Source organism: Microbacterium bovistercoris, assembly GCF_003387575.1.
Classification (GTDB): domain Bacteria; phylum Actinomycetota; class Actinomycetes; order Actinomycetales; family Microbacteriaceae; genus Microbacterium; species Microbacterium bovistercoris.
Map to the genome: position 1 here is coordinate 1 of NZ_QUAB01000048.1, position 56,367 is coordinate 56,367.

The 56,367-nt window shown below is 70.6% G+C and carries 54 protein-coding genes and 1 riboswitch (1 of these 55 only partly in view); of the genes, 15 read left to right on the plus strand and 39 right to left on the minus strand.

Annotated features, from left to right (window positions below; all coding sequences use genetic code 11):
- Positions 1 to 51 precede the first annotated feature (51 nt).
- Positions 52 to 1,332, minus strand: a complete 1,281-nt coding sequence (gene rlmN / locus DY023_RS16070; protein WP_116243365.1) for a dual-specificity RNA methyltransferase RlmN — start codon at positions 1,330 to 1,332, stop codon at positions 52 to 54.
- A 96-nt stretch (positions 1,333 to 1,428) separates the two neighbouring features.
- Here rlmN and DY023_RS16075 point away from each other — a divergent pair, with 96 nt between their 5' ends.
- From DY023_RS16075 to DY023_RS16090, 4 genes are all read left to right on the plus strand, one after another.
- Positions 1,429 to 2,070, plus strand: coding sequence for a bifunctional 4-hydroxy-2-oxoglutarate aldolase/2-dehydro-3-deoxy-phosphogluconate aldolase (locus DY023_RS16075; protein WP_116243662.1), 642 nt, complete (start codon positions 1,429 to 1,431; stop codon positions 2,068 to 2,070).
- An 8-nt stretch (positions 2,071 to 2,078) separates the two neighbouring features.
- Positions 2,079 to 2,516, plus strand: a complete 438-nt coding sequence (locus DY023_RS16080; RefSeq protein ID WP_116243366.1) for a hypothetical protein — start codon at positions 2,079 to 2,081, stop codon at positions 2,514 to 2,516.
- Positions 2,517 to 2,590: 74 nt separating this feature from the next.
- Positions 2,591 to 3,181, plus strand: coding sequence for an ankyrin repeat domain-containing protein (locus DY023_RS16085; protein ID WP_116243367.1), 591 nt, complete (start codon positions 2,591 to 2,593; stop codon positions 3,179 to 3,181).
- On the plus strand, positions 3,178 to 3,909 hold the full coding sequence (locus DY023_RS16090; protein ID WP_116243368.1) for a sulfite exporter TauE/SafE family protein: 732 nt from the start codon (positions 3,178 to 3,180) through the stop codon (positions 3,907 to 3,909). The genes DY023_RS16085 and DY023_RS16090 overlap by 4 nt, the downstream gene beginning before the upstream one ends.
- A gap of 148 nt (positions 3,910 to 4,057) precedes the next feature.
- Here the strand turns inward: DY023_RS16090 and DY023_RS16095 are convergent, their stop codons facing one another.
- From DY023_RS16095 to DY023_RS18330, 10 genes are all read right to left on the minus strand, one after another.
- Positions 4,058 to 4,888: an SDR family oxidoreductase gene (locus tag DY023_RS16095; protein WP_116243369.1), complete on the minus strand. Its 831-nt coding sequence runs from the start codon at positions 4,886 to 4,888 to the stop codon at positions 4,058 to 4,060.
- A 20-nt stretch (positions 4,889 to 4,908) separates the two neighbouring features.
- Positions 4,909 to 5,664: an SDR family NAD(P)-dependent oxidoreductase gene (locus DY023_RS16100; RefSeq protein WP_116243370.1), complete on the minus strand. Its 756-nt coding sequence runs from the start codon at positions 5,662 to 5,664 to the stop codon at positions 4,909 to 4,911.
- A gap of 109 nt (positions 5,665 to 5,773) precedes the next feature.
- The gene (locus DY023_RS16105; RefSeq protein ID WP_116243371.1) at positions 5,774 to 6,511 is read right to left on the minus strand and encodes an aminoglycoside 3'-phosphotransferase; all 738 of its coding nucleotides are present in this window, start codon (positions 6,509 to 6,511) and stop codon (positions 5,774 to 5,776) included.
- Positions 6,512 to 6,620: 109 nt separating this feature from the next.
- Positions 6,621 to 7,826 (minus strand): Dyp-type peroxidase, encoded by a 1,206-nt coding sequence (locus DY023_RS16110; RefSeq protein ID WP_245958745.1) that lies wholly within the window; start codon positions 7,824 to 7,826, stop codon positions 6,621 to 6,623.
- Entirely contained in the window at positions 7,819 to 8,322 is a 504-nt protein-coding gene (locus tag DY023_RS16115) for a copper chaperone PCu(A)C (RefSeq protein ID WP_116243663.1), read from the minus strand. Before DY023_RS16115 ends, DY023_RS16110 begins: the two co-directional genes overlap by 8 nt.
- A gap of 11 nt (positions 8,323 to 8,333) precedes the next feature.
- Complete coding sequence (locus tag DY023_RS16120) at positions 8,334 to 8,930, minus strand: copper resistance CopC family protein (protein WP_116243373.1); 597 nt, start codon at positions 8,928 to 8,930, stop codon at positions 8,334 to 8,336.
- A gap of 120 nt (positions 8,931 to 9,050) precedes the next feature.
- Positions 9,051 to 9,656, minus strand: coding sequence for a hypothetical protein (locus DY023_RS16125; RefSeq protein ID WP_116243374.1), 606 nt, complete (start codon positions 9,654 to 9,656; stop codon positions 9,051 to 9,053).
- Positions 9,657 to 9,777: 121 nt separating this feature from the next.
- Positions 9,778 to 10,566, minus strand: a complete 789-nt coding sequence (locus tag DY023_RS16130; RefSeq protein ID WP_116243375.1) for an energy-coupling factor transporter transmembrane component T family protein — start codon at positions 10,564 to 10,566, stop codon at positions 9,778 to 9,780.
- Positions 10,563 to 12,017, minus strand: a complete 1,455-nt coding sequence (locus DY023_RS16135; RefSeq protein WP_116243376.1) for an ABC transporter ATP-binding protein — start codon at positions 12,015 to 12,017, stop codon at positions 10,563 to 10,565. The genes DY023_RS16130 and DY023_RS16135 overlap by 4 nt, the downstream gene beginning before the upstream one ends.
- Before the next feature lie 2 nt (positions 12,018 to 12,019).
- Entirely contained in the window at positions 12,020 to 12,667 is a 648-nt protein-coding gene (locus DY023_RS18330; protein ID WP_116243377.1) for an ECF transporter S component, read from the minus strand.
- Positions 12,661 to 12,770: riboswitch (TPP riboswitch) on the minus strand. (Overlaps the previous gene by 7 nt.)
- Positions 12,771 to 12,833: 63 nt before the next feature.
- Between DY023_RS18330 and DY023_RS16145 the strand changes: the two genes are divergently transcribed.
- Positions 12,834 to 15,344 (plus strand): D-alanyl-D-alanine carboxypeptidase family protein, encoded by a 2,511-nt coding sequence (locus DY023_RS16145; RefSeq protein ID WP_116243378.1) that lies wholly within the window; start codon positions 12,834 to 12,836, stop codon positions 15,342 to 15,344.
- Between the two features lie 81 nt (positions 15,345 to 15,425).
- On the opposite strand, the gene DY023_RS16150 is transcribed toward DY023_RS16145, so the two are convergent.
- Positions 15,426 to 17,627 carry an ABC transporter ATP-binding protein gene (locus DY023_RS16150; protein WP_245958772.1) on the minus strand — a complete coding sequence of 734 codons (2,202 nt, stop codon included), beginning with the start codon at positions 17,625 to 17,627 and terminating at the stop codon, positions 15,426 to 15,428.
- A gap of 38 nt (positions 17,628 to 17,665) precedes the next feature.
- A complete protein-coding gene (locus tag DY023_RS16155; RefSeq protein ID WP_116243379.1) occupies positions 17,666 to 19,393 on the minus strand; it encodes an ABC transporter ATP-binding protein in 1,728 nt (575 codons plus the stop codon).
- Positions 19,394 to 19,601: 208 nt separating this feature from the next.
- Between DY023_RS16155 and DY023_RS16160 the strand changes: the two genes are divergently transcribed.
- Positions 19,602 to 20,753, plus strand: coding sequence for a glycosyltransferase family 4 protein (locus DY023_RS16160; protein ID WP_116243380.1), 1,152 nt, complete (start codon positions 19,602 to 19,604; stop codon positions 20,751 to 20,753).
- A gap of 257 nt (positions 20,754 to 21,010) precedes the next feature.
- A complete protein-coding gene (locus DY023_RS16165; protein ID WP_116243381.1) occupies positions 21,011 to 21,784 on the plus strand; it encodes a glycosyltransferase family 2 protein in 774 nt (257 codons plus the stop codon).
- A gap of 6 nt (positions 21,785 to 21,790) precedes the next feature.
- On the opposite strand, the gene DY023_RS16170 is transcribed toward DY023_RS16165, so the two are convergent.
- Both DY023_RS16170 and DY023_RS16175 read right to left on the minus strand, forming a co-directional pair.
- Complete coding sequence (locus DY023_RS16170) at positions 21,791 to 22,741, minus strand: alpha/beta fold hydrolase (protein ID WP_245958746.1); 951 nt, start codon at positions 22,739 to 22,741, stop codon at positions 21,791 to 21,793.
- Positions 22,742 to 22,806: 65 nt separating this feature from the next.
- The gene (locus tag DY023_RS16175; protein ID WP_245958747.1) at positions 22,807 to 23,871 is read right to left on the minus strand and encodes an enoyl-CoA hydratase/isomerase family protein; all 1,065 of its coding nucleotides are present in this window, start codon (positions 23,869 to 23,871) and stop codon (positions 22,807 to 22,809) included.
- A gap of 118 nt (positions 23,872 to 23,989) precedes the next feature.
- Between DY023_RS16175 and DY023_RS18155 the strand changes: the two genes are divergently transcribed.
- A complete protein-coding gene (locus tag DY023_RS18155) occupies positions 23,990 to 26,716 on the plus strand; it encodes an ATP-binding cassette domain-containing protein (RefSeq protein WP_220347348.1) in 2,727 nt (908 codons plus the stop codon).
- Between the two features lie 140 nt (positions 26,717 to 26,856).
- On the opposite strand, the gene DY023_RS16190 is transcribed toward DY023_RS18155, so the two are convergent.
- The 14 genes from DY023_RS16190 to hemE form a co-directional block, all read right to left on the minus strand.
- A complete protein-coding gene (locus DY023_RS16190) occupies positions 26,857 to 27,306 on the minus strand; it encodes a hypothetical protein (protein WP_116243384.1) in 450 nt (149 codons plus the stop codon).
- Between the two features lie 218 nt (positions 27,307 to 27,524).
- Entirely contained in the window at positions 27,525 to 28,847 is a 1,323-nt protein-coding gene (hemL, locus tag DY023_RS16195) for a glutamate-1-semialdehyde 2,1-aminomutase (RefSeq protein ID WP_116243385.1), read from the minus strand.
- A 423-nt stretch (positions 28,848 to 29,270) separates the two neighbouring features.
- Entirely contained in the window at positions 29,271 to 30,254 is a 984-nt protein-coding gene (gene hemB, locus DY023_RS16200; protein ID WP_116243386.1) for a porphobilinogen synthase, read from the minus strand.
- Positions 30,255 to 30,353: 99 nt separating this feature from the next.
- Positions 30,354 to 31,160, minus strand: a complete 807-nt coding sequence (locus DY023_RS16205) for a uroporphyrinogen-III synthase (protein WP_116243387.1) — start codon at positions 31,158 to 31,160, stop codon at positions 30,354 to 30,356.
- 6 nt (positions 31,161 to 31,166) lie between these two features.
- Positions 31,167 to 32,153: a hydroxymethylbilane synthase gene (gene hemC / locus DY023_RS16210; protein ID WP_116243388.1), complete on the minus strand. Its 987-nt coding sequence runs from the start codon at positions 32,151 to 32,153 to the stop codon at positions 31,167 to 31,169.
- Positions 32,154 to 32,157: 4 nt separating this feature from the next.
- Positions 32,158 to 32,835, minus strand: coding sequence for a hydrogen peroxide-dependent heme synthase (gene hemQ, locus DY023_RS16215; RefSeq protein WP_116243389.1), 678 nt, complete (start codon positions 32,833 to 32,835; stop codon positions 32,158 to 32,160).
- Positions 32,836 to 32,875: 40 nt separating this feature from the next.
- Entirely contained in the window at positions 32,876 to 33,154 is a 279-nt protein-coding gene (locus DY023_RS16220; RefSeq protein WP_116243390.1) for a hypothetical protein, read from the minus strand.
- Positions 33,141 to 33,572 carry a phage holin family protein gene (locus tag DY023_RS16225; protein WP_116243391.1) on the minus strand — a complete coding sequence of 144 codons (432 nt, stop codon included), beginning with the start codon at positions 33,570 to 33,572 and terminating at the stop codon, positions 33,141 to 33,143. The genes DY023_RS16220 and DY023_RS16225 overlap by 14 nt, the downstream gene beginning before the upstream one ends.
- Before the next feature lies 1 nt (position 33,573).
- The gene (locus tag DY023_RS16230; protein ID WP_116243392.1) at positions 33,574 to 33,936 is read right to left on the minus strand and encodes a hypothetical protein; all 363 of its coding nucleotides are present in this window, start codon (positions 33,934 to 33,936) and stop codon (positions 33,574 to 33,576) included.
- A gap of 141 nt (positions 33,937 to 34,077) precedes the next feature.
- Positions 34,078 to 35,544, minus strand: a complete 1,467-nt coding sequence (locus DY023_RS16235) for a protoporphyrinogen/coproporphyrinogen oxidase (RefSeq protein ID WP_116243393.1) — start codon at positions 35,542 to 35,544, stop codon at positions 34,078 to 34,080.
- Between the two features lie 61 nt (positions 35,545 to 35,605).
- Positions 35,606 to 36,367: a hypothetical protein gene (locus tag DY023_RS16240; RefSeq protein WP_147303316.1), complete on the minus strand. Its 762-nt coding sequence runs from the start codon at positions 36,365 to 36,367 to the stop codon at positions 35,606 to 35,608.
- A gap of 83 nt (positions 36,368 to 36,450) precedes the next feature.
- Complete coding sequence (locus DY023_RS16245) at positions 36,451 to 37,770, minus strand: C2 family cysteine protease (RefSeq protein ID WP_116243395.1); 1,320 nt, start codon at positions 37,768 to 37,770, stop codon at positions 36,451 to 36,453.
- Positions 37,771 to 37,772: 2 nt separating this feature from the next.
- Positions 37,773 to 38,054, minus strand: a complete 282-nt coding sequence (locus DY023_RS16250) for a hypothetical protein (RefSeq protein ID WP_116243396.1) — start codon at positions 38,052 to 38,054, stop codon at positions 37,773 to 37,775.
- An 89-nt stretch (positions 38,055 to 38,143) separates the two neighbouring features.
- The gene (hemE, locus tag DY023_RS16255) at positions 38,144 to 39,157 is read right to left on the minus strand and encodes a uroporphyrinogen decarboxylase (protein WP_116243397.1); all 1,014 of its coding nucleotides are present in this window, start codon (positions 39,155 to 39,157) and stop codon (positions 38,144 to 38,146) included.
- Between the two features lie 218 nt (positions 39,158 to 39,375).
- Here hemE and DY023_RS16260 point away from each other — a divergent pair, with 218 nt between their 5' ends.
- The 4 genes from DY023_RS16260 to arr all read left to right on the plus strand — a co-directional run bounded on the left by DY023_RS16260 (position 39,376) and on the right by arr (position 42,376).
- Complete coding sequence (locus DY023_RS16260; RefSeq protein ID WP_245958748.1) at positions 39,376 to 40,209, plus strand: serine protein kinase RIO; 834 nt, start codon at positions 39,376 to 39,378, stop codon at positions 40,207 to 40,209.
- A 61-nt stretch (positions 40,210 to 40,270) separates the two neighbouring features.
- Positions 40,271 to 41,560 carry a glutamyl-tRNA reductase gene (locus tag DY023_RS16265; RefSeq protein ID WP_116243399.1) on the plus strand — a complete coding sequence of 430 codons (1,290 nt, stop codon included), beginning with the start codon at positions 40,271 to 40,273 and terminating at the stop codon, positions 41,558 to 41,560.
- A gap of 150 nt (positions 41,561 to 41,710) precedes the next feature.
- Positions 41,711 to 41,950, plus strand: a complete 240-nt coding sequence (locus DY023_RS16270) for an SNF7 family protein (RefSeq protein ID WP_245958749.1) — start codon at positions 41,711 to 41,713, stop codon at positions 41,948 to 41,950.
- 15 nt (positions 41,951 to 41,965) lie between these two features.
- Entirely contained in the window at positions 41,966 to 42,376 is a 411-nt protein-coding gene (arr, locus tag DY023_RS16275; RefSeq protein ID WP_116243400.1) for an NAD(+)--rifampin ADP-ribosyltransferase, read from the plus strand.
- On the opposite strand, the gene DY023_RS16280 is transcribed toward arr, so the two are convergent.
- Positions 42,373 to 42,933: a dihydrofolate reductase family protein gene (locus DY023_RS16280; RefSeq protein ID WP_116243401.1), complete on the minus strand. Its 561-nt coding sequence runs from the start codon at positions 42,931 to 42,933 to the stop codon at positions 42,373 to 42,375. The two genes, arr and DY023_RS16280, sit on opposite strands and share 4 nt — an antisense overlap.
- A gap of 77 nt (positions 42,934 to 43,010) precedes the next feature.
- On the opposite strand from DY023_RS16280, the gene DY023_RS16285 reads away from it, so the two are divergent.
- Together DY023_RS16285 and DY023_RS16290 are read left to right on the plus strand one after the other, a co-directional pair.
- Positions 43,011 to 43,583: an HhH-GPD-type base excision DNA repair protein gene (locus tag DY023_RS16285; RefSeq protein ID WP_116243402.1), complete on the plus strand. Its 573-nt coding sequence runs from the start codon at positions 43,011 to 43,013 to the stop codon at positions 43,581 to 43,583.
- Entirely contained in the window at positions 43,580 to 44,002 is a 423-nt protein-coding gene (locus DY023_RS16290) for a DUF1801 domain-containing protein (protein ID WP_116243403.1), read from the plus strand. Before DY023_RS16285 ends, DY023_RS16290 begins: the two co-directional genes overlap by 4 nt.
- On the opposite strand, the gene DY023_RS16295 is transcribed toward DY023_RS16290, so the two are convergent.
- The 5 genes from DY023_RS16295 to DY023_RS16315 are packed head-to-tail and all read right to left on the minus strand — an operon-like array spanning position 43,992 to position 50,639.
- Complete coding sequence (locus DY023_RS16295; protein WP_116243404.1) at positions 43,992 to 44,996, minus strand: C-terminal binding protein; 1,005 nt, start codon at positions 44,994 to 44,996, stop codon at positions 43,992 to 43,994. The two genes, DY023_RS16290 and DY023_RS16295, sit on opposite strands and share 11 nt — an antisense overlap.
- A 20-nt stretch (positions 44,997 to 45,016) precedes the next feature.
- Entirely contained in the window at positions 45,017 to 45,979 is a 963-nt protein-coding gene (gene speB, locus DY023_RS16300) for an agmatinase (protein WP_116243405.1), read from the minus strand.
- A 14-nt stretch (positions 45,980 to 45,993) separates the two neighbouring features.
- Positions 45,994 to 47,613 carry a thiamine pyrophosphate-binding protein gene (locus DY023_RS16305; RefSeq protein ID WP_116243406.1) on the minus strand — a complete coding sequence of 540 codons (1,620 nt, stop codon included), beginning with the start codon at positions 47,611 to 47,613 and terminating at the stop codon, positions 45,994 to 45,996.
- On the minus strand, positions 47,610 to 49,283 hold the full coding sequence (locus tag DY023_RS16310; RefSeq protein ID WP_116243407.1) for an amidohydrolase: 1,674 nt from the start codon (positions 49,281 to 49,283) through the stop codon (positions 47,610 to 47,612). The genes DY023_RS16305 and DY023_RS16310 overlap by 4 nt, the downstream gene beginning before the upstream one ends.
- A gap of 3 nt (positions 49,284 to 49,286) precedes the next feature.
- On the minus strand, positions 49,287 to 50,639 hold the full coding sequence (locus DY023_RS16315) for an MFS transporter (protein ID WP_116243408.1): 1,353 nt from the start codon (positions 50,637 to 50,639) through the stop codon (positions 49,287 to 49,289).
- 246 nt (positions 50,640 to 50,885) lie between these two features.
- Between DY023_RS16315 and DY023_RS16320 the strand changes: the two genes are divergently transcribed.
- Entirely contained in the window at positions 50,886 to 51,824 is a 939-nt protein-coding gene (locus DY023_RS16320) for an Lrp/AsnC family transcriptional regulator (RefSeq protein WP_116243409.1), read from the plus strand.
- On the opposite strand, the gene DY023_RS16325 is transcribed toward DY023_RS16320, so the two are convergent.
- The 4 genes from DY023_RS16325 to DY023_RS16340 form a co-directional block, all read right to left on the minus strand.
- On the minus strand, positions 51,825 to 53,111 hold the full coding sequence (locus DY023_RS16325) for an alpha-L-fucosidase (RefSeq protein ID WP_116243410.1): 1,287 nt from the start codon (positions 53,109 to 53,111) through the stop codon (positions 51,825 to 51,827).
- Between the two features lie 17 nt (positions 53,112 to 53,128).
- A complete protein-coding gene (locus tag DY023_RS16330; protein ID WP_116243411.1) occupies positions 53,129 to 53,605 on the minus strand; it encodes an adenylyltransferase/cytidyltransferase family protein in 477 nt (158 codons plus the stop codon).
- A gap of 106 nt (positions 53,606 to 53,711) precedes the next feature.
- Positions 53,712 to 54,977, minus strand: coding sequence for an EndoS/ChiA family endoglycosidase (locus DY023_RS16335; RefSeq protein WP_181905878.1), 1,266 nt, complete (start codon positions 54,975 to 54,977; stop codon positions 53,712 to 53,714).
- A gap of 43 nt (positions 54,978 to 55,020) precedes the next feature.
- Positions 55,021 to 56,367: the 3' portion of a family 20 glycosylhydrolase gene (locus DY023_RS16340; protein WP_116243412.1), read on the minus strand. It continues 108 nt past the right edge of the window; only the last 1,347 of its 1,455 coding nucleotides appear in the window; the start codon falls outside the window, past its right edge; its stop codon occupies positions 55,021 to 55,023.

Consider the following 56,367-nt stretch of genomic DNA (forward strand, 5'->3'; position numbering starts at 1 on the left):
CGGCGCGCCGGCGCTCCGGCGCTCCGGCGCGGCGGCGCGGCAGCGCGCGGGTCAGGCCATCGCGGCCGCGGCGGCCTCATCTTCGCTCGTCGCCACCAGTTGGCCGCAGGCCCCGTCGATCTCCTTGCCGCGGGTGTCGCGCAGGGTCGTCGGGATGCCGGCGTCGTTGAGCCTGCGCACGAACTCGTCCTGAACGTCCTTCTCGGACGAGGTCCAGATCGAGCCGGGCGTCGGGTTCAGCGGGATCGGGTTCACGTGCACCCAGCCGCGACCGCGGGCGTTGAGCTTCTCTGCGAGGAGGTCCGCGCGCCACGCGTGGTCGTTCATGTCCTTGATCAGCGCGTACTCGATCGAGACGCGGCGTCCGGTCTTCTCGAAGTACTCGCGTGCGGCGTCGAGCGCCTCGTCGACCTTCCAGCGCGAGTTCACCGGGATCAGCTCGTCGCGCAGCTGGTCGTCCGGCGCATGCAGCGACAGGGCGAACGTCACCGGGATGTTCTCATCGGACAGCTTGCGGATCGCCGGCACCAGGCCGACCGTCGACACGGTGATGCCGCGGGCACTCATGCCGAGACCCTCGGGCTGCGGCGCGACCATGGTGCGCACGGCATCCATGACCCGCATGTAGTTGGCCAGCGGCTCACCCATGCCCATGAAGACGATGTTGGTGACGCGTTCGCCCTCGTGGCCCACCTTGCGCGGGTCTCCGAGGCCACCCTCGGCGATCAGGCGGTTCGCGCGCACGATCTGATCGAGGATCTCGGCCGTCGACATGTTGCGGGTCAGCCCCGCCTGACCGGTGGCGCAGAACGGGCAGTTCATGCCGCAGCCGGCCTGGCTCGACACGCACAGCGTGATGCGGCCCGGGTAGCGCATGAGCACCGACTCGACGAGCGCGCCGTCGTGCAGGCGCCAGAGGAACTTGATCGTGTCGCCGCGGTCGGTCTCCAGGCGCCGCACCTCGGTGAGCAGCGGCGGCATCAGCGTGGTGACGAGCTCCTCGCGGCGCGCGGCCGGCAGGTCGGTCATCTCGGCCGGGTCGGACGTGTAGTGCGTGAAGTAGTGCGTCGCCAGCTGCTTGGCGCGGAACCCGGGCAGGCCCAGCTCCTTCACCTTCTCGATGCGCTCGGCGGGAGTGAAGTCGGCGAAATGCACCGGCGGCTTGCCGCGGCGCGGACTCGCGAACTGCAGCAGGGGCCGCCCCTCGGCATCCTTCTTCTGTGTCCAGCCCTCGGTCGCGGGGCGCACCTGCGGGGCGCTGGTCTCCCGGATCTTCCCCGGGGTGGACGCGGAAACGGGTCGCGTCTGGCGCGTGCGGGGAGATTCGGTCATACCCCCAAGGGTACGGGAGCCGCCCTGGGAAGGCCCGGGATGCCGCATCCGGATGCGGCAGAATCGAAGACGTACGCCGTCGATGAGGAGCCCCCGATGACCGACCGCCTCACCCGCACCCGCTCCGCCGGAGTCCTGGCCGTGCTGCGCGCGCCCTCTCCCGAGGCCGCGATCGACGCCGCCGAGGCGATCATCCGCGGCGGTGTCACGGGGATCGAGGTCACCTACTCGACGCCGGACGCCCCGGCCGTGATCCGCGAGCTGATCGCCCGGCACGGCGATGCCGCCGTGATCGGCGCGGGAACCGTGACCACGGCTGCGCAGGCGGATGCCGCCGCCGAGGCCGGCGCCGAGTTCCTGGTGAGCCCCGGCACACTGCCCGATCTCACCCGCGCGATGCTCGGCACCGGACGCGTCGTGATGACCGGTGCACTCACGCCCACCGAGGTGATGTCGGCGCTCGAGCTCGGCGTCGACGTGGTGAAGATCTTCCCCGCCTCGCTCGGGGGCCCTTCCTACCTGGGTGCGCTGCGCGGTCCGTTCCCGGATGCTCCGCTCATGCCGACCGGCGGCGTGAACCCCGACAACCTCGCCGCCTGGTTCGCGGCAGGCGCCGTCGCCGTCGGCGCCGGCGGAGACCTGGCGAATGCGGCATCCGTCAAGGCCGGCGACTGGGCCGACCTCGAGGCGCGCGCCGCGCGGTTCTCCGCGGCGCTGGCCGCGGTCTCGGGCAGCTGAGGCCGCGGATGGACATCTGGATGTGGGTCGTCGGCCTGATCGTTCTCTTCTTCGTCGTCGGCTGGGCACTGAGGTCGATGCGGCCCTCGGTGCCCACCTCGCCGCCCGCCCCGGTCGCTGTGGACGCCCGTTCGGAGATCGACGCGCTCGTCGCATCCGGGAACAAGATCGCCGCGATCAAGCGCCTGCGCGAGTTGTCGCCGATGTCGCTGAAGGACGCGAAGGATCGCATCGACGCCTGGGAGCCCGGCACCGTCGCGCCTCCGGCGACGACCGTCGCCGGACCGACGGCAGACCTGCCGGCAGAGGTCGCCGCTGAGATCGATCGACTGCTCGCCGCGGACCAGCCGATCAGCGCGATCAAGTTCTACCGGGAACGGACCGGCACGACACTCGCAGACGCGAAGCGTGCGATCGACGAGTGGGCGCCGCGGTCCTCGTCGTGAGCGACGGACCGCGCACTTTGGTATACCAGAAGGATGCCGGTGAGCGCCGGCCCCGCGCACCTCAGGAGACTCCCATGTCCGCAGCATCCGACCTTCTCGCCGCCGCATCCGCCGGTGACGCCACAGCCGTCCGCACCGCTCTCGATGCCGGCGCCGACATCGAGACCCGCGGACCCGGCGGCATGACGCCGCTCATCATCGCGACCAAGGCGAACCACGTCGAGGCCGCGCGCGTGCTCATCGAGGCCGGAGCACACGTGAACGCGAAGGACGACATCCAGGACTCGGCGTACCTCTACGCCGGCGCTCGCGGACACGACGAGATCCTGCGCCTGACCCTCGACCACGGCGCCGACCTGAAGAGCACGAACCGCTACGGCGGCACCGCCCTGATCCCGGCATCCGAGCGCGGACTCATCCCGACCATCGAGATCCTGCTCGAGGCGGGCGTCGACCCCAACCACATCAACCGGCTGAACTGGACCGCCCTGCATGAGGCGATCGAGCTCGGCGACGGATCCGACCACTACGCCGAGGTCGTGCGCGTGCTCATCGAGGGCGGCTCCGACCTGAGCATCCGCGACGGCAACGGGGATCTGCCCCGCCAGATGGCGGCGCAGCGCGGCTACGACAACATCGTCGCCGTCATCGACGCCGCCGGATGATGGAACTCGCCCCGCTCGTCTGGGGGCTGCTCGCAGTCGCGGCCCTGATCGCAGGGCTGGGCAAGACCGCTGTGCCCGGGGCCGCGACCGTCTCGGTCGTGCTGCTGGCCTCGGTGCTGCCCGCGCGCACTTCGACGGCCGCCATGCTGCTGCTGTTCATGGTCGGCGACGTGTTCGCACTGATCGCCTACCGACGGCACGCGCACTGGCCGACGCTGCTGCGACTCGCGCCTGCCGTGGTCGTGGGCCTGCTCGCGGGGTTCCTGTTCCTGATGGTGGCGGGCGATGCGACGGTGCGGCGCGCGATCGGCGTCATCCTGCTGCTCATGATCGCCGTCACGCTGTGGCGCCGCCGACACACCGACGAGAAGCCGGCAGGACCGCTGCTCGGCCTCTCGTACGGCGGGCTCGCCGGGTTCACGACGATGGTCGCGAACGCCGGCGGTCCGGTGATGTCGATGTACTTCCTGGCCACGCGAACGCCCGTCCAGGTGTTCCTCGGCACGTCGGCCTGGTTCTTCGCGATCGTGAACGCGATGAAGGTGCCGTTCCTCGCCGGGCTCGGACTGTTCACGCCTCAGGTGCTGCTGATGGACCTCGTGCTCGCGCCGCTGGTCGTCGTCGGCGCGCTCGCCGGCATCGCACTCGCGAAGCGGATGCCACAGCAGCTGTTCGACCGCATCGTGATCGGGTTCACCGTGCTCGGTGCCGTGTACCTGCTGTTCTGACCCTGCGCGACGCGACGCCGCGACGCGACGCGACGCCGACGGATGGCGGACGATTCTGCGGGTGGCGGACGATCTCTTCGCGAGTCGTCCGCCACATGCAGAATGATCCGCCACCTGCAAGGAGGGGCGGCGGAACGGTGCCCGCGACTCAGTCCAGGAAGATGTCCGGGAACAGCGCGTCGTCGGGGGTGCCCGGCACCGCGGCGTAGCCGGAGAAGTCGGTGACTCCGGCCTCTTCGAGCACGTCCTCGACGATGAGCGTCTGCCCCGTGCGCTGCGCGGACGGCGAGGTGATCACCGCGTATGCGGCATCCGCGTAGATCTCCGGCGTCCGGCTGACCTTCATCATGCGGTCGCCGCCGAGGGCGAACTGCACGGCGGCGGTCGCGATGGTGGTGCGCGGCCAGAGCGTGTTGGCCGCGATCCCGGCATCCGCGAATTCCGCCGCGAGGCCGAGGGTCGCCATCGTCATGCCGTACTTCGCCATCGTGTAGCCGGTGTGCGCACCGAGCCAGCGGGGCGAGAGGTTCAGCGGCGGCGAGAGCGACAGGATGTGCGGATTCGCCGACTCGCGCAGCACCGGCACGGCGGCGCGAGAGAGCATGAACGTGCCGCGCACGTTCACGTCCTGCATGAGGTCGTACTTCTTCGCTGCGAGGTCGAGCGAGCCGGACAGGTCGATCACGCTGGCGTTGTTCACGACGATGTCGATGCCGCCGAACTCACCCGCCGTCTTCAGCACCGCCTCGGTGATGTCGTCGTCGATGCGCACGTCGCCGACGATCGGCAGCGCCTGGCCGCCCGCCGCACGGATCTGCTCGGCGGCGCTGTGCACCGTGCCCTCGAGCTTCGGATGCGGGGTGTCGGTCTTGGCCATCAGGGCGATGTTCGCGCCGTCGGCCGCCGCCCGCAGGGCGATCGCGAGGCCGATGCCGCGGCTGCCGCCGGACATCAGGATGGTCTTGCCTGCGAGGCTCATGGATGCTCCTTGGTCGTGGGTCATTTCGGCGCCATGCGGATGGCGCCGTCGAGTCGGATGGTCTCGCCGTTCAGGTAGCCGTTCTCGACGATGTGCTGCACGAGTGCGGCGTACTCGTCGGGCCTGCCGAGGCGGGAGGGGTACGGGACCTGCTGGCCGAGCGACTCCTGCGCAGCCTCGGGCAGGCCGGCGAGCATGGGCGTCTCCATGATGCCGGGGGCGATCGTGCAGACCCGGATGCCGTATCGCGCGAGCTCTCGGGCGATCGGCAGCGTCATCGCGTGCACCCCGCCCTTCGAGGCGGAGTAGGCCGGCTGGCCGATCTGCCCGTCGAAGGCCGCGACGCTCGCGGTGCTGACGATCACGCCGCGGTCGCCGCCCTCGGCCGGTTCGGTCTGCGCCATGACAGCGGCCGCCTGCGAGATGACGTTGAAGGTTCCGACGAGGTTGATCCGGATGATCCGCTCGAACGCTGCCAGGTCGGCGGGGTTGCCTTCGCGGTCGAGCACCTTCGCCGGCGGGGCGATGCCGGCGCAGTTGACGACGATGCGCAGCGGGTCGAGCGACTCGGCGACGGCGGCGCGCACCTGGTCGACGTCGGTGACGTCGGCGGGAGCGAAGAATCCGCCGAGCTCGGCGGCGATCTCGGCGCCGGCCGAGTTCGGCAGGTCGACGATCGTCACCTGGGCGCCCGCGGCGGCGAGCCGGCGGGCCGTGGCGAGTCCGAGTCCGCTGGCGCCGCCCGTGACGAGGGCGCCGGCTCCGCTGATCTGCATCGTGTTCTCCTTCGAACGTTCACGCTGGCGAGAGACTGAGTCCCAGCATAAGTGAATCTGAGTACTGCCGCGAGGAACCCGTCGATGCGAGCCTACGGCAGGCCGTTCCTCACGTCGCGTTCCACAGGTCGCGGTAGTAGGCCAGGCGCTCCCGGTCGGGCTCGACGCCGTACGCCTCGATGAGCGCATCCTCCCAGCCTGGCCCGTAGTTCCACTCGGTGCTCATCGACGCGACGGCGATGTCGGCCCAGCGATCGGCGGTGCCGAGAGCGGCGAGATCGACGTGGGCGAGCACCCGGCCGTCGTCGCCGATCAGCGTGTTCGGGCAGCAGGCGTCGGCGTGGCACACCACGAGCCTCTCGACCGGCGGTGCCTCGCGCAGGTGCTCCGGCACCCGGATGCCGCGGCCCGCGGCGTTCGCTATCCGCGACGGAACGCCCCAGTCCCAGGGGCACTCCGAGGCCGGGAGCCGGTCGTGCAGCATCCGCAGCCCTTCGCCGACCGCGCGCACCGCGACCGCGGGCTCGGCGACCCAGCGCGGCGCCACCGCGCTCTCGCCGTCGATCGCCGCTGTCACGAGCCATTCGTGCGTGTCGTCGTCACCCTGGTCGAGCACCCGCGGCACGCGGATGAACCGGCCGGCCCACGTCATCCGCTCGGCCTCGTCGCGCAGGCTGGTCTCGGCGTTGCGCGGACCCCACTTGATGAAGAAGACGTCTCCGGCCGCGGGCGTCGCCCGGAAGGTCAGCCCCCCGATGTCGTTCAGCCAGACGCATTCCAGCGCGGCGCCGTGGGCGAGGTCGCGCACGCGATCGGGGACGGCTACGGGGTCGGCGGGGATGGTCATGGATACATCCTCGCCGAGTGCCGCCCCTTCGTCTCCTCACCGGCGCTCCTCGCTCAGGGTCCGGTACGCACGTCCGGACCCTGAGCGAGCGCAGCGAGACGAAGGGCGCTCAGGAACCCAGTAGTGTCTCCCCGATGTACCCGCCCACTGCACAGCCGGGCGGTACAGCGAACACGGCGGAGCCGATCGGCGTCGTCCACTCGTTCAGCAGGTCGAGCTGGTCCAGCCGACGCTGCATCGGCGTGAACTGCTTCTCCACGTCGGCCTGGAAGGCCACGAAGATCAGCCCCGACTCCGAGACGCCCTCTCCGTCGGGATGCTCGTCGTAGTTGTACGCGCGCCGGAAGATGCGCTCGCCGTCCTCGCCGCGGGCACGGCGGATGTGCGCGAAGGCGGGGATGACCGGGAATCCGATCGAGGTGGTCGCCTCGAAGTCCGGTTCGTCGAACTCCTCCGACCCGGTCAGCGGCGCGCCGTTCGCGAGCGTGCGGCCCACAGACGACTCCCGTCCCCCGCGGTCCAGCCGGTCCCACTTGTCCAGATCCATCCGGATGCGGCGGATCACGACGCCCGTCCCGCCGGCCATCCATCCGTCGTCCGACCAGACCACCCGGTCGAAGTCCCTGGTGCCGGGCTCGGGATTCGCGGTGCCGTCGACCTGCCCGAACAGGTTGCGCATCGTCGTGCCGGGGCGCTCGGTGCCGTAGGCGCGGCGGAACCCGCGCTGCGTCCAGCGCAGGGCGGCGAAGCCGCGCGCATCCTTCAGCAGCATGCGCACGGCGTGCGCGACGGTCAGCGGGTCGTCGCCTGCGACCTGGATGAGCAGATCGCCGTCGGACAGCTCGGGTTGCAGCCGGTCGATGCCGAACACCGGCAGCGGCGCGAGCCAGGCCGGAGCCGCACCCGCCGCCCTCGCCACGAAGCCGGGGCCGAAGCCGAACGTCACCGTGAGGCGCGCCGGCGCCCCCGCCAGTTCGGGCTCGGAGTCGGCGAGCGCCGGTTTCCCCTGGGTGAGCCGCGCGGCGTCGTCGGTGAGGATGCGCATCAGCCGGACCAGCGCCTCGCGCTCCACCCCGTCGTGCAGGTCGAGCCCGAGGAACACGCCGTGCGCCTGCGCGGCGGTGTCGATCCCGGCCTGATGCACACCGTGGAAGGGCACCATCTGCTCGCCGTTCATGGGCGGCGCCGCAGCGTCGGCCGCGGCATCCGCCCTGTTCATCATCAGATCCGCACCGACCGCGGCGGCGGCGCCGAGCCCGGCGACGGCTCCTCCGATCAGGAGCTGCCGCCGGGTGGCGCCGGTGCGATCACTCACCGCCCTCCTCGTAATTCTCGTTCGCGCCGGAGTAGTCCTTCACCGGGGCCGTGAACTCGTAGGTCGAATCGTCCGAGAACGTGAGCGTGACCGTCACCTCGTCGCCGGCCTTCAGCGGGGCGGTGAGTCCCATCAGCATGATGTGGTCGCCGCCCGGCTCGAGCACCGCCTTCGCGTCGTGCGCGAGCGGCAGCCCGCCCTCGATCGGGCGCATGGTCATCTCGCCGGCGTCGTTCTGCACGGTCTCGTGCAGCTCGGTCATCTCGGCCGCCTCGGTCTGCGCCGAGACAACGGTGGTGTCGTCGCCGCCCTTGTTGACGAGCGTGCCGAACACGGCGGTCATGCCGTCGTCGGCGGCCTTGGCCCACGCGTCCTCGATCGTGACCGTCTGGCCTGCGGTGCCTGCTGCCGGCTCGTCGGTGCCGGCCGCCGCGCAGCCGGTCAGCAGCAGGAAGGAGGCGGCGAGGAGGGCACTGAAACGGATGCTGGTCTTCATGGTGATGCCTTTCACAGTTCTTCTGCCGCGCCGATGGAGGCGGCTGCCTTCTTCCTGCGCCGGATGACGAGGTAGAGCACGTAGGCCGCGGCGGCGATCACCGCTCCGCCCACGCCGATGAGGAGAGCGCGCGGCGGGCCGGCGGCCGCACCCTCGTCCTGCGCGTCGACCACGGCGGGCGACGGGCTGGCGGATGCCGGAGAATCGGTCGTCATCGGCTTCGCGTCGCCGATCGTGAACGGGATGACACCGGCGATCGGGTGCCCGTCCTCGGAGACGACCTGCCAGCGCACCTGGTAGCCCGCCTCAGGCATCCCATCGGCGAGCGGGACCGTGACGGTCTCGCCGTTCACGACGATGTCGCCGTCGATCCAGTCCTTGCCGGACTGGTCGACGACGACGGCGCGCGCACCGGCGTCCGAGTCGTCCAGCACGAGCAACTCGCCGGAGAACACCATGGTCACCTCCTTCGGCGGCGCGTCGAGGCGCGCGTCTGCGGCCGGATCACTGGAGATGAGTTCGTCGTGCGCGGATGCGGGGACTGCGGTCGCGAGGATCACGAGGGCGGCGGCCGCCACCCCCGCCGCGAGAGTGCGGATGGGAGACATGGAGAAAGACCTCTCGTCGGGCGTCGTCGTACGACGCCGAACGTGCATACGGAAGCGCCGGGCGCGCAGAGGCGCCCGCGCGGAGATCACCGGCAGGCCGAGTACGGCCGCCGGCGCGAGTCAGATCGCCGGATGCAGCGGCGGCGCGCGGCCGCGGAGCAGAGAGAGGAACGGAGCGGCGGGGAGGGACTCCTCCGCCTGCGACGCACAGTGCGGCGCTGTCGCACGGGGACGGGCGGCCGGAGTGGCGTCGTCCAGGCGGCTGCGCAGCCAGCGCACCGCCTGCACGGCCAGGTCGCGCATGCCCAGCAGCATCCGCTCGCCGCGGTGCAGCGCGAGGATCGTCAGCAGCGCCGCCGCCGCGTGACCGATCCACATCCCGCCGTCGGCGATCACCTGCACGGTGAGGCCGGTCGTCTCGGGCAGTTGCAGCGGTGCGCCGTGCACGTGCCCGCCCGTGATGCCGGTCGGTGTGAGCAGTCCGAGCACGAACAGCACATGGAACAGGAACTGGCTGACCAGCACCGAGACCGACAGCCTCAGCGCGGAGAGCTTCCGCCCGGCGAGCAGCACGCACACCATGAGCGACAGCATCCACGGCACCAGGATCCCGAGCGTGCCGGGCATGGCCCCGCCGGCGGTGACGTGCGCGGCGAGTGCGACGAAGGTCGCCGTCGAGGCGGCGGCGAACCCGCGGATGACCGCGGGTCTCCTGGATGGGCGCACGACTCCTATTCTGTCAGCCTCCGTTGCTCCGGTCTCACTCGTTGCGGGTGTCAGAGCCGGAACACCCGCAACGAGTGAGACCGGAGCGAGAAGGGGACCACGTCGCGGTGGGTGACGAAGCTCAGGACCAGATGAAGCGGAACGTCCCCGCCGCGACGGCCGCGGCGAGCGCCGCGGCCATGATGAGGATGCCGCCGAGCGTTGCCACTGCGTCGCGCCGATGCAGCCGTGACGGCCGCGCCCACGTGCGCGGGATGTCGGAGCCGAATCCCCGCGCCTCCATCGCCATCGCCAGCTTCGATCCTCGGCGCACCGCGAACACCAGCAGCACGAATGCCATCGAGAAGAACCGGCGGAGCGCACCGTGGTCGCCGACGCCGCGTGCGCGGCGGGCGAGTCCCATCGTGCGCCAGTCGTCGAGGAACAGCCCGAGCATCCGCGTGCCGGCGAGCACACCGAGCACGAACCTGCTGGGCAGGTGCGCGACCTGCGCGAGCGCGTCGGCGACCTCCGTCGGATCGGCGCGGCCGAAGAGCAGGATGGTCGGCAGCCCGAGCGCGATCACGCGCAGGCTCACGGCGATCGCGAGCCGGACCGATTCCTCGCTGATGGTGGCGACGCCGAAGGTCCAGTACACCTGCCCTGCGGGCTCGGCGTAGAGCAGCATGCTGAGGCCCGCGATCGGCGAGATCGCGGCGAGAAGCGCCATCCGGCCCAGTACCGTGCGCAGCGACAGCCCCGTGAGCGGGATGCAGAGCAGCTGCAGCGCGATGGCGACCAATCCGCTGACGACGTCGATCGACGCGAACAACGGAATCGACAGCAGCAGCGCGAGCAGGATGCGGGTGACGGGGTTGACCCCGTCGAGCCATGCGCTCCTGGTCGGCGCGGGAGCGACGACCACGGTCATACCCGCACCTCCTCGCCCAGCACGATCCGCCGGTCGCCGAGATGCCGTGCAACCGCGTCGTCGTGAGTGACGGCGACGATCGCGGTGCCCCGCGCGACCTCCTCCTGCAGGAGGAGCACGAGTTCGATCCATCCGCGCCGGTCCTGCCCGAACGTCGGCTCGTCGAGCACGATCACCTCGGGCGTCGCGGCGAGCACGGTGGCGACCGAGAGGCGCCGCTTCTGCCCGCCGGAGAGCGTGAACGGGTTGGCCTCTGCGAGGTGGTCGAGGTGCAGGCGCTCGAGCAGCCCGTCGACGACGGACGCCGTGCGCGCCTCCGACCAGCCGAGGGCTCGGGGCCCGACCGCCAGTTCCTCATGCAGCGTCTGTGCGAGGAACTGGTGCTCCGGCTCTTGGAACACCGTGCCGATGCGGGTCAGCAGTTCGCGCGACGTCCACCGGATCGGGCGCACACCGCTCTTCCCTCGCAGCCTCTCGGCTGCGGTCACGGAACCGGCGAGTTCGGGCAGGAGACCGGCCAGGGTGAGCGCGAGCGTGGACTTGCCCGCTCCGTTCGGTCCGGTGATCACCGTGGCCGATGCCTGCGGCACGACCAGATCGAGCCCCTCCTGCACGATCGTGCGGCGCTCGCGGCCGATGGCCAGTCCGTGCGCTTCCAGCACAGGGTCGCCCTCGGAGCGCTGCAGCACCGGAAGGGCGATCGGATGGTTCGGCACCCACACACCGGCATCCGCCAGTGTCTGCGCGTACCGGCCGAACACCTCGGCCGGAGCGCCGTCGGCGAGCAGGCCGCCATCGGCCGCGAGCACGATGACGCGGGTGATCAGGTCGGACCACACCTCGGTGCGGTGCTCGACGACGACCAGCGTCGCCCCCGTCTCGGCCACCACGCGCGCCACGCTGTCGCGGACCTCGGCGACACCGGCCGGATCGAGGTTGGCCGTGGGCTCGTCCAGCAGCAGCAGCCCGGGGCGCATGGCCAGCGCCCCGGCCAGGGCCAGGCGCTGCTTCTGCCCGCCCGACAGTGCCTTCGTCGCACGGTCCTGCGGCACGTCGAGACCGACGGCGTGCAGCGCGTCCGCGACGCGGGCCGGGATCTCGGATGCCGGAACGCCGAGGTTCTCGCATCCGAAGGCGACGTCGTCGCCGACCTTGGAGAGCACGACGCCGGCATCCGGATCCTGCAGCACGAGGCCGATCCGACCGCGGCTCTGCTCGGGGAGCACACCGTCGACGAGCAGGCTGCCGGAGCGCTCCCCCTCGTCGGCGTCGCCGAGCAGGCCGGCGAGGCCGGCGAGCAGCGTGGACTTCCCGGCGCCGGACGCGCCGAGCAGCAGCACGCGCTCGCCGGGATCGATCGTGAACGACGTCTCGCTGACCGCGGGAAGGCGGCGTCCGGCGTATCGCCAGCCCCAGCCTTCCGCGGTGACGCGGGCGGGACCAGACCGCACGGTCAGACCTCGCGGCGCACTTCTCGGCCCGCGGCGAACCGGCTGAGCGCTCCGGTGGAGGCGAGTGCCCGCACCAGGAACCAGCCCACGACGCCCGCCAGCAGGGCACCGGAGACGATGAGGGTGCCGAGGTAGATGGCGTTGAACTCGAACGACTTCAGGATGTTCGGCGAACTGCCGTAGAAGAGCTCGAAGACCCAGGCGGCTGCGGCGGCGCCGACGCCGGCGAGAGCCGCGACACCGATGCCGAACCGGCGGTACGCGAACAGCGCGAAGACGAGCTCGGCACCCAGGCCCTGGACGATGCCGGAGAACACCGTCGAGATGCCCCAGACGTTGCCGATCAGCATCGAGATGATCGCGGCGACGACCTCGACGACCAGCGCGGCACCGGGCTTGCGGATGACGAGTCCGCCGATGACGCCGCCGATCAGCCAGATGCCGACGGCGATGCCGCCCAGACCCGGCGTCAGGGCGTCGGCGGCGCCCCACCAGGCCCCTCCGACGATGTTCCAGGCCCAGAACAGCAGACCGACGGCGACGCCGAGGACGGCGGCGACGACGATGTCGACGACGCGCCAACGCAGGTTGCGCGACGGGGCGGCCTTCTCGACGATCTTCTCGTTCGGGACGGATGTGGACGCACTCATATGGAACTCCTCCCTGCGCCGGCATGATCCGGATCAGGTTCGACGGTCGAAGCGCGGGTCGCTTCCTCTCAGCCCGGCACGCCGGACTCCCGTGGTTGTGCCTCGATCATAGCCCTCCGCAGACGCGAAGGGGGTGAGTCTCAGACTCTTTGGGTAGCGTAGGCGGGTGACCATCGACGATCCCTCCTCGCCGCCGCGCACGCGCCGCGAAGCGCGCGCGCAGACCGGCTCCCATCGAGGCGTCGACCCGACCGGAATGGACGCGTTCTTCCAGGGCTCCGGCGGCGCTCCGCGCGACTCGACTCGGCGGGACGCCACGGAGCTGCCCGGCGGAGGCGACACGGCGACGCCCGACGATGATGTCGATGGCCCCGAAGAGCCCCTGACCAGCACCGCGATGCTGCGCACGCTGTTCGCGCAGCCCGACGAGGAGGACGAGCCGGAGCAGGCCGCACCCGCCGGGAGCGACGCGTTCAGCCGCGCCATGTTCGGCGCGCCCGCTGCGCAGGACTCGGCACCCGCGGCACCGGCTCAGCCTGCACCGGCTCAACCGGCACCGGCTTCGGGATCCGCGCCGGGCGCGGATGCCCCGACCGGCCTGGCCGCCCTGTTCGGCGGAGTCCCGTCGCGCACGGAGCCGGCTCCGTCCTTCGACCCCGCCGACGACGCGACACGAGTGGCTCCGGTCATCACCGGCGTGCCCGGATGGCGTGACGACGAGGCTTCGCAGGGACCGCTCTTCGACGCGCCGGACACCTCGCCCACTCCGACGACGGCCCCGTCTTCGGCCCCGTCCTCGGCGGATGACGACGCCGCACGGCTGTCGGCCAGCCTGGCGTTCTTCGCCGCAGCGGATGCTGCCGCCGCGGCGGCGGCCGCAGGCACGGCGGGCACGGCCGGTTCGGCGCCGGATGTCGCTGGCGGCGTATCCGGTGTGTCAGGCGTTGCCGGGGCGGCAGTCGCCGGCGCCGCGACCGCGGAGTCCACGGACCCCATCGAAGCCGCGCCCTCCGGCGACGCCGGAAGCGCATCCCCTGAGGTCGCCGACCCCACGGCCACCGACCCCTTCGAAGCCGCGCCCTCCGGGGTCGACGGCCCTGCACCTGACGGCATCACCGGCGCGGCCTCCGCAGTCATCGCGGGGGCAGCAGTCGCCGGCGCCGCAGCTGCAGCATCCGCCGGAGCGGTCGCGTCCGCATCTCCGGCAGCCACCGCTCCCCTCGATCTGGCAGGACTCGGGCTCGAGCTCGACGAGGAACCCGACCTCGACGAGGAGCCCGACCTCGATGACGCAGCGGAGACGCAGACCCCCGTCGCATGGGCCGACGGGACTCGCCCGGCGACCGCCCTCACATGGATCGACACCGCCGCGGTGCAGGCGCGCACGCGCCCCGCGACCCTCGAGGTGCGGACGCTCGCCGATGACGAGCCCGACCTGCTGGCCGACATGCGCAGGACGCCGGGGTGGCTGCGCCCGCGCGTACTGATCCCCTGCGGTGTGGTGATCGCCCTCGTCGGCACGTACTGCGCCTCGACCCTGCTCGCGCCGCTCGAGAACGTGGCGCCGGCGATCGATCCGGTGGCCGTGCAGATCGCCCCTGCTCCCGCTGCCGCCGTCACGTGGCCGGCGAAGGGCACCTCCGGGGTGGACGTGCTGGGCTTCGCGACGGCGAACTCGAGTGACGCGAGAAGGCCGATCGCGAGCATCTCGAAGGTCGCCTCGGTCATGATGGTGCTCGAGGAGATGCCGCTCAAGCCCGGTGAGCAGGGCCCCTCGTTCGAGTTCGACCGTGCCGACGGGCGCGAGTACTGGCAGTACGTGCGGTCCGATCAGTCCGCGCTCGATGTCCCCGTCGGCGGCTCGCTGACCGAGTACCAGATGCTCGAGGGCATCCTGCTCGGATCCGCCAACAACTACATCGACCGGCTGGCCGAGGAGATCTGGGGGTCGAAGGCGGCCTTCGCCACCGCCGCCGAGCAGTGGCTCTCCGCCCAGGGGCTCGATGACACGACGATCATCTCGCCCTCCGGACGTGACGAGCGCAACACGGCCACCACCTCCGACCTGATCGACCTCGGCGAGATCGCGATGCGCAACCCGGTGTTCGCCGAGATCGTGGGCAAGACGTCGGCGGAGATCCCCGGCGCAGGTGTCGTGAAGAACACGAACAAGATGCTCACCGAGGATCCGGGTGTGGTCGGCATCAAGACCGGCACTCTGGACGATGACTGGAATCTGCTCACCGCGAAGGACGTCAAGGTCGGCGACGCCACCGTGCGCCTGTACGCGGTCGCTCTCGGCCAGGACAGCAACCAGGAGCGCGTCGACGCGAACCGTGCGCTCTACGCACAGGTCGAGAAGGCGCTGACCGAGCAGCCCGTCACGGTGCCGAAGGGCACTGTCGTGGGCACGGTCGACACGATCTGGGGCGAGAGCAGCGATGTCGTCACCGACTCCGACGTCAAGGTCGTCATGTGGAACGGCTCGACGGCCAAGGCCACGTCCTCGCTCGACCTGGGCGATGCGCAGAAGGCCGGCACCGAGGTGGGCTCGCTCACCGTGGCCGGTGCCATCGACACCGCGAAGACCGACGTCTCGCTGAAGAGCTCGCTGCCCGCGCCGTCCGCCTGGTGGCGTCTGACGCACCCGCTGGACCTGTTCGGCCTGAACGGCTGACCGGATCCGCCTGGCCCGGTCCCCCGGCAACGCGAAGAGCGCCCGCCCCCTCTCGGGGACGGGCGCTCTCAGCGTTCGGCGTCAGACGCGGTCGTCGGATTCCGCTGCCTGGCGAGCCTCTCCCTCGGCGACCTCGGCGACGAACTCGGACACCGGCAGCACGGGCGCGGCGCCCGCCCCCGGGACCGGGATCTCGTCCGCCTCACCGGTGACGACCACCGGAGTGGAACCCGTGAGGGCCTCCTCGGCGTCGATGTCGGATGCGGCCTGCTCGAACTGCGACTGGTACAGCCGCCAGTAGGCGCCCTGCGCCGCGATCAGCTCGTCGTGGTTGCCCTTCTCGACGATGTCGCCGTGCTCCATCACCAGGATGAGGTCGGCGTCGCGGATCGTGGACAGACGGTGCGCGATCACGAAGGACGTGCGTCCCTCGCGCAGCGCGGCCATCGCGTGCTGCAGCAGCAGCTCGGTGCGGGTGTCGACCGCCGACGTCGCCTCATCGAGGATGAGGATCGACGGCTGCGAGACGAACGCGCGCGCGATCGTGATCAGCTGACGCTCACCCGCCGACACGTTGGAGGCGTCCTCGTCGAGGACCGTCTCGTACCCCTCGGGGAGGGCGTGCACGAACCGGTCGACGTAGGTCGCCTTCGCCGCGGCGAGCACCTCTTCATCGGTGGCGGATGCCTTGCCGTAGCGGATGTTCTCCAGGATGCTCCCGGCGAACAGCCACGGATCCTGCAGCACCATGCCGGTGCGCGATCGCAGGTCTTCGCGAGTCATCTCCGCGATGTCCTGGCCGTCGAGCAGGATGCGGCCGCCGCTGAGCTCGTAGAACCGCATGATGAGGTTCACCAGAGTGGTCTTGCCCGCGCCGGTCGGGCCGACGATCGCGACGGTCTGCCCCGGCTCCACCCGGAACGACAGATCGGTGATCAGCGGACGATCCGGCGTGTACGAGAACGCGACGTGCTCGAACTCGATGACGCCCCTGCCGTCCTTCACGGTGGGTGCGTCCTCGGCATCCGGATCCTGCTCGTCGGCATCGAGGAACTCGAACACCCGCTCGGCCGACGCCGTGCCGGACTGCACGACCGCAGCCATGCCGCCCAGCTCGGACAGCGGCTGGGTGAACTGCTGCGAGTACTGGATGAACGCCTGCACGTCGCCGAGTCGCAGACTGCCGTTCGCGACCATCAGGCCGCCGAGCACGGCGATGCCGACGTAGGTGAGGCTGCCGACGAACTGCATCGCCGGCATGATCACACCCGACAGGAACTGCGCCTTGAAGCTCGCCTCGAAGAGCTCTTCGTTCTCCTCCTGGAAGCTGTCCAGGGCGTCCTTCTCGCGGCCGAACACCTTCACCAGCGCGTGGCCAGAGAAGGCCTCCTCGACGCGGGCGTTGAGCCGGCCGACCTTGCGCCACTGGATTCCGAAGGCCTTCTGCGAACGCGGACCGATGATGCCGAAGATGACCCCCATCAGCGGCAGCGCCACGAGGGCGACGAGAGCCAGCTGCCACGAGATCGAGAACATCATCACCAGCACGCCGACCACGGTGAGCACCGAGGTGAGCGCGCCCGACAGCGACTGCTGCATGGTCTGGGTGATGTTGTCGATGTCGTTGGTGACCCGCGAGATCAGCTCACCGCGCTGCACCTTGTCGAAGTACGACAGCGGCAGGCGGTTGATCTTGGCCTCGACGTCCTCACGCAGACGCCACATCGTGCGCACCATGATGACGTTGATCACGTAGCCCTGGATCCAGCTCAGGAACGCGGAGACCACGTAGATCGCCAGCACGGCGACGATGATGTACCGCAGCCGGTCGAAGTCGACGCCGGCGCCGACGGTGAAGGTGTCCATCGCGGCGACCATGTCGGCGAAGGTGTCCTGGCCGGCGGCGCGCAGCGCGTCGACCACCTGATCCTGCGGCATGCCCTGCGGGAAGCCGTTGTCACCGAGCGTCTTCGAGATGAAGCCCTCGTAGACGACGTTGGTCGCCTCGCCGAGCACCTTCGGGGCGATCACGGCGAGGACGACGCCGATGGCCCCGAGGAAGGACACCAGCACGAACCACAGCGCGGACGGCTTGAGCAGTCCGATCATGCGCTTGAAGCTGGGACCGAAGTGGTCGGCCTTGCCGGGGGCGGGGCCGTCGAACATGCCACCACCGGCGAGGCGCGCCTTCTCGGCGGCCTCCTCCTCGGCCTTCTCGGCCTCGGTCAGCGGGGTCTCGGGCTCTGCCACGGCGGCTCCGCCCTTCGCCGCGCGGGCGGCCATCGCTCGTTCGCGACGGGTCTGAGGTGCGTTCTGCTCGCTCATGCGTCCACCCCCAGCTGCGACTCGACGATCTCGCGGTAGGTGTCGTTCGACGCGAGCAGCTCGTCGTGCGTGCCGACGCCGACCATCGTGCCGCCGTCCAGCACCACGATGCGGTCCGCATCGGTGATCGTGGACACGCGCTGCGCGACCACGATCTTCGTCACATCCGGCAGCTCTCTCCAGAGGGCCTGCCGCAGCCTCGCATCCGTGGTGAGGTCGAGAGCCGAGAACGAGTCGTCGAAGACGAGGATGCGCGGCTGGTGCACGATCGCACGGGCGATCGCGAGCCGCTGCCGCTGCCCGCCGGAGACGTTGGTGCCGCCCTGGGCGATGTGCGATTCGAGGCCGTCGGGCATCTCGGACACGAAGTCCTTGCCCTGCGCGATCTCGAGCGCCTTCCAGAGGTCTTCGTCCGTGGCGTCCTCGCGGCCGTAGCGCAGGTTGGATGCGACGGTTCCGGTGAACAGGAACGGGCGCTGCGGCACCAGGCCGATGCCCTTCCACAGCTCGTCGACGTCGGCCTCGCGCACATCGACGCCGCCGACCTTCACCGAACCGCCGGTGACGTCGAACAGGCGAGGGATGAGCGACACCAGTGTGGTCTTTCCGGCACCGGTCGAACCGACGATCGCGACGGTCTCACCCGGCTCGGCATGGAAGTCGATGCCGGTCAGCACCGGGGCATCCGCTCCGGGGTACGTGAACTCGACGTCGTCGAAGACGACCTGGCCAGGGGCGGCGAACTCGGTCACGCCGTTCTCGGGACGGGTCATGCTCGACTCGGCGTCGAGCACCTCGCCGACGCGATCCGCCGAGACCGCGGCGCGCGGGATCATCATCGCCATGAAGCTGGACATGATGACGCCGCCCATGATCTGGCCGACGTACTGCATGAACGCGAACAGCGTGCCGATCTCGACGTTGCCGGCGTTGACCTCGACGCCGCCGAACCAGATCACGCCGACCACGGTCACGTTCAGGATGAGCATGAACAGCGGGAACAGCAGCACGAACAGCGAGCCGACGTTGCGGCCGACCGTCATGATGTCGGTGTTCGCGGCGCGGAAGCGCTCCGCCTCGATGGGCTCGCGCACGAACGCCCGCACGACGCGCACGCCGGTGAGCTGCTCGCGCATGACGCGGTTGATCGTGTCGAGACGGCCCTGATAAGTGCGGAACAGCGGCACCATGCGGCCGATGATCAGCACGGCGACAACCAGCAGCACCGGCACGGCGACGGCGATCAGCCAGCTGAGCCCGACGTCCTGCCGGACGGCCATGATGACGCCGCCGATGGCCAGCAGCGGGGCGGTGACGAACATGGTCGCGCCCATCATGGCCAGCATCTGCACCTGCTGCACGTCGTTGGTGTTGCGGGTGATGAGCGAGCCGGCGCCGAACTGCGAGACCTCGCGCTCGGAGAAGCCGCTCACGCGCGCGAACACGTCGGCGCGGATGTCACGGCCGAGCGACATCGCCGCGCGGGCGGCGAAGAACGTCGCGATGATCGCGCACAGGATCTGCCCGAGCGAGACGAGCAGCATGAACGCGCCGTGCGTCCAGATGTAGCCGGTGTCGGCCTTGGCCACACCGTAGTTGATGATGTCGGCGTTCAGTGTGGGCAGGTAGAGAGTGGCGAGCGCGCTGGCGAACTGGAAGACCAGAACGCCGAGCAGAAGCCACTTGTACTTCTTGAGATATCGGAAGAGGAGCTTTCCCAGCACAGGCGGAATCCTTAAGGTGTTGGGGTCGATCGATAATCGGCCACATGAAAGCGTGCCACGGGCCTCCGACAATCGGTAGGCGAGTGCCGGAACCTTCGCTGACAGCGAAACGAATGCCGGGTGACGGCCGCTTTCTGGACGCCATCGAAGAATCCCCGGGGCGCCCCCTCCTAGACTTTCAGGGACGATCCGCCGCCGAAGGGACCCCATGAGAGACGACGCCGTGCTGCTGGTGTGCGACTACTCCCTTCGCTACCTCGGGGGAGCGCAGACCGCGTTCCTCCGGCAGGCCGAGGCGCTCGCCTCGCAGGGCGTGCGGGTGATCGTGCTGGCACCGGACGCCGACCAGGTGGCCGAGGTCCCCGGCATCACGCTCGTCGCTCCGCCGCGCCGCGGCACGATCCCGGTGCTCGACCTGCCGCTGCTCGGCAGAGCGAAGGATCTCGAGCCACTGGTCGCGGCAACGATCCGAAGGCACGGCGTCGGTGCGATCGTCGTGCACTCGGAGTTCGCCCTCGCTGCGGCATCCCTCGCTGTGGGCCGCGACCTCGGCATCCCCGTGCTGCACACCGTGCACACCTTCTTCTGGACGGCCCCCGCTGCGCTGGCCCCGTTCGCGCCCGTCGTCGGGCGCGTGCATCGCTCACTGACCGGCATCCGCGACGGCGGCCGCGCGACGGGCAGTCACGCGCTGAACAATGCGCTGCGCACCATGACCCTGCGCATCGCCGAGCTCGCCGATGCGGTGCTCTCGCCGTCGCGGCATCAGGCCGAAGCGCTGCGCGCCGCCGGTGCGGGCCGGGTGGAGGCGTTCTCGAACGTCGCCCAGCCGCTCGCCGAGGCGCCGGCGGTCACGGAGGGTCCGCTGCGGCTGCTCTGGGTGGCGCGCTTCGCGCCGGAGAAGCGCGTGGATGTCGCACTCGACGCGATGCGCGAGGTCGCGGCGACTCTCGGCGAGCGCGTGCATCTCGACGTCGCGGGCGGCACCGCGCGCCCGGTGCCGGGAGTGACGTTCCACGGTTCGGTCCCCGGCGAGCGGGTCGGCGAGCTGATGGACGCCGCCGACGCCGTGCTCATCACCTCCCTCGGCTTCGACAATCAGCCGATGGTCGCGCTCGAGGCGTTCTCGCACGGGCGCCCGGTGATCGTCAGCGATCCGGTGCTGGCCGGCGAGTTCGGTTCCGCGGCCCTGCTGACGCCGACTCCGGATGCCGCGGGGCTGGCCGCCCTGGTGCGCGAGCTGGCCGCCGATCGCGGCATCCTCGCCCCGCACCGCGAGGCGGCACTCGCCTACGCGCGCGACCGCCAGCCCGCCGCGCACGTGGCGAAGCTGCAGGAGATCATCGCCTCGGTGCGCTGACGCGGGCGCCGGATCGCTCCTGGCCCGGTTCGTCCCGGCATCCGCGGGCATGTCCCATCCAGGTCGCGATTCGTCCCGCTCCGACGCGGCGCGAACGTGACGAACTGCGACCCGGATGCCGGAGGCCGGGGCACACCGGGACGAACTGCGACCCGGATGCCGGGGACCGGGGCACACCGGGACGAACTGCGACCCGGATGCCGCTACTGCGCGGCGTTCCCGGCAGACCCATGCCCGAGTCATAGGCTGGCCGCGCCATGAGCACTCCCCCGCCGATCGTGCTGAGCGTCGTCGTCCCGTCCTACGACGACGCCGTCCTGCTGAGGGGATGCCTGCAGGCGCTCTCCGCGCAGAACCGGATGCCCGACGAGCTCATCGTGGTCGACAACGGCTCGCACGACGACACCGCCGCGGTCGCGCGGGAGTTCGGGGCGATCGTCGTCACAGAACCGCAGCGCGGAGTGCTGCATGCGACTGCGGCCGGTTTCGATGCGGCATCCGGAACGGTCCTCGGCAGGCTGGACGCGGACTCGCGTCCGAGACCGGACTGGGCGGCGCGCGTCGTGCAGCGTTTCGAGGCGGATCCGACGCTCGGCGGGCTGACCGGCACCGGCGAGTTCTACGGCCGCGGGCCGGTGTGGCGCTTCATCGGGCGGTACGTCTACCTGGGCGGCTACTTCCTCACGATGCGCCTGGTGCTCGGCAGGCTGCCGCTGTTCGGCTCCAACTTCGCACTGCGCCGCGAGGTGTGGCACGAGCTGCGGCCACGTCTGCATCTGGATGATCCGCGCGCGCACGACGATCTCGACATCACCGCCGTGCTGTCTCCCGAGACCGGCGTCGACTTCGACCACGGGCTGCGAGTGCAGGTCTCTGCTCGACCGTTCGACAGCGTCGCCGGCTTCCGCCGACGCGCGTCGTGGGCCTTCCACATCCTCGCGGTCAACCTGCGCGAGGTCGGCTGGAGACGGCGCGTGGTCGCGTGTGCCCGGGGCCGGCGGGTGCGGCGGCGCTCGCGCTCCGGCGGCTGAGCTTCCTCACCGATCGGCGCCGAACAGATCCAGCATGGCGACCGTGAGCTGATGCGGCGCGGTCTCGCACGGGCTGTGCCCGGTGGGAAGGATCAGCACGCGCGCGCCGATCCGTTCCGCGAACGCACGGTGTGCGGCATCCGGCCAGACGTCCCGCGCGCCGGCGGCGACGAGAATCGGGATGCCGGATGCGCGCAACCGCTCGTCGAGGTCGGGAGTCGCCTTCATCAGCGCGAGGATGTCGCCGACGCTGCCGCGTCGCGTCAGCGCGAAGCGCGCGGTGACGAACGCGGCGCGATCGGCGGCGGCGCCGTGCACGTTGCGCCGCAGCGCCGTGATGAACACCGGGCCGAGCGCACGTCCCGGAACCACCCAGCTGGCCGGGCCCAGTACCTTGAATCCGCGCAGCGCCTGTCCGGCGAGCGGCGGGGCGGACAGCAGGGTCAGGCTCGCGAACAGTTCAGGCCGCGCGGTGAGCGCCGCGGACGCCACGGTGCCGGCGAACGAGTATCCGAGCACGTGCGCCGGCGCGGCTCCCTGCTCCAGCACGGCGATGAGGTCGGCGACGAACAGCTCGAGCGAGTAGTGCTGCTGCGGGGGCCGGAGTCGCTCCGGTCCGGCGCGGAACGACTCGTACTGCCCGGCGAGATCGTAGGACGAGGCTCGATACCCGGATGCCGCGAGCAGCGGCATCATCAGCGCGAAGTCCTCCTTCGACCCGGTCATGCCCGGCACGAGCAGCACACGCGCGCCGTCCGGTGATCCCATCGCGACGTGAGCGAGCGGTCCGCTCGGAGCATGGATCGTGGTGTGCTCCGCCTCGGCAGGCCAGGCCGACCAGTCGCGCGGGCCGATCGCGGCGTCCTGCCGCTGCGCATCGGCCATCCGCCGCGCGAGGTCGTCATCGGGCCCCGACGGATCCTCCGCCGACGCGGGCGAACCCGGCATCCCGGTCATGCGCTCAGGGTACTCGCGCCCTGGGCCGTGCGGTGGAGCCGCGCATCCCCGGCCCGGCGATCCGACTAGGCGAACAACGGCACGTCCGGCACGTACTCCCGCGCCGGCCGCCCGGCATCCGCGGGGAGCTCGGCGATCGTCGCGGGGTTCCACTTCGGGTTGCGGTCCTTGTCGACCAACTGCGCGCGGATGCCCTCGACCAGATCCGGGTGGTGGTGCACGAACCACAGCACACGGCGGTACTCGCCTTCGAGTGCCTCGCGCACCGAGGCCATCTCGCGCGCTTCGCGCACGGCGTCGAGCGTGACCGCCAGACCGGTCGGCGCCAGCTCGGCGAGAACGGATGCCGCGGCAGCGGCATCCGGGTTCCCGGCATCCTGCAGTCGCTGCACGATCTCGCCGACGGTCGGCGCGGAGAACGCGTCGTCCACCCACGTTCGGATACCGGGCAGGGCGGACGGCTCGGGGGTCTCGTCGAACAGCATCACGATCTCGCTCGGGCTGCCGGGGTCGGCGCGGCTCGAGAGCGCCTCGCGCACCGCGTCGAGCCGATCGGAAGGCACGTAGTAGTCGGCGAAGCCGTTGTGGATCGCATCGGCCGCATTCATGTGTGCACCCGTGAGACCGAAGTACTCCCCCAGCCGGCCGGGCGCCCGGCCGAGCAGCAGGGTTCCGCCGACATCCGGGGTGAAACCGATCCGCGTCTCGGGCATCGCCAGCTTCGAACGCTCGGTGACGACCCGGATCGCGGCGTGTCCTGCGAGGCCGATGCCGCCGCCCATCGTGATGCCGTCGGCGAAGGCGACGATCGGCTTGGGGTACTCCGCGATCGCCGCGTTCATCTCGTACTCGGCGCGGAAGAACTCGCCCGCGTGCCCAGGGTCGCCCGCGATGATCGCATCGTAGAGCGAGCGCACGTCCCCGCCGGCGCACAGTCCGCGCTCACCGGCGCCGTCGATGAGCACGATCTGGACGTCGCTGTCGTCGCGCCACGCGTTCAGCGCCGCGAGCACCTGACGGACCATGCCCAGATCGAGGGCGTTGATCGCCTCCGGCCGGTTCAGGGTGATCCGCCCCAGCGAGTATTCGGTGCGGACGAGGACACGGGATGCTTCGGGCGACGCTGTCACGACTGTCAGCGTACTCCGCCACGGGAGCCCTCCGAGGCCCGCCGGGATGCGCGAAATGTGGGGCGGAACCGGCTTTTCCGACAGAATGGAGGGGTAGTCGTAGGAGAGGGGCCTTGCTATGCCCGAAGGACAGGTGCTCGAATTCGCGCACGTGACGAAACGATTCGGTGACGTCACGGCGCTGTCCGACTTCTCGGCTCGCATCGAGCCGGGCGCCGTCACCGGCCTGCTCGGCCCGAACGGAGCCGGCAAGACCACATCGCTGCGCATCCTGCTCGGCCAGGTGCGCGCGACCTCGGGAACCGCCACCATCGGCGGCGTCCCCTACTTCGACATGCGTCAGCCGCTTCGCACGATCGGCAGCGTGCTCGAGGAGACCTCGTACCGCCCGCGCCGCACGGCGGCACGGCAGCTGCAGATCGCGGCGAAGGCCAATGGCATCCCCGTCACTCGCGTGGCCGAGGTGCTCGACCTCGTCGGCCTGCACGGAGACGCCGACACCCGTATCGGCACCTTCTCGCTCGGCATGCGCCAGCGTCTCAGCCTGGCCACCGCTCTTCTCGGCGACCCCGGTGTGCTCGTGCTCGACGAGCCCGCGAACGGTCTCGACCCGGAGGGCATCCGCTGGATGCGCCTGCTCATGCGGCGCCTCGCCGATGAGGGCCGCACCGTGCTGGTGTCGTCGCACGTGCTCAGCGAGGTCGAACAGGTCGCCGACAACGTCGTGGTGCTGTCGAAGGGTCAGGCCGTGTACACCGGCGGCATCGACGCGCTCTCCGACCCGACGACGGGTGCGGTGATCGTCGACGCCGAGGATCGCGCTCCGCTCACCGCGGCGCTCGCCGCCGCCGGTCTCGAGTTCGATGTGCTCCGCTCCGGCGTGACCGTGCGCGGGTCGGATGCCGCCGCGATCGGCGCCCTCGCCGCGGGTGCCGGCGTGGCCCTGACGGTGCTGCAACAGCGCGGACCGAGCCTGGAGGAGGTCTTCCTCGATCTCGTCTACGGCCGACGCACCGAGCCGGTGCTGCTGGCGGATGGCACATCGCCGGTCGTCGGGGACTCGGATGCCGAGGAGCTGGAGGTTGCGGCGGCCCTCGCCGCAGAGACCGCTTCGGATGCCGCGGGAGACGACGTGTCCGTAAGCGAGGCGCCGGAGGTCGCAGGAACCCTCGCCGCGGAGATCGCGGCCGGCGGGGAGGCCGCGGACGAGACCTCCCCCGATGATTTCGACGCCGCGCTCGCCGCGGCGCCCGCATTCGGCGCACCCGGTGAGACCGCGGTCGCCGCCGGTGCGGCGGCGGCTGTCATCGCCGCAGGCGAAGACAGCGCCGAGACTCCCGTGCAGGGTCATGGCACGGATGCGAGCGACGCTGCTTCCGCGAGCGACGAGACGGATGCCGCGCCGGCTGCCGACGACGCGGATGAGGATGCCGCGCAGGGCGATGCCGACGTGGATGAGGATGCCGCGCCGGACGCGAGCGGAGACGCGGATGCGGGCGATGACGCCGGCGCTGCAGCGAGCGCGGACCCGAACGCCGCTGACGGGGCCGTCGCTGCCGTGAGCGTGGAGGGCGAGCAGGACTCCGACGTTGACGCGGATGATGGTGCGGATGCCGCGCAGGACGCGAGCATCGACTCGGATTCCGATTCGGATTCGGATTCGGATTCGGATTCGAGCGTCGATTCCGCACAGGACACGGGCGCCTACCTCGCTGCGACGGCGGTCGCTGCGCAGGGGACGGATGACGCCGGAGCCGGGCGCGACGCCGCCGATGGCGAGGACACCGCGGCAGACGGCACTCAAGACGCGTCGGACGAGGGCTCAGCGGACTCCCCCGCAGAGGATGCGGTCTCCGACGAGAGCATCGACGCGGGTGACGGCGATGCCGCGGACAACGACGATGTCGCGGGCCACGACGAGTCGGCATCCGACGACGCCGCACAGGCGGACGCCGGGCAGACGGACAGCGCACAGGCTGACACCGCACAGGCGGACCCCGCCGAGGCGGACGCCCCGGAAGCAGACGCCGAGCAGTCAGACACCGCCGAGGCGGACACCTCGGAGGCAGACACCGAAGAGTCGGACGCCCAGCGGACGGACGCCGAGCAGACGGAGACCGAGCAGGCAGACGCCGCACAGGCAGACACCGAGCGGTCCGAATCGGCGGCTGCCGAGGCCGACACCGAGCGCACCGACACGGCCCCCGCCGACGAGGGTGCAGACGACCTGGCATCCGACGACGCGGCGGCGAATGATGCGGCGGTCGCCGCTGAGGGCGACCACGATTCGGATGCCGACGCGGCGCGCCCGGCATCCGAATCGCCCATCGCCGGCACGCCCACGGCCTCCGCGCTGAGCGACGATGCCGACATGCTGGAGGACGCCGAGCCCGAGGTGTCAAGCCGCGCACCCATCTCGCACGTGCCGCTGCCCTTCGCGACGTCGGCGATCTCGCTTCCCGGCGAGACGGTCGAGCCGACGTTCACCGAACTGATCACCGGCCTCCCGTCGACCGGCGCGGTCGATCTCGGTCACGAGGAGGAGATCGACGACGCCGTGGACGACGCGGTCGACGACGTGCCCGTCGAGGCCCACGAGGTCTTCGCGCCGCTGCTGAGCCGCGACATCGACGATGCTCCGGAGGGCGAGCCCGCGGAGGGCGAGCCCGCTGCCGCCACGGACGACGACGAGGACCCGCGTCTCTCATCGATGCGGAACTCCCTGGCTGCGGCGCGCCGCGCCTACTTCGAGGACCCGGCTCCGGCCTGGCCCTACGGCAAGGCCCCCGAGACCGACGCCGATTCCGACGCCGAGAGCACCGACGAGGACTCCGGCAAGCACTGACCCCTCACCCCGAATGAGGGGTCAGAAGATGCGGTACCCGCTCACCCGGACCCGGCATATCTTGACCCCTCACGTGGGGCGCAGGCGGCGGCATGCCGGAGAGGTCGTTCCGGACGGGCTCGCCGGCGACCGGAGAGTGATCAGGCCGGGCGCGGTCGGATGACCGGACGCTTGCTGCCCTTCGGGACGGCCACCGGAGCGGTCGACGCGATCTCGACGACGTCGGCCTGCTCGTCGCTGACCTCCAGGCGCAGCGCCTGCGTGAGCGCGGGGCCGTGCTTGGTGGTCAGGATCAGTCGCTGGAAGTCCTCGTCCCCCTCGAGGTCGATCACCACGCCGGGACGGTGCCGACGGATCATCACGAAGTCGGTCGTCGCCGCGGCCTTCCAGGTGCCTGCGGCCAGGACGCCCGGGATGTGCGTTCCCGGCCCTGGCACGCCACGCAGCCAGGTCCAGACGTCCTCGGTCAATTGCACGCGCCGGATCGTCGAACGCTCGACGCGCAGGTTCTCGCGATGGAACGTCACCGCGCGCTCGATCGGTGACAGCACGATCTCGAGCTGAGACTGATCGAGGAGCAACGTCACCATGACGTACAGTCTGCCAGCGCTTGGCCAGGAGCAGGCGGCGTGTCGCCGCGTTCTCCGCGTTTGGTCAGCCGACGCGCCGTGAACGGACGGCGCCGGATGCCCGGATCGCGGCCGTACCCGGAACAGGAGATCCCGCGAGGACAGGACGATCTCCGCAGAATCCTCCTGTTCCGGGGAGAGCTCCTGTTCTCGGAACGCGCGACGACGCCCCGCGCCGCTCAGGCGGTGGCGGATGCCGCGGCTGCGGCCGCCGCGGGCAGGGCCCGCTCGATCACCGCGAGGTCGTCGTCGGTGTGCGCGGCGGTGAGGAACCACGCCTCGAACACGCTGGGCGGCAGCGCCACGCCCTGTTCGCGCATCGCGTGGAAGAACGGTGCGTACCGGAACGCCTGCTGCGCCTGCGCCTGCGCGTAGTCGCGCGGCACCTCGGGCGCGAACGCGACGCCGAACAGGCTGCCCGCGCGCGGCACGGTGTGCACGACCCCGGCATCCGTCAGCGCGCGGCCCAACGCGGTCGCGATGCGATCGGCGGCGGCGTCCACCAGTGCGTACGCCTCGGGCGTCGCGAGCCGCAGCGTGGCGAGGCCCGCGGCGACGGAGAGCGGGTTCCCCGACAGCGTGCCGGCCTGGTACACCGGCCCGAGCGGCGCCAGCAGGTCCATGATCTCGGCACGGCCGCCGAGGGCCGCCAGCGGCATCCCGCCGCCGACGACCTTGCCGAACGTGATGATGTCGGGCTGGTACGGCTCGCCCGCGGCCTGCTGCAGACCCCAGAACCCGGCGGGGTGCACGCGGAATCCGGTGAGCACCTCGTCGAGGATCATCAGCGCGCCGTGCGCATGCGCGGTCTCGGCGATCAGAGCGTTGAAGCCTGGCAGCGGCGGGACGACGCCCATGTTCGCGGATGCCGCCTCGACGATCACCGCGGCGATCCGATCGCCGTGCTCGGCGAACACCGCTGCGAGGGCGTCGGGGTCGTTGTAGTCGATCACCAGTGTCTGCGCGGCGATCGGGGCGGGCACACCGGCCGAGCCGGGCAGCGCCAGCGTCGCGACGCCGGAGCCCGCGGCCGCGAGCAGCCCGTCGGAGTGGCCGTGGTAGTGCCCGGCGAACTTCACCAGCAGGTCGCGGCCGGTCGCGCCGCGCGCGAGGCGGATCGCGGTCATCGTCGCCTCGGTACCGGTGGACACCAGACGCACGCGCTCGACGGGCCGCGCCTCGCCGAAACGCACACGATCGGCGATGAGCTCGGCGAGCTCGACCTCGCCCTCGGTCGGGGCGCCGAACGACAGGCCGCGGGTCGCGGCTTCCTGCACGGCCTCGACGACGATCGGATGCGCGTGTCCGAGCAGCGCGGGGCCCCACGACGCGACGAGGTCGACGTACTCGGTGCCGGCGGCATCCGTCACGCGCGCGGCCCGGGCGGATGCGAGGAAGCGCGGCGTCCCCCCGACCGATCCGTACGCCCGCACCGGCGAGTTCACTCCGCCGGGGATGACGGCGCGTGCGGCGTCGAAAAGGTCGTCGTTGCGGTCGGTCACGGGTCTCTCCTCCGGTCGCGGATGCTGCCGCTCTACGCTACGCCCCGCGCCTATGCCGCCCCTGACACGATCGTCCCTCCCCTGTTCCGGTCGCTCACTTGATCAGTCCGAACCGCCCCGCACTAGCAAACCGCGCGACCGGAGCAGCGGAGCGAAGCGCCGGATCCGCCCCCGGCTCCGAAACGGCAGTGTGCTCCGGCATCCTCGATGGATGCCGGAACACATCCGTGCCCTCCCAAGGCGACCCCGCGCACCTACCCGAGCGCAGCGATGGGCACATCCGGGGAGCTGGCATCGGGTCTGGCGGGAGCCCGGAGCGCCAGCGGAGGGCGGGGGCATGTCTCCCCGGACGTGCCCATCGCGGAGCGACCCACGCAGGAGACGTCCTTCGTCTCGCTCCGCTCGCTCAGGACCCGGGAAAACTCAGGACCCAGGACGCAGCCAGCGCGCCGCCTCCACCGCCCAGTACGTCAGCACCGCATCCGCACCGGCCCGCCGGATCGACAGCAGCGACTCCAACACGGCGGCCCGCCGGTCGATCCAGCCGTTCGCCGCAGCCGCCTCGATCATGGCGTACTCGCCGGACACCTGGTATGCCCACACCGGAATGTCGACGGCGTCGCGCACCTCGCGCAGCACGTCGAGGAACGCCATCGCCGGCTTGACCATGACGATGTCTGCGCCCTCCTGCTGGTCGACGACCGCTTCGCGCACGCCCTCGCGGCGGTTGCCGGGGTCGAGCTGGTAGGTGCGGCGGTCGCCCTGCAGCTGCGAGTCGACGGCTTCACGGAACGGTCCGTAGAAGGCGCTCGCGTACTTGGCCGCATAGGCGAGCAGCAGCACGTCCTGGAAGCCCTCGGCGTCGAGCGCGGCGCGCAGGTGCGCGACCTGGCCGTCCATCATGCCGCTGAGTCCCAGCAGCTGGGAGCCGGCGCGGGCCTGTGCCAGCGCCATCGCCGCGTACCGCTCGAGCGTCGCGTCGTTGTCGACCGTTCCGTCGGCGGCCAGCACACCGCAGTGGCCGTGGTCGGTGAACTCGTCGAGGCAGAGGTCGGTCTGCACGACCAGGGCGTCGCCGACCTCTGCGGCGAGCGCCTCGGTCGCCACGTTGAGGATGCCGCGCGGATCATCCGCCCCGGAACCAGTGGCATCGCGCACAGCGGGCACTCCGAACAGCATGACGCCGCCGACACCGGCATCCGCCGCGTCAGCGGCCGCCGCACGCAGCGAATCGAGCGAGTGCTGCACGACGCCGGGCATCGAGCCGATGGGAGAGGCGTCGGTCAGACCTTCGCGCACGAACATCGGCAGCACGAGCTGGCGGGGCTCGAGCGACGTCTCGCGCACGAGCGCGCGCACCGGCGCGGACTGCCGCAGCCGCCTCAGACGGGTCTCGGGGAATGTCATCGGATCACCTCATGAGTATCGCGCGGCAGTTCTCTGCTCGCGCTGCGTCGATTAGCGCCGCGTCGGCAGGGAAGTGCAGCGCAAGCGGTGCAGGACGGCTCACGGCGCGAACTCGTCGGCGGCATGCGGCAGGGTGAAGTGCGAGACCACCTCGATCAGCGCATCCACCGTCTGCTTGTCGGCGATCGCCCAGATCGGCAACCCGACCTTGCGGGCGTCGGTGGCTGTGCGCGGCCCGATCGCCGCCAGCAGCGTGGTGTCGGGGATCTCGGGGAACTGCTCACGCACCTGTCGCGCGACCGAACCGCTGGTGATGAGGATGGCGTTGATACGGCCGTTCAGCACATCGCGATGGATACGCTCGGTGACAGGAACGCCCACGGTGCGGTAGGCGACGATGCTGTCGACGTCATGCCCGGCTTCGGCGAGCATGTCGGTGAGCACGGGCTTCGCGATCTCGCTGCGCAGGGTCAGGATGCGGCGCGGCTCGGCCTCGAGAGAGATGATCTGCTCGGCCATCCCCGCGGCGGAGTTGTCCGACTCCGGAATCATCTCGACCTCGTACCCGACTGCCTGCAGGGCCGTCGCCGTGGTCTCGCCGACTGCGGCGACCTTGGTGCTGCGCGGGATCGTGACGCGATGGGCGAAGAGCACATCGACCGTCGTCGCACTGGTGATGGTCAGCCAGTCGTACTCGCCGGACTCGAGACGGGCCAGCGCATCATCCAGCGCCTGCTGATCCGTCGTGGGCGCGAAGTTGATCAGCGGTGCGACCACCGGCACCGCGCCCTGCGCCCGAAGACTCGCCGCGACCCCATCACCCCACGGACCGCCGCGGGGCACGAGGACGCGCCAGCCGCTCAGGGGCTTGTCCGGCGGGGCCGGGATCGAATCGGTAGAAGTCATTCAGCATCACTCTCGCGGGAGGAGGTCGGCCGCCCCCTGTTCGAGCAGCCGATGAGCCGCAGACATGCCGAACACACGCGCCGCGTGCATCGGGTCTGCACCATCGGCAGCATCCGCGCCGTTGCCGCTGCCGTTCCGACGAATATACCCCTCGTCCAGGATCTCTGTGACGTCGATGTCCAACCGGCGCCCGCCGTCGGGCGAGAACACCGCCGCCTGCAGGTGCAGGCCGGCATCCGTCTGCACCGCGTGCGCGGCCATCGGCGCCTGGCATCCGGCGTCGAGTCCCGAGAGCACCGCACGCTCCGCGGTGACCGCGATGCGCGTGGCCTCGTCGTCGAGCTCGGCCAGCCAGCCGCGCAGATCATCGGGGGCGGATTCCGTGGTCTCGACAGCGAGTGCGCCCTGCCCGGGAGCGGTCGGCCAGTCCGCCAGCTCCAGATCCTCGCGGCGCAGCGGGCTGTCCGCCCCGAGACGGGAGAGGCCGGCGGCGGCCAGTATCACGGCGTCCAGATCTCCGGACGCCACGCGCTCCAGCCGCGAGTCGACGTTGCCGCGGATGTCCACCACCTCGACTTCCGGGTTGCGCCTGCGCACCTGTGCGATCCGGCGCGGGGCGCCGGTGCCGACCCTGCTCCCCGCCGGCAGCTCAGCCAGGCCGGTGCCGTCACGTGTGATGACGACGTCGCGGGCGTCGACCCGCTTCGGGGTCGCCGCGATCACCAGACCGGTCGGCTGCGCGGTGGGCAGGTCCTTCAGCGAGTGCACCAGCAGGTCGCACTCGCCGCGCAGCAGCGCCTCGCGCAGCCGGGTGGCGAACACGCCCTGCCCGCCGATCTCGGAGAGGGATGCCCGGTTGGTGTCGCCCTCCGAGACGATCGGGACCAGTTGCACGGGCCGCCCCGAGATCTCCTCCAGCGCTGCGGCGACATGACCGGACTGCGCCTGAGCCAGGGCGCTGCGGCGGGTTCCCAGACGGATGACGGTGCTCATCGGATCACTGCAGGACGTCGGCGATCTCGTCGAGGCGGAGTCGGCGGCCGGTGTAGAACGGCACCTCCTCCTTCACGAAACGGCGTGCGTCGGTGTAACGCAGGTCGCGCATCAGGTCGACGAGTTCGGTGGGGTCGTCCGCCTCGAGGGGCAGCAGCCACTCGTAGTCGCCCAGCGCGAAGGCGGCGACGGTGTTCGCGATCACACCGGTGAACGCGGCCCCCTTGCGACCGTGATCGGCGAGCATCTTGCGCCGCTCGGCCTCGTCGATGAGGTACCACTCCGGCGTGCGCACGAACGGGTACAGGCAGAGCCACTGCTTGGGCTCGATACCGCGCAGGAAGCCGGGCACGTGCTGGCGGTTGAACTCCGCGTCGCGGTGCACGCCCATGACGTTCCACACCGGCAGCAGCGGACGGAGCAGTTCGGTGCGGCGCAGACGGCGCAGGGCGCGTTGGAGCTCTTCCGCGGTGGGGCCGTGCAGCCAGACCATGAGGTCGGCCTCGGCCTTCAGCCCGCTGACGTCGTAGAAGCCGCGGACGGTGACGCCGGAGTCCTCGATGTGACCGACGATGGTCTCGAGCTCAGTCGAGTCGGGGTCTGCCTGCGGAGCATCGGGGTTGCGCCCCCACACCGCCCAGAGGGTGAAGCCGGAAGGGGAGGATTCGGTCTCATCGGACATGCATCCAGTCTGCCCCTTCGGGGCGGAGACGGCGAACCCGTTATCTGGATGCCGCGCGCGCGATCACCCAGACGATGCCGCCGACGGTGACCGCGACACCGATCACAGCGGCGACGGCTCCGACGGGGTTCTTCTTCGCGAACACGCGGGCCTTGGCGATGCCGCGCTGCGAGGCCTGCTCGACCCGGCGCGGCACGTTGGCCTTCACCTCGATGGCGGCCAGGGCCGCCTTCAGTTCGGCGCGGGCCGATGCCACCGGGTCGGTGATGCCGTAGGCCACGGCCGTGCGGGGCAGCGGGGTCTGATCAGAATTCGTCATCAGCGGCCTCCCGGGGGCGCTCATCGCCGGCCTCGCGGACGAGGCGGATGTCTTCGGACACGGCCTGCGCAGGGTTCTCGCGCTTCGTCAGCTTGCGGAACCGCAGCAGGCCGAGCAGACCGAACACGAGAACGGTCAGGATCAGGATGCCGAACACCACGAGCGCCGAGGCCCACACGGGCATCCAGGAGGCGATGCCCGCGATCGCGAACGTCAGGATGACGGGGATCGCCCAGAACAGGAAGAACAGTGCGACGACGAACCAGAGGCTGCCCATCCCGGCATCCTTGGATGTCTTGCGCACCCACGCCTTGCCTGCGTCGATCTCGGCCTTGACCAGGTTCGACACCAGGTCCGGCATGTCGCCGAGCAGCGTCAGCAGGCTGTCGTCGGCGCGGTCCCGATAGCCGCGGGCCATCTCAGTCGTCCTTGCTCTTCTTCGCGGCAGCCTTCGCCTGCTCGACCGCGTCCTCCGCGGCATCCGCGACGTCGTCGGCGGCATCCTTCGCGGTGCCGATCACCGAGTCGAGCTTCTGGCCCGGCGTGCCAGCGGTCGACGCCGAGCGGACCACGCGCACCGCGCCGTCCCAGAGCGCCTGCGGCACCGCGGCGGCCTTCGCCTTGGCGAAGTCCTGCACCTTGGTGACCTGCTGCTGCACGGGCTCGAGGTTCCATACCTTCAGCCACTGCGTCTTGATCTGCTCATACCGCTCGCGCCCTGCACGCGTGCCGAGCACGTAACCCACGCCGAGTCCGACGACGAGTCCGATCTTCCCCTTCATCGGGGGCCTCCTGACTGTTGTTGCGACTGGCGGCGGCGGCCGACCAGGACTCCCAGCGTAACGCTGTATTCCGTTTTCGGCATCTACCGTTGCCGGCGGTCGGTCATCCGGCGTATTCTCCCGTTCCGCACAGGCGGCGACTCAGCCGAACAGCAGCGCCCGCCGCAGCCGATCAGTCTCGGACACGGCATCGGGTACGACCTGCGCGAGCCCGGTCCCGGCGAGCCACGCTCCCACGGCCACGACTCCGGGAACCGCGCGCACGGCGGCCCTCGCAGCGGTGCGCCGCTCAGCGGAGCCGATGACGGATGCCGGCTGGGCCTGCACATGGCGCGCGCGATGCGCGCCGACGAGTTGCTCCGGGCGCAGCGTCACGCCGAGCATCGCGGACGCCTGGGCGAGGGCCAGCTGCGCGGCATCCGCGTCATCGAGGGCGGCGGTCGCGGGGAGCTCGCCCTGAGTGCCGAACGAGACGCGCACGACGTGGCGTCCACCGGCGGTCTCCCGCAGCCACCCCCACTTGACCGTCGAGTGCGTGAGCGCCTTCGCGATGCGGCTGCCGGGCACGGTGAGCACGCCCGTGCCGCGGGGCGCGGCGTCGAGCTCGGGCGCATCCAGCACGAGGGTGATGATCTGGATCTCCGGGGCGACGGCCTCCTCGCCCAGCTCGGCGTGCCCCGCGAGCAGTGCCCGCGCGGCGGGCTCGGACGTCGCGACGACCACGGCGGCAGCACGCAGCTCCTCGGACTCGGCTACATCCTCGTCGTCCGCCACGACGGTCTCCACCCGCACCGTCCACCCGTTCCCGTCGCGGACGAGCGCTTCGGCCCGCGCACCCGTGCGGACCTCGACGCCGAGCTGCTCGAGGTCGGCGCGCAGCGCGTCGACCAGTGTGCTCATGCCGCCGACGAGACCCTCGACGGCGGAACCGGGAGTCGCCCCCTTCTGCTCCCGCTCGCCCCGCAGCACGGCCACCGCACCCGACAGCGAGCCGACGCGGGTCAGCGCGGCGCTCAGACCGGGCGCGACGGCCTCGACGTCGACGTCGTCGGGGTGCGCGGAGTACACGCCGGCGGTCACGGGAGCGACCAACCGGTCGCGCACCTTCTCGCCCATCCGTCCGGCGACGAGCTTGCCCAGGCTGTGCTCGAAGCCGATGGTCAGCGGAGGCCGCAGCCGGTCGAGGTAGGCCCGCCACATGCCGCCGGTGCCCAGCACGCGCCGCACGTCCTCGGCGAAGGGGTTGTCCGGGATGCCGAGGATGCCGCCCTTCGGGATCGGCGCTGCTCCGACGTCGGGGATGCCGTCGATCCAGGCACCGCCGCCCTCGGGTGCGACGATGCTGCCGCCGAGGCCGAGCTCGGTCACCAGCGCACGCACGTGCCCACCGCGTGTGGCGAAGCTCTCCGCGCCGGCGTCGACGACGATCCCGTCGACCTCGGCCCGGCGGATCGCCCCGCCGAGCTCCGCGGACGCCTCCAGAAGAGTCACGGGCATCCCGACCTTCGCGCACTCGCGGGCGGCCACCAGTCCGCCGATGCCGCCGCCGATCACGACGACGTGCTGCTGGGCCGCGCGGGCCGCGAGTTCCGGGGTGGGTTCGGTCATGCATCCATCCTCACACCCGCATCCGATGCAGGAGCCGGGAGAAAGGGCGGATGCCGTGGACTCAGCCGCCGAGGGGGATCTGACGGCGGTTGATCTGGCTCGGCTCCGTGGTGTTGATGACGGTCGGCGTGCCGCTCGACGTGTCGATGAAGAACACGCCGGTCTGCCCGTCGCCGACGGGGAAGCCCCAGGTTCCGCCTGGCGTCTCGGGCTGCGGGCCCTGCACGACCTTCATCGGCTCCGGCATCTCCCCCTTGACGACCTCGATCGGCGTCAGGGTCGCCGACGATGAGAAGCCGACGCGCGGGGTACGCAGGGTCACGTCGTCCGGGTCGCCCTTGACGCTCGCGAACACGATGATCTCGGCCTCGTCCACCCACTCGGCGAGCTGCGCACGCGAGGCCCCGGGGATGTCTTCGGACTGCCCCGCGAGCACGCGCGCGAAAGCGCGCTGCGCGCCCGAATCGTCGTGCAGCCCGACATAGCCGAACAGCTCGTAGCCCTCGCCCGCCGCCTTCAGCACGAAGATGCCCTCGTGCTTGGCGTCGTAGGAGTCGTTCGCCTCGCCGACGAGCGCGTAGTAGGTGTCCTCCGGCTTGGTGACCGTGATCGTCTCGGGCGCCTCGCCCTTCATCACCTCGCTCACGCGCACGGTCGCGACCTGCGCGGGGAAGGCGTCCTGATCGAGATCAGTGATCTCCGGGCCGACCGACTCGACGGTGCCGTAGACGATGAGATCGGCGGCCGGTACGAGCGTGCTGATCCGCTCGGACGGGTTCGGATCCTGCACGGCTGCGGTCGACGACGAACGGGGGGTGGGCATCGGATCCTCCTCAGGGGCTGCACTGCACGCGGTCAACACGAGCGACACGACCGCGACGGCGACCGCATGCGCTCGCCTCGCGCTCATCTCCGTCCGACCTCGACGACGTTGAACGACTTCGTGAACTCTTCCATGCTCATGGTGAACGTGCCGTCCGGCGGCGTGGTCAGTTCGCCGCCCGCGGCGCGGATCTCATCCTCATGCCCGTTGTTGCTCCCCCAGGGGTTGCGGAGCACGACCATCTGCTCGCCGTCGACCTCATAGGTGTCGAGGACGGTGAGTGCGTGCCCACCGTCTTCGAACCCCAGCTGTCCGTTCTGCGCGCTCGCGACGACAGGGCGCCCGTCGTCGAGCGCCGCGTCGATGTCGTCGTAGCTGTCCGCGACGTCGTTCCCGCCGGTGAGCCAGTCCCACATTCCGCCGTCGTGGTCCTTGATGTCGGCGTCCTCGCCGTAGATGTCCTCCATGACCTCACGCGCCCAGCCGCCGTTGTCGAGGTCCTCGTAACCGATCTTGTTCGCGTAGGCGCCCTCGATGATGCGCACCCACAGAGCCTGGTCGGTGTCGGAGACCTGGTCTTCGGTGACCACGACGTCTCCGTCGGCGAAGTGCACGGTGTACGAGCCATCGCCGTTGACCGTGATCATGTCCATGATCCTGTCGGGGTCGACGTTCGCGATGCCGGCGAGCGTGGCCAGCAGATAGCAGTCGCCGATGCTGCCCTGGTGCACGTCATCGGGGCCCGGAATCCCGTTCGGATAGAGCGCCGGGTCGCCGACCGGCGGAAGCTCCTCGCCGTTGCGGATCCTGTCGAGACGCGGCTCGGACAGCGCAGCGACCGCCTCGTCGTAGCAGTCCCGCCAGTCGACGAAGCGGTTGTTCCACTGCACCGCGACGGCGTCCCACTCGGACTGTGCATCCTGCGAGGCTGACAGCAGTCTGTTGTACGCGGCGTTCTGGTCGTCGTAGTCCTCGACTGCGGGGTCTGGCTCGTCCGCACCTCTCGCCGCGGCCACGGCGGCGTTCTTCGCCTCCCAGGCCTCCTTGCACGACACGGCCAGCGCGTTGAGGGCGTTCTGATGGTCCTCGGTCGCCTCGCCGTAGGCACGCAGTGCAGCGCCGACCGGCCAGTAGATCGCACCGGCGACGGCGAGCAGCTGCGCGGAGTCGCCGATCGCGGAACGCAGCTTGTCGACGGCCTCGCCGGAGACCGCCCACTGCGACATCTCGGCCTCCCCGAGCATCTTCAGCTGGGCGCTGACGGTGCCCATCAGGCTGCCGTAGGTCTCCATCCTCTGGCCGTTCGCCCGCACGGTCTGCGGCTCGCCGGTCATGGTGCGGATCTGCTCACCGACGCCGAACGCCTCGCCTGCGGTACCGGCATCCACCTGCTCGTACGCCACGCTCAGGCTCCCTCGTCCAGTTCACTGTACGACTCGATCACGGCGTCGAGGCGGGTGCCGACGCCGTCGAGCGCGGCGATCAGGTCGTCGCGCTTCGGCTCCCACGACCCGCGGAAATCGGATGCCAGGGAGCCGAGCTGCGCGCGCTCGTACGGTGCGCCGATGGCACCGGCGACATCACCGTTGCGCTCCGGTGCGTCCTCGAGCTCCGCGATGATCCGCGTGATCGACTCGCGCACACCCGACAGCAGGTCGTAGTCGATCTTGACCTTCTCGGCGGCCATTGCTCACTCCCCCCGGATCCGAACTTCCCTCACAAGCTAACGGGCCGGCGGGCGCATGCCCATGGGCAGAACTCCCCATGGGCTCGGCGTCACAGCTCGCCGTGGGCGAGCGCGACGATGCGGGTCAGCTGGTCGGGATCGGTCTCCGGCGGCACACCATGGCCGAGGTTGAGGATGTGGCCCTTGGCGCCGCGGCCGCGCGCGATGACATCGCGCACGTGCGCCTCGAGCACCGGCCACGGCGCCTGAAGCAGCGCGGGGTCGATGTTGCCCTGCACGGCGACGTCGGGGCCGAGGATGCCGATGGCCTCGTCGAGCGGCATCCGCCAGTCGACGCCGACCGCCGAAGCGGCGCCGTCCAGGCGCATGTCGGTGAGGAACGGACCGGTGCCGACGCCGAAGTGGATGGCGGGCACGCCGATGCCGTCGATGACCTCGCGCGAGTGCGGGGCGACGTAACTGCGGTAGTCGGCGGTGGACAGGGATCCTGCCCAGGAGTCGAAGAGCTGCACGACGGATGCTCCGGCGTCGCGCTGGGTCTCGAGGAAGCGCCGCGACACGGCGGCGAGCCAGCCGGCGAGGCGGTGCCACGACACCGGGTCGGCGTGCATCATGGCGCGGGCGCGCAGGTGCTCCTTCGACGGTCCGCCCTCGACGAGATAAGCGGCGAGCGTGAAGGGCGCGCCCGCGAAGCCGATCAGCGGGGTGTCGCCGAGCTCAGCGGTGACGATCCGCACAGCAGCGGCGATCGCGTCTCCGTCGAGCGTGGCGGGGTCGATCGCGATGAGCCGCTCCACGTCGTCGGCCGTGCGCGCCGGGTTCGCGAACACCGGCCCTCGCCCGGGCACGATCTCGACCTCGACGCCCGCCAGCCGCAGCGGGATGACGATGTCGCTGAAGAACACCGCCGCGTCGACGCCGTGCCGGCGCACGGGCTGCAGCGTGATCTCGGCCGCGAGGTCAGGGGTCAGGCAGGCGTCCAGCATCCGCGTGCCGACGCGCAGCTCGCGGTACTCGGGAAGCGAGCGCCCCGCCTGCCGCATGAACCAGACAGGGGTGCGGTCAACGGTCTCTCCGGCCAGTGCGCGCAGCAGGTCACTCATGCGCCCATCCTTTCATCGGCGCCTATGCGTGCGCCTTGCCTCTCGACAAGCGCGCACCGAGCCCCTAGGCTCGGGGGCGCACCGGGATCGGCTCGGATGCCCGAGGGAAGGAGTGCCTGATGAACGTCTTCGTCGTCGTGCCTGCCCTCGACATCCACTCATCTGAGGCCGCCCGCCACTGACATCCTCGCGGTGGCCTCCTCTCCTGGAGCACCATCGTGAACAAGCCGTCTTTCGACGCGTCCCCTTTCGACATCACCCTCTCCTTCGCCGACACGAGCCTGGTCGAGAACCAGCGCTGGAGCACGTGGCAGGCGGTGACGCCCTCCGAGCGCGGCCCCGAGCCGCGACCCGGCTGGGTGGTCACCTCGGCCGACGCCGTCGACACCGAACTCGGCATCCTCAAGACCGGCAAGGAGGCCGACGTCTTCCTCATCGAGCGCGCCGTGCCCTTCGATCGGTCGCAGCGCTCGCTGCTCGCAGCCAAGCGGTACCGGTCGACCGAGCACCGCACCTTCCACCGCTCCGCTGTCTACACCGAGGGGCGGAGCACCCGGAACACCCGTGACACCCGGGCGCTCGCGAGGAAGTCCACACACGGACGCGCCGTCGCCGCGGCGCAGTGGTCGTTCGCCGAGTTCGAGGCGCTCTGCCGGATGCACGAGCTCGGCGCCCCTGTCCCCTACCCCGTGCAGGTGGACGGCACCGAGGTGCTGATGGAGTTCATCGGCCATGACGGCGTCGCGGCGCCGCGACTCGCGCAGGTTCGCGAGGGGCTCGACGACTGCTTCGCGCAGGTCGCCGAGATCCTGCGGATCTTCGCGCGGGCGGGATTGGTGCACGGCGACCTCTCCGCGTACAACCTGCTCGTGCACGACGGGCGCGTGGTGGTCATCGACCTTCCGCAGATCGTCGACCTGGCCGCGAACCCGCAGGGCTGGGATCTGCTGCACCGCGACTGCGTGAACGTGTGCGACTGGTTCGCCCGCAGGGGCGTCGAGGCCGACCCCGACGAGCTGATCGCCGAGCTGATCGCGGAGTCGTTCGGCTGAGCGGCAGTCCTCTCACGACGGGCGTCAGGATGCACAAAGGTCGGCGGCGTAGAATCCCCCCGTGCTGGTCTGCGTCTCGGCGAGTCATCGAACCGCCTCCTTCGAGTTGCTCGAACGCCTCAGCCGCACGCCTGACTCCGTCGCCCCCGCTCTGATGGCCGGCGGCGCGCAGGGTGCGGTCGTCTTGGCGACGTGCAACCGTTTCGAGGCGTACGTCGAGATCGACGCTGAACCGGCGGATGCCGCAGACGCCGTGCGCGATGCGGTGGTGACGGCCACCGGCATCCCCGCGGAGGACCTGGACGGTTCCTACCAGGTGCTCACCGACCGCCGTGTGCCGGAGCACCTGTTCGCCGTCGCATCCGGCCTGGAGTCGGTCGTCTCCGGGGAGGGCGAGATCGCCGGCCAGGTGCGCCGGGCGCTCACCACCGCCCGCAAGAGCGGCACCACCTCCCCCGAGCTCGAGCGCCTGTTCCAGCGCGCCAGCCAGGCACAGCGCAAGGTGAAGAACGACACCGCCCTCTCCCGCGCAGGACGCTCGCTGGTGCGCCTCGCGCTGGAGCTGGCCGACAGTCGCATCGCGGACTGGGGCGCGGAGCGCGTTCTGCTGGTCGGCACCGGCGCCTATGCCGCCGTCACCCTTGCGACGCTGCGCGAGCGCGGCGCGATGGACATCGCGGTGCACTCCCCCTCCGGCCGGGCCGCGGCGTTCGCGAAGAAGCACGGCATCCGCGCGATCACCGGTGACGAGTACGCCACCGAAGCCCGCCGCTCGACGCTGCTGATCACCTGCACGACCGCGACCGAACCCGTGCTCGGCACCGAGCAGCTGCAGCGGCCGGTATCCGCCGTCGCGGCGGGATGTCCGGTAGCGCACCAGGGCCCGGGCCAGCTCGTGATCGACCTGGGGATGCCGCGCAACGTCGACCCCGCCGTCTCGCAGCTCGAGGGCGTCGCGCTGCTCGACCTGGAGACCATCAGGCTGCACGCCCCGCTGGAGGAGCTGCAGGCGACGGATGCCGCGCGTTCGATCGTGAGCGCCGCAGCCGCCGACTTCCACGTGGTCGGCGCCCGGCAGAGCGTCACTCCCGCCGTGGTCGCACTGCGCTCGCACATCTTCGGCCTGCTCGAGGACGAGATCGAGCGCGCCCGCCGCCGCGGCGACGAGGACGGCCGTGTCGAACAGTCCATGCGCCACCTCGCCGGCGTGCTGCTGCACACCCCCACGACGCGGGCGCACGACCTGGCCGATGCCGGTCGCGCGCACGAGTTCCTGGGCGCGCTCGAGACGCTGTACGGGCTGACTCCGGATAATCCGGCATCCGAGGCATCCGGAACCGCCACCGCCTGAGCGGCGCGCCCGACTCCTGCTGCACACGACGGAGAACCCAGCGAGTTCTTCACTTGTTCGGCCCTGCAACGGCCCGACGGCTCAGAGCCGTCTGAGGCGGCGTATGCTCGGTCGTACCAGCCCCATCACCCGGAAGCACGAGGAGGAACCATGTCGCCGGACACGATCGCGATGATCATCGCCCTCTTCGCTTTCGCGGTGAGCGTCGTGGTCGCGACCGCCGCACTACTCGCCCACCAGACACGGACGCTGGACGCGCGATTCGAGAAGATCGACGCTCGGTTCGAGAAGGTCGACAGCCGGTTCGAGAAGATCGACACCGAGCTCGGCGAGATCAAGGTCGCGGTCGCGCGACTGGAGGGGCCGCTGCCGAAGCTGCAGCGGCTCTGACCCGCTTCCGCACACATGATGGAGACGCTGGACGACGGACCGTTCTTCCACGGCACGAAGGCAGACCTGCAGCCGGGTGACCTGCTCACCGCGGGGTTCCGCTCGAACTACCGGCCCGAGGTCGTGATGAACCACATCTACTTCACGGCACTGCGTGACGGAGCCGGTCTCGCGGCCGAACTGGCCGCGGGCGACGGCGAGCCCCGGGTGTACCTCGTCGAGCCGACCGGCGACTTCGAGAACGATCCGAACGTCACCGACAAGAAGTTCCCCGGCAATCCGACGCGCTCCTACCGCAGCACGGAGCCGCTTCGCGTGCTCGCGGTGGTCGACGACTGGACGCGGCTGACGCCGGAGGCACTGCAGACGTGGCGCGACAATCTCGCCCGTATGCGCGCCGAGGGCGGCGGCGAGATCATCAATTAGCGCGCCCGGTACCTCGCGTAGAGCACGCCGCTGTCCGGGAACGACCGCTCCTCGACGAGGTCGAGATCGAGGCGCACATCGTCAGGGAAGAACCTCTTGCCGCCGCCGACCACGCTGGTCGTGATGAACAGGTGGTAGTCGTCGACCAGGCCGGCGCGGATCGCCTGCGCGGCGAGGTTCGGCCCGTCCACGGTGAGATCGTGGTCGGACTCCTCTTTGAGGCGACGCACCGCATCCGGGTCGAAGGACCGCTCGATGCGCGTGCGCTCGCTCGACGGGGCCGGCAGCGTCGTGGAGTACACGACCTTCTGCGCCGCGCGCCAGTCCTCGGCGTACTGCAGGATGTGCGGCGGCACTTCGGGACCGGGTTCGACCGTCTCCCAGTAGACCATCGTCTCGTACATCCGGCGTCCGTAGAGATACGTGCCCACGGGGCGGAACAGGTCGTTCACGAACGTGTGCACCTCGGGGTCGTCGGCCGCTCTGCCGAGGCCGCCCTCCTCCGCCTCCGCGTATCCGTCCAGCGAGGTGATCATCGAATAGATGAGTCTTCCCATCAGGTGCTCCTCTCGTTCCGATGATCTTCTCGCGCACGCGCTCCCGCCGTAACCCCTCGCGGTGCGAGACTGGAGGCATGGCCCTTCACATCACCGGAGACACCGCCGCAGACGAGCTGCTGACCGAGAATCCCCTCGCCCTGCTGGTGGGCATGCTGCTGGATCAGCAGGTCGCGATGGAGACCGCCTTCGCGGGTCCGCTCAAGATCGAGCAGCGCACGGGAGCGACGGATGCCGCCACGATCGCGTCGATGGATCCTGAGGAGTTCCTCGCCGCCTTCAAGCAGACACCGTCGGTGCACCGATTCCCCGGTTCGATGGCGACGCGCGTGCAGTCGCTGTGCCAGACGCTGGTCGACGACTGGGGCGGGGATGCCGCGGCGCTGTGGACCTCCGGCGACCCGGACGGCCCCACCGTACTCAAGCGGCTGAAGGCCCTGCCCGGCTTCGGCGAGCAGAAGGCGAAGATCTTCCTGGCACTGCTCGGCAAGCAGTACGGGTTCACCGGCGAGGGCTGGCGCGAGGCATCCGCCCCCTACGGCGAGGAGGGGTCGTTCCGCAGCGTCGCCGACATCGTCTCTCCCGAGTCGCTGACGAAGGTGCGCGAGCACAAGCGCGCGATGAAGGCGGCCGCCAAGGCCGCGAAATGAGACCGACCGGCGGCAGCGTCGCCGCGTTCCTGGCGGGCGTCACCCCCGCCAAGCGGCGCAGGGATGCCGAAACGCTGACGGCTCTGCTGCAAGAGGTCTCCGGCCGCGAGCCGGAGCTGTGGGGCACGATCGTCGGCTTCGGCAGCTGTCACTACCGCTATCCGACCGGCACCGAGGGCGACATGCCGCTGCTGGCTTTCGCCCCGCGCAAGACCGCGTCGACGATCTACCTGGAGTCGACCGCCGAGTACGCCGACGCACTCTCCAGACTCGGCGCGCACACCACCGGCGTCGGATGCCTGTACATCAAGGACCTCGAAGAGGTCGACCTCGACGTACTGCGCGGCATCCTCACCGTATCCCTGCGCTGGTCGGAGGACGGCGGCAGCGAACAGGCCGTGATCACCGTCACCGGGTGACGCGGGCGTCCTCCGGGCGGTTGACCGGCGAGTCGGGGGTGCCGGTCCCGCGCAGCGTCACCGCGTTCTGCGCCTGGATGCGCACGTACTCGATCTCGGTGCGCTCCGAGAAGTAGGCGATGTGCGGCGTCAGCACGACGTCGTCGCGGCCGACGAGCGGATGCCCCTGCTGCGGTGGCTCGGTGGCGAGCACGTCCAGGGCGGCGCCGCCGAGATGCCCGGCGTCGAGGGATGCGGCGAGCGCGTCGTCGTCGATGAGCGCGCCGCGGGACACGTTCACCAGCAGCGCGCCCTGCGGCATGGCGGCGAGGAACTCCGCATCGATCATGCGCTCGGTCTCGGGTGTGAGCGGCAGGTGCAGCGACAGCACGTCGGACGCACCCCGCACGTCTTCGAGGCTCGTGCGCTGCACGCCGAGGGCGGCGAGGTCGGCGCGCACCTCCGCGGTGTCCGGCATCAGCGGGTCGTAGCCCAGCACGCGGCCGAACAGCGGTCCCGCCTGACGGACGAGCTCGCGGCCGATCTTTCCGAGTCCGATGACCCCGAGCGTCCTCTCGCTCAGCCGGGGCGGAGCCTTCGGAGCACGTTCGTTCCAATCCGCGGGGTTCGCGCTGGCGAGGTAGAAGCGCAGCTGGCGCAGGCTGTGCAGCATGATCGCCAGTGCGTGCGTGGCGACCTCCTCGGTCGCGGCGCCCGGCACGTTCGTCACCCACACGCCGTGCTCGGTGGCGGCGTCGAGGTCGACGTAGTCGAAGCCCATCGACATCAGGGCGATGATCTCGAGGTTCGGCAGCTGCTCGATCATCTCGCGGGTGACGGACGCATAGCCCGGCAGCAGCGCGACGGCGTCGCGCGCGCCCTCGATGATCTGCTGCGGGTCGCGGGTGCCGAGCACCCGCACCTCGAAGCCGTGCGCCTCCAGCAGCGCGATGCCGGGCGCCGGATCGGTGTCGTCGACGTCGGTGTAGACGGCGAGCGGTCGTGCGTCGGTCATCTGCGTTTCTCTCCCGGAACTCATTCGCCGCGTCCGCGCACGATCGCGCGCGCCATGGCGGTGAGGATCTCGTAGGACACGTGGCTGGCGGCGATGCCCGTGATCTGGGCGTGGTCGTAGGCCGGAGCGACCTCGACGACGTCGGCGCCCACGATGTTCAGGTCGGCGAGACCGCGGATGATGCGCAGCAGCTCCCTGCTGGTGAGCCCGCCCGCCTCGGGGGTGCCGGTGCCCGGCGCGTGCGCAGGGTCGAGCACGTCGATGTCGATCGACAGGTACAGAGGCTTGTCGCCGATGCGCTGACGCAGACGCTCCATCGCGGCGGGAACGCCGTGTTCCTCGACATACTCGCTGGTGATGATCGAGAAGCCGAGGCGCTCGTCGTCCTCGAGGTCGCCCTTGCCGTACAGCGGGCCGCGGGTGCCGACGTGCATCGACGCGCTGCGATCGATGAAGCCGTCCTCCGAGGCACGCCGGAATGGCGTTCCGTGCGTGATCGGCTCGTCGAAGTAGGTGTCCCAGGTGTCGAGGTGCGCGTCGAAGTGCACGACGGCGACGGGACCGTGCTTGGCGCTGATCGCCTTGAGCAGCGGGTAGGCGATGGTGTGGTCGCCGCCGATCGTGAGGATCCTGTCGACGCGCTCGCCGAGCTCGGTCGCGGCCTCGGCGATCTGCTCGACGGCGGTGTGGATGTTGAACGGGTTGGCGGCGATGTCGCCGGCATCCGCCATCTGCACGGCCTCCCAGCCGGAGAAGTCCTGCGCGGGGTTGTACGGCCGCAGCAGGCGGCTGGACGCGCGCACGTGCTCCGGGCCGAACCGGGCACCGGGGCGGAAGCTGACGCCGCTGTCGAAGGGGATGCCGACCACCGCGATGTCGGTCTGGCCGACGTCCTCGATGCGGGGCAGACGGGCGAAGGTGGACAGGCCGGCGTAGCGCGGGGTCTTCGACGCGTCCGCGGGGCCGATCGGTGTGCTGCTCATGAAGGGCTCCTGTCTCAGAGGGCGAACGTCGTCTGGTCGATGTGGATGATCTGCAGGCCGCCGTCGTCGACCGCCGAGGCCACGGCATCGCGCAGCTCCGCCGCGGTGCCGACCCGACGACCGGTGCCGCCGAACGCCGTGCCGAGCGCGGCCCAGTCGGGCTGCACGAGGTCGACGCCGATCGGCGCGATCCCGGCATCCGCCTCGTTCTGGCGGATCTCGGCGTAGCCGCCGTTGTCGACGACGATCACGGTGACGTCGAGGCGCTGCTCGACCACGGTGATCATCTCCTGCAGCGAGAACATCAGGGCGCCGTCGCCGGTCACCGCGAACGCCGGACGGCCGGGATCCCCGAGGCGCGAGCCGAGCGCGGCGGGCAGGGAGTAGCCGAGCGTGGCATAGGTCGCCATGTACGGCATGGAGTTGGGCTTCGGCACCCGCAGCACGTTCATCAGACCCCAGTACGCGATCTGCGACGAGTCGGTGGCGACGATCGCATCGGCGGGCAGGGCGGCGGCGATGGCCTCGCCGAGCGCCGCGTTCACCGGCGACAGCTCGTGCACCTCGGCGCGCACGGCCTCCAGCGTCTCTGCGACGCGGCCGCCGGTGCGCGGGGTGCCGTCGCCCAGCTCGGTCAGCAGGGCGGAGAGGGATGCCGCGGCATCGCCGACGATGCCGACATCGGCCCTCTGGTTCTTGTCGAGCTGCGAGGCCAGCAGGTCGATGCGGATGACGGTGCCCTGCGCGTCGAGCTTGTCGACCCAGAGCTCGGCCTCGCCGAGCTTGGAGCCGACCACGAGCAGCACGTCGGCGTCGCGGGCGCGGTTGCGCGCGGCCGCCAGGCGCAGGTTGGCACCGAGCGAGAGCGGGTGATGCTCGTCGAGCACGCCCTTCGCGTTCGCGGTCGTGACCACCGGCGCGCCGAGGCGCTCGGCCACGGCCCGCAGGGCGGCACCGGCGCGCCGTGACCCGCCTCCCGCGAGGATGACGGGGTCGGATGCCGCGTTCAGCAGGCGGGCCGCCTCGGTGACGGCGTCATCGGACGGCGCGGCGGCGGGCGGGAACACCCGGGACGCGAGGTCGTCGGGCGTGATCCCCTCGGCCTCCTCCTCGAGCAGGTCCAGCGGCACCTCGATGTACACCGGTCGCGGGCGTCCGGTGGCGAACAGTTCGAAGGCGTCGTGCACGGCCGTCACCGCTTCGGCGGCGGAGGCGACGCGGCGGCCCCACTCCACCACGGCGGATGCCGCGGCCAGCTGGTCCTTGGTCTCGTGCAGCGTGCCGACGTCGGCGAACTCGCTGCCGCGCGCGGGGCCGGGCGAGAGGATGATCATCGGCCGCGACTCGCAGTAGGCGGTGCCCGCGGCCGACAGCGCGTTCAGCAGGCCGGGGCCGCTCGTGGTCACGACGACCCCCGGCATCCCGGTCTGCAGCGACCAGCCGTCGGCGCCGTAGCCGGCGCCCTGCTCGTGCCGGGTGGTCACCGGGCGGATGCCGAGCGACGGCAGCGGCCGGTAGAACTCCAGGTTGTGGGTGCCGGGGATGCCGAACACCGTGTCGATGCCGTAGCCCCGCAGGGCTTCCATGACCACCCAGCCGGTGGTGCGCTTCGCGACGGTCTCCATGCCGCTCATCCTTCCTGGACCTGATGCTTCACGACGCCGTCGACCCAGGTCTCGCGCACCGGGATGCCGGAGATCTCGGCCCCCTCGGTCTCGAGCGGATCGGCGCCCAGGACGACGAAGTCGGCGCGCTTGCCCGGAGTCAACGACCCGAGCTCGTCATCGCGGCCGAGCGAGGCGGCGCCCTCGAGGGTGTGCCCGCGCAGGGCCTCCTCGGCGCTGATGCGCAGGGTGTCGGGCCCGAGCTTGTGGCCGCGGCGCGTGACCCGGGTCACGGCGGCCTGGATCGCCTCGAGCGGACGGGGCTCGGCGACCGGAGCATCCGACGAGATCGTGACGGGCACGCCCGCCGCGAGGAATTCGCCCAGCGGGTTGAACCGCTCGCCGGGGGTGCCGATGGCCTGCTCCACACCCTCGCCCCAGTTGTAGTAGTGCTGGGTCTGGTTCACCGGACGGATGCCGAGCTCGGCCATCCGCGGGATCTCCGCCGGGTCGGGCAGACCGCAGTGCTCGATGCGGTGCCGGGCGTCGGCGTCGGGGCGGGCAGCGAGCGCCTGCTCCAGTGCGTCAACGACCATCTTGATCGCGGTGGGCGACTGCGCGTGCGTGGCGGTCTGCAGCCCCGCGAGGTGCGCCTTCTTCACGAGACCGGCGTACTCCTCCGGCTGGTGGTAGAGCTGCCCGGTGCGGCACGGATCACCGACGTACCCCTCGGGGAAGTACGCGGTCCAGCCGCCCAGCGTGCCGTCGGCGTAGAGCTTGATGCCTGCGGCGGAGAGGAACGCGTTGCCGAACGGGCCGGTGAGGCCGAGGTCGATCACCTGATCGAGCAGGTGCGAGAGGAAGTACATCGAGACCCGCATGTCGAGCGCGCCGCGGTCGGCGAGCGCGAGGTAGGCGGCGAACTCGCGCTGCGACACCTGGGCGTCGCCGATCGTGGTGACACCGCCGGCCAGGAACTCGCGCTGCACCGCGTCGAGCTGACGCTGGTGCTCGGCGGGCTCGTCGCCCAGGTGGAAGTTCGGGCCGTGGTGCCCGACCTTCACGCCGTGCAGTCCGGTGAGCACGTTGCACGCGGCATCCGACAGCTCACCGGTGAGCTCGCCGTCGGCGTCGCGGAAGAACTCGCCGCCCTCGGGATTCGGGGTGTCGCGGGTGATGCCGTACTTCTCCAGCGTGAAGCTGTTCACCACGCCGCCGTGGCCCGAGGCGTTCATGATGTACACCTCACGGTCGGTGGCGACCTGGTCGAGCTCGTGCCGGGTGGGGTGCCGGCGCTCGGCGAGGTTTCGCTGCTCGTAGCCGTATCCGCGCAGCGGCGCGCCCTCCGGCATCGTCGCGGCCCGTGCGGTCATCAGCTCGACGATCTCGGGGATGGAGCCGGCCTTGTCGGGGCCGATGTCGACCCAGGTGAGCATCTGCCCGTACATCAGGGGGTGCGCGTGCGCGTCGACGAAGCCGGGGACGATCGTCGCCTCCGGCCGGTCGACGCGCACGGGCTGCAGACCGGCCTCCGCGGCCGCGGACTCGACCTCGGCGATCGTGCCCACCGCGAGGATCCTGCCTCCGGCGATGAGCATCGCCTCGGCCTGCGGGCGCTGCTCGTCGACGGTGCGGATGGTCTTCGCGGTGATGATCGTCGCCGCCGCGTCGCGGGAATCGTAGGTGGCCAGTCGGCGCATCTTTCAGTCCTTCGGGGTGGTGGGGATCGCGGTGGTGCCGCGGGCCGTCAGCGATTCGGTGACCGGGGCGTTGTCGGAGTGCTGCGGGGCGAAGTAGGCGCCGAACACGGCGAGCGCGCACAGCACCCCGAAGAACACCACGGCCGACCAGAAGGTGCCGGTGGCCGCGATGAGCGCCGTCGCGATCGCCGGCGAGAGACCGCCCCACACCGCGGCGCCGATGCCGTACGACAGCGACATCGAGGTGTACCGCGCCTGCGGCCGGAACATCTGCGCCATCAGCGTGGACAGCGGAGCCCAGGCACCGCTGAGGGTGATGCGCAGCAGCGAGGCCAGCAGGTAGATCATCGCGACCTGGTGGCCCTGGATCACGAGCACGAGCGGCACGAACACCACGACGGAACCGACGGCGCCCAGGTAGATGAGGGTCTTGCTGCCCCACTTGTCGCCGAGCCAGGCCAGCGGCAGCGTGATGATCATCTCGACGAGGGAGGCGATGGTCATGGCGCCGAGGATGACGGAGGCATCCAGGCCCACCGCGGGATCCGTCGCGAAGTTCTGCACGAAGGTCGTGGCGATCACATAGCCGCCGGAGGACATCGCGATGATGCAGAAGCCGAGCAGCATCGGCCACCAGTTGTTCCTGATCGCGAAGACGATCGGAGTGGACTGCTTGTGGCCCTCGATCTTCGCTTCGAAGACCGGGGTCTCCTCGACGCGGTAGCGCACCCAGAAGCCGACGCCGATCAGCACGATGCTGGCCAGGAACGGGATGCGCCAGCCCCACGAGACCAGTGCTTCGTCGCCGGCCGCGGAGAGCGCCCAGAAGGCGCCGGTCGCGAGCATCGCGCCGAGCGGGTTGCCGACCTGGGTGAAGCCGCCGTAGAACACCTTGTACTTCGGGGGCGCGGACTCGACCGACATCAGGCTGGCGCCGCCCCACTCGCCGCCGACGGCGAGTCCCTGCACCATGCGCAGGAGCACGAGCAGGATCGGTGCGGTGATGCCGATGGCGGCGTAGCCGGGCAGGCATCCGACCAGCACGGTGGCGATGCCCATCATCAGCAGGGTGACGGTGAGCGCGGGCTTGCGGCCGAACTTGTCGCCGATGTGGCCGAAGATGATGCCGCCGAGGGGGCGCATGAAGAAGGCGACCGCGTAGGTGCCGAACGAGGCCAGGGTGCCCAGCACCCGGTCGACCTCGGGGAAGAACACCTGCGGGAAGACGAGGGCTGCGGCGGTGGCGTAGACGTAGAAGTCGTACCACTCGATCGACGTGCCGGCCATGGCGGCGAAGCCGGCGCGGAGGGCACGTCGGTGCGACGGTGCCTGCGGGCTGGCGGTTGAGGCGGACATACAGGGCTCCCTTGCTCTGTGGGCGGGTAGACGGGGGAAAGTCCTTCGGGCTGTGCCGACTATAGGACGATCGCGAGGCAGATGCTCAACGGAACAGCACAGACAGCCGACGATATGCGGCTGAATAGCGACGCAATCGCGCCATACGCCGGTAGCATCGGTGCTCGGGCAGTCGATCTGCGGTCCATGCGGTGCAGATCCGGCTACTTCGCCCGATTTCGAGAAGTCCTGCGTCAAGGGAGCCTCATGACCGCAGACAGCACCACCCCGCGGCGCATCGACCGCGACGTCGACGACCTGGACGGACGCCTCATCCACGCGCTGCAGCAGAACGGCCGTGCCAGCATCCAGGATCTGGCGCAGCGGCTCGACGCCCCGCGCGACTACGTCTCGCAGCGTCTGCACCGGCTCATCGAGCACGGCGGTCTGCGTGTCATCGCCGCCCTGGATCCCGGGTTCGCGGGCCATCACGTGCTCGTGCACGCCATGGTCACCGTCAGCGGACCCGCCCGTCCCGTGGCGGACGAGATCGCGCGGATCGATGACGCCGTCTTCGTCTCGATGGTGAGCGGGGCGCACCCGCTGGTGTTCGAGTCGCGGCACGGTGACGACGCCCGCCTGCACGAGATGCTCGACCGCGTACGGCGCATCTCCGCCGTGCGGCAGGTGCGGGTGACCACCTATGCCGAGGTTCTCAAGGGCTTCTTCGTCGCCGAGTCGCGCACCGAGATCGCCCTCGACGAACTCGACCACCTGCTCATCTCGGCCCTGCAGGGTGACGGGAGGGAGAGCTACCGTGCCCTGGCCGACGCGGTGCACCTGTCGCCGTCATCAGCCCGCTCCCGCGTGCGCCGGCTCATCGACGCGGGCGTGATCCGCATCTCGGCGATCCCCTCGGGCGGCCTGTCCCGCAACCGTGTGGCCGTGGGCGTCGGGATCACATTGAGCGACGACGCCGAGCCGGTCCGGCAATACATCCTCGACTCGCCCGTCATCGAATTCGCCGCGCGCACGCACGGCAGCTACGACTTCATCGTCACGATCGGCGCGTCCTCGACGGCCGGCGCCCTCACCGTGCTCGAGGAGATCCGCGCGCTGCCCCAGGTCGGCGGACTCGAGACCTGGACGCACCTCGACGTGATCAAGGAGGATTACGCCCGATCGCTCGGGCGCGTCCTCGCCTGATCACATCATGATGATCTCGGTGCCGTCCCGGTAGTCCTCGACCGAGGGCAGGACGGGGGCGGTCTCGACGCCGGCCCGGAATCCGCGCGCCCCGGCGAGCACGGGTCCGGGTCCGTCGAGTTCGATCCGGATGCTCCGCAGCCGGCGCGCACCGAACAGATGCAGCCTCCGGATGCCGACCGTCCGTCCCTCGCAGAGCAGGTCGCCGTCCGCGAAGACGCGGTGCCCCGAGATGCGCTGGCCGGCGGTCAGGTCCTCGACCAGTTCGAGGTGGTCGAGCTCGACGTCCTCCGGGAACGTCGCCTCCCACACCGCGTCACCGGCCCTCTGCAGCGCGGCATCGAACGGCTGCCCGAACCGACGGTCGATCTCGGCGGCGTAGTCCTCGAGCCGCGCCACGTCGTCGGCGGCGATCCGCCCGTCCCGGTCCGGCGGCACGTTCAGCAGCAGGTTCGCGCCGAGTCCCAGCGAGCGGTAGTGGATCGCCAGCAGGTGGTCGAGCGTCTTGGGCCGGTCGTGCGGATGCCAGAACCATCCGTGGCGCAGCGACACGTCGCACTCCGGCGGCAGGTAGCGCGGCTCGAACCCGAGCACCGCCTCGGTGTGCACATCGTTGGGCGTCCAGTCCGACACGTACAGCACCGGGTCCTCGGCCAGGCCGTCCTCGTTGCCCACCCAGCGGATGTCGGGATCGCCCATGTTGAAGATCACCGCGCCGGGCTGGTGCTCGCGGACGATGCCCGTGATGCGCTCCCAGTCGTACTCGCGACCGGCCGACCCTGCACCGTCGAACCACACCTCGACCAGCTCGCCATATCCGGTGCACAGCTCGGTGAGCTGCGCGCAGTAGAAGTCGTCATAGGCGGCGGCATCCGGGTAGCACTCCGCATTGCGGTCCCAGGGCGAGAGGTAGAGCCCGAAACCCATCCCCGCCTCGGCGCACGCCTCGGCGAGCACGCGCACCACGTCGCCGCGGCCGTCCCGCCAGGGGCTGGATGCCACGGAGTAGTCGGTGGTCGCGGTCGGCCACAGGCAGAAGCCGTCGTGGTGCTTGGCGGTCAGCACGACGTGCTGCGCGCCGGCGATCCGCGCGGCCTCGACCCACTGGCGGGCGTCGAGCTCGGCCGGGTCGAAGGAGGATGCCGGCAGCGTGCCGTCGCTCCATTCCACTCCGGCGAAGGTGTTCAGCCCGAAGTGGAAGAACACCGCGACACCGGCCCGCTGCCAGCGCAGCTGCGCGGGAGTCGGATGCAGCGCGGCCGTCTCCGCGGATATCGGCCGTGCCATGGGCTGCGGATCAGGGCTCAGGCGCGCGCGATGCGCTCGGCCTCTTTGGCGGCGACGATCTTGCGCAGCCCGGAGCTGGAGAACCGGTGGTTGCGGCTGTTGAAGTACAGCTCGATGCCGGCCTCCTCGCAGTACTCGCGACCGGTGAAGTCACGGTCCTGGTACTCGTCTCCGACGATGCGCACGTCGAGCTTGAAGGAGCGCAGGATGTCCTCGAGGTCCTGCTCGGTCGAGTAGGGCACGATCTCGTCGACGTACTCACAGCCGCGCAGCTGGATGTAGCGCTCGACCACGGTCTGGGTCGGCGCGTTCTTCTCGGGGCGGTCCAGCGTCGGGTCCATCTGCAGGCCGCAGATCAGGTAGTCGCACTGGCGCTTGGCCTCGGCGAGCATCATGATGTGCCCGGCGTGCAGCAGATCGAACGTCGAGAACGTGATCCCCACCCGCGGTCCCGGGTTGTAGTCCTGATGCTTCTTCGCGGCTTCCTGCCCCATTGCGCCTCCTTGGTCGGCAGTGATCGATTCTACCGGCGGGGCCCTGTGACGCTGTTCCCCGGGCGGTTGCCCCGCCCGGGGAACAGCGTCGTCCTGGCTGCGGGGCTCAGCCCGCCATCGGGCGGAAGGCGACCTCGGTCGGGGCCGACGGGCCCGTGTGCGGCAGCTTCTGCGTGACCGTGGCGGTCTGCGGCAGCGTCAGTTTGCGGTCGAGCGTGATCGACCAGCTGCCGTCCACGGCAGCCGTGGTCGTGGCATCCGACGGGCGCAGCCCAGGACCTGCAGCGGTCACGGAGACCTCGGCCCCCGGCGCCCCGACACCGCTGATCGTCACGCGGTCCCCGCCGAGCGTCGCCGTGGTCGGTTTCGGCGCGACGCCGGCCGCGTCGTCCTGCACGGCCGCGAGGTTCTTCATCCAGGTGAAGGAGCTCGCCGTGATGGTGTCGTCACCCCAGACCTTGCCGTCGCGGTCGACTGCGTAGGCGAAGAAGCCGCCCTTGGTGCCACCCTCCGGCTGCCACGTCGCGTACTTGTGCGCGAGGTACGACGGCGCGGTCGCGGGGTCGTAGATGCCCTCCGCATCACCCCAGTGCGTGCGGTCCTGCTCCTCGGGGAACGAGAAGCCGGGCAGGAACTGGCACGGCGCGATGTCGTCCGCGAACGTCGCCCAGGTGCTCTGCATCCTGCTCGCATCCCGGCCGTACGCCTGCAGCAGCACGAACGACACGTTGTCGGACACGGCCTCGAACAGCGGCGTGCTGCCGGTCTGGTTGGTGTCGAAGATGAACAGCTTGTCGGTACCCGACTTCGGGCCGATGATGTCGCCGAGCGCGTTGAAGACGCCGATCGCGCGGGTCAGGTCGTCCCCGGTGGGATACGACTCCACGTCGATGTCGATGCCGTCGAGCCCGTAGGGCGTGACGTACGTGTCGACCAGCTGCTGCGCGTACTCCTTGTAGGCCTCGTCGGTGAGCGGGATGTCGGCCTTCGCGAGCCTGTCGATCCACAGCGTGTAAACCACCCGGGTGCCCCGCTCGTGCAGCGTCGGCACGTACTCGTCACGCAACGTCGCCCAGTAGTCGGTGTCGGCGGTCTTGCCTGCGTCGAAGACCATCGCCACGTCGATCTCAGCCGGGAGATCGGTCATCTTCGTGACGTTCGGGTACGGCAGGTTCGAGTTGGCGTCGTGCGGCACCGTGACGTCGCGCCAGGTGCGGTAGTACGCCATGACCAGCGGATCGGCGGTGCACTGAGAGGTGTTCCCGACGGCTTCCTGCGTCGTCGTCTCGTCGGCCATGGCGGAGTTGCCGCCGAAAGCGGCGAGTCCGCTGAGAAGCACTCCGATGCTCAGTGCCGCTGTCGTTCGTCTCATCCTTCATCTCTCCTTCGAGTGGAGGGGGTTCCCACGCCCGCCCCTATGAGCCCCGCGCTTCGTCTATGGCGGCGTCCAGCGCCGTGAACTCCGACAGCGACAGCGCACTGCCGCCGTTCCAGGCCCGCTCGGCCATCGCGCGCAGCGGCGCACGGATGCCGGCGGCGACCTCTTCCACGGTCTGCGGACCGCCCTTGTCGGACCAGATCGCGAACGAGCATCCGAGCAGCAGCTCCGGGTACGGGGCGACGATCTCCTGCCGCACCGTGCCCTGGCCGTCAGGGCCCCACAGCCGCGGGAAGAGGCCCGGATGCCAGTCCGCCTCCCAGATGCGCTCCGCGGTCGGATACCGGTAGCCGGCGTTCTCGCCGAGCACGTAATAGAAGAGGTTGTCGTTCACGTTGACGATGCGGTGCCCCGCGGCGATCGCCTCGGACACCGGGCGCATACCCGCGTGCCAGTTGGTCCACCAGGTCAGCACGACCTCCGGGTCGAGCGGCACCTGCGCACTGCGCAGCATCCCGTCGTTCCACACCCGCGGCTGCAGGCCGTGCACACGCAGGTGCGCGGCGATCTCGTTCACGAAGTCGGTGAGCAGGTCGAAGCCGGTGCCCTCGGCGCCGAAGCGCTCGTGCGCGGCATCTGTCAGTGCGGGGTAGTCCTCGATGCGCTCGAAGGCGACGAACTCGTCGCCGCCGAGATTCCATTTCGTGCTGTGCGGGAACACCGGCACCATGTCGTCGATCAGGCGCTTCGCGAACTCGAGCGCCTCGGGCCGGGTGATGTCGAGCGCGTGATCCGTTCCGATGATCCCGGCCTCCGCCGGGTCGTCCGGATCCGTGCCCGGCGGCAGGCGAAGATCCGGATGCTGCGCCAGCACCTGCCTCAGGTGACCGGGCATGTCCAGCGACGGGACCACGTCGATGTGCAGATCGCGCGCGATGTCGACGATCTGCGCGGCCTCGGCGCTGGTGATGTGCTCGTCGGAGACAACCTCGGGGAACGCCGCCGACTCCAGGCGGAACCCCTCGTTCTCGGAGAAGTGCCACTGGAAGACGTTGATGCCCACGTCGGCCGCATCCCGCAGCATCGCGATGATCCAGTCGGCCGGATAGTACTTGCGCGCAGCGTCGAGATGGATGCCGCGCTCGGCGACGGCCGGGACGCCTGCGACCGAGCCGCGCGGGACGGCACCCTGCGCGCGCAGGTTGTGCAGCAGCTGGCGGGTGGCGCGGAAGGCGCCGACCGGCGTCGCGACGCGGATCTCGACGTCGTCGCCGACGACGATCTCGTACGCCTCACCGACAAGATCGGCCGGACCGATCAGGATGCGGGCCTCGCCGCCCTCGGGGATGTCGAGGGCGGCGAGGTCGGACTGCAGGCGCTCCGC

Bases quoted from the DNA above. Each gene is read 5' to 3' on its own strand.
- DY023_RS16240 (WP_147303316.1), bottom strand. From the start codon at position 36,367: ATGCCCACCCCCCGTTCGTCGTCGACCGCAGCCGTGCAGGATCCGAAC.
- DY023_RS16105 (WP_116243371.1), bottom strand. From the start codon at position 6,511: ATGACCATCCCCGCCGACCCCGTAGCCGTCCCCGATCGCGTGCGCGAC.
- DY023_RS16270 (WP_245958749.1), top strand. From the start codon at position 41,711: ATGTCGCCGGACACGATCGCGATGATCATCGCCCTCTTCGCTTTCGCG.
- DY023_RS16250 (WP_116243396.1), bottom strand. From the start codon at position 38,054: ATGGCCGCCGAGAAGGTCAAGATCGACTACGACCTGCTGTCGGGTGTG.
- hemE (WP_116243397.1), bottom strand. From the start codon at position 39,157: ATGAGTGACCTGCTGCGCGCACTGGCCGGAGAGACCGTTGACCGCACC.
- DY023_RS16120 (WP_116243373.1), bottom strand. From the start codon at position 8,930: ATGTCTCCCATCCGCACTCTCGCGGCGGGGGTGGCGGCCGCCGCCCTC.
- DY023_RS16165 (WP_116243381.1), top strand. From the start codon at position 21,011: ATGAGCACTCCCCCGCCGATCGTGCTGAGCGTCGTCGTCCCGTCCTAC.
- DY023_RS16160 (WP_116243380.1), top strand. From the start codon at position 19,602: ATGAGAGACGACGCCGTGCTGCTGGTGTGCGACTACTCCCTTCGCTAC.
- DY023_RS16305 (WP_116243406.1), bottom strand. From the start codon at position 47,613: ATGAGCGGCATGGAGACCGTCGCGAAGCGCACCACCGGCTGGGTGGTC.
- hemB (WP_116243386.1), bottom strand. From the start codon at position 30,254: ATGACATTCCCCGAGACCCGTCTGAGGCGGCTGCGGCAGTCCGCGCCG.
- DY023_RS16320 (WP_116243409.1), top strand. From the start codon at position 50,886: ATGACCGCAGACAGCACCACCCCGCGGCGCATCGACCGCGACGTCGAC.
- DY023_RS16220 (WP_116243390.1), bottom strand. From the start codon at position 33,154: ATGACGAATTCTGATCAGACCCCGCTGCCCCGCACGGCCGTGGCCTAC.
- DY023_RS18155 (WP_220347348.1), top strand. From the start codon at position 23,990: ATGCCCGAAGGACAGGTGCTCGAATTCGCGCACGTGACGAAACGATTC.
- DY023_RS16190 (WP_116243384.1), bottom strand. From the start codon at position 27,306: ATGGTGACGTTGCTCCTCGATCAGTCTCAGCTCGAGATCGTGCTGTCA.
- DY023_RS18330 (WP_116243377.1), bottom strand. From the start codon at position 12,667: ATGAGTGCGTCCACATCCGTCCCGAACGAGAAGATCGTCGAGAAGGCC.
- DY023_RS16330 (WP_116243411.1), bottom strand. From the start codon at position 53,605: ATGGGGCAGGAAGCCGCGAAGAAGCATCAGGACTACAACCCGGGACCG.
- DY023_RS16095 (WP_116243369.1), bottom strand. From the start codon at position 4,888: ATGAGCCTCGCAGGCAAGACCATCCTGATGTCCGGCGGCAGCCGCGGC.
- DY023_RS16285 (WP_116243402.1), top strand. From the start codon at position 43,011: ATGGCCCTTCACATCACCGGAGACACCGCCGCAGACGAGCTGCTGACC.
- DY023_RS16130 (WP_116243375.1), bottom strand. From the start codon at position 10,566: ATGACCGTGGTCGTCGCTCCCGCGCCGACCAGGAGCGCATGGCTCGAC.
- arr (WP_116243400.1), top strand. From the start codon at position 41,966: ATGATGGAGACGCTGGACGACGGACCGTTCTTCCACGGCACGAAGGCA.
- DY023_RS16115 (WP_116243663.1), bottom strand. From the start codon at position 8,322: ATGAAGACCAGCATCCGTTTCAGTGCCCTCCTCGCCGCCTCCTTCCTG.
- DY023_RS16205 (WP_116243387.1), bottom strand. From the start codon at position 31,160: ATGACTTCTACCGATTCGATCCCGGCCCCGCCGGACAAGCCCCTGAGC.
- DY023_RS16290 (WP_116243403.1), top strand. From the start codon at position 43,580: ATGAGACCGACCGGCGGCAGCGTCGCCGCGTTCCTGGCGGGCGTCACC.
- DY023_RS16235 (WP_116243393.1), bottom strand. From the start codon at position 35,544: ATGACCGAACCCACCCCGGAACTCGCGGCCCGCGCGGCCCAGCAGCAC.
- hemC (WP_116243388.1), bottom strand. From the start codon at position 32,153: ATGAGCACCGTCATCCGTCTGGGAACCCGCCGCAGCGCCCTGGCTCAG.
- speB (WP_116243405.1), bottom strand. From the start codon at position 45,979: ATGAGCAGCACACCGATCGGCCCCGCGGACGCGTCGAAGACCCCGCGC.
- DY023_RS16150 (WP_245958772.1), bottom strand. From the start codon at position 17,627: ATGGCCGCCCGCGCGGCGAAGGGCGGAGCCGCCGTGGCAGAGCCCGAG.
- DY023_RS16170 (WP_245958746.1), bottom strand. From the start codon at position 22,741: ATGACCGGGATGCCGGGTTCGCCCGCGTCGGCGGAGGATCCGTCGGGG.
- DY023_RS16325 (WP_116243410.1), bottom strand. From the start codon at position 53,111: ATGGCACGGCCGATATCCGCGGAGACGGCCGCGCTGCATCCGACTCCC.
- rlmN (WP_116243365.1), bottom strand. From the start codon at position 1,332: ATGACCGAATCTCCCCGCACGCGCCAGACGCGACCCGTTTCCGCGTCC.
- DY023_RS16080 (WP_116243366.1), top strand. From the start codon at position 2,079: ATGGACATCTGGATGTGGGTCGTCGGCCTGATCGTTCTCTTCTTCGTC.
- DY023_RS16335 (WP_181905878.1), bottom strand. From the start codon at position 54,977: ATGAGACGAACGACAGCGGCACTGAGCATCGGAGTGCTTCTCAGCGGA.
- DY023_RS16280 (WP_116243401.1), bottom strand. From the start codon at position 42,933: ATGGGAAGACTCATCTATTCGATGATCACCTCGCTGGACGGATACGCG.
- DY023_RS16085 (WP_116243367.1), top strand. From the start codon at position 2,591: ATGTCCGCAGCATCCGACCTTCTCGCCGCCGCATCCGCCGGTGACGCC.
- DY023_RS16100 (WP_116243370.1), bottom strand. From the start codon at position 5,664: ATGCAGATCAGCGGAGCCGGCGCCCTCGTCACGGGCGGCGCCAGCGGA.
- DY023_RS16310 (WP_116243407.1), bottom strand. From the start codon at position 49,283: ATGCGCCGACTGGCCACCTACGATTCCCGCGACGCGGCGGCGACGATC.
- DY023_RS16295 (WP_116243404.1), bottom strand. From the start codon at position 44,996: ATGACCGACGCACGACCGCTCGCCGTCTACACCGACGTCGACGACACC.
- hemQ (WP_116243389.1), bottom strand. From the start codon at position 32,835: ATGTCCGATGAGACCGAATCCTCCCCTTCCGGCTTCACCCTCTGGGCG.
- DY023_RS16075 (WP_116243662.1), top strand. From the start codon at position 1,429: ATGACCGACCGCCTCACCCGCACCCGCTCCGCCGGAGTCCTGGCCGTG.
- DY023_RS16315 (WP_116243408.1), bottom strand. From the start codon at position 50,639: ATGTCCGCCTCAACCGCCAGCCCGCAGGCACCGTCGCACCGACGTGCC.
- DY023_RS16230 (WP_116243392.1), bottom strand. From the start codon at position 33,936: ATGAAGGGGAAGATCGGACTCGTCGTCGGACTCGGCGTGGGTTACGTG.
- DY023_RS16225 (WP_116243391.1), bottom strand. From the start codon at position 33,572: ATGGCCCGCGGCTATCGGGACCGCGCCGACGACAGCCTGCTGACGCTG.
- DY023_RS16090 (WP_116243368.1), top strand. From the start codon at position 3,178: ATGATGGAACTCGCCCCGCTCGTCTGGGGGCTGCTCGCAGTCGCGGCC.